A 57671-nucleotide genomic window follows, 5' to 3' on the forward strand; every position below is an offset into this window, starting at 1 on the left:
ATTCTCATTTATATCTTCTTGTACTCTTCTTACTTTATGCCGTAAAGCTTCAATTGCATTTTCTAGCGAATACTCGATATCTCTTCTTGTCTTAAATGCATTCTCCTCTCTATCTTCTAAAATGTACAGCATTTGTGTATCATCGAATTCTAGTTCATCAATTTCATTACTTATTGATTTTGAAATATCGCTCCAATTTTCGTACTGCTCATCACCGATTTTTTTTATTTGTTCTATTTGATAATAGATTTCTTCCTCTTGCCTTTCTAATTCAATCTTTTCTTCATAAAGATTATCTATTGCTGCATCCAATTTAGTTTTCCATCTCCTTTGCTTGTACAAAATCTATATCTTTATACTCTAATCCTAATGATTTTATATTTTCTGCTTCATTGACGATTGAATTTTTCAAGGTTTTTTGTACCTTTTGAGCTACATCCACTAATTCACTCATTTCTTTTGCTATTTCAATGTTTGAAACTTTGTCTTTTAATTTTATTTTTTTATCATTAATAAAATTTCCTACCTTTGCAATCTTAGCGTTTTCCTCTTGGACATCATTCTGACTAATTTCTAAAACATCTGCCATCGTCTTCTCCTTTCTATGGCTTTTTTCTTGTGTCAATAACCCAACTATCATTAAATTATTCAAACAATATCTGCAACCCTCCACATGTATTCCACAACACCTTCTCCATAACAACAACATTTGATTTTTTCCCAAAAAAATCAATTCATCTCAAGTTCTTTCTAAATTCATATGTCCATCCTCAAGTTTCCTCGTCACAAGCTACTTCCAAGGACGATTCCCCTCTGTCCAACCTTTTTGCCTCCAATATTCCATATCCTTAGGATTAAATCCATTTTTTTGTATCATTCGGCATAACATAAACCAGCCTTTTAATTTAATTCCCGGCTTCACTTTACCATGATTCTTTTTTATGGCTGCTGCAAGTTTATCCGTTTTCTTATGAATCTTAGCCAACTTCTTTTCAGAGACATCCTCCCAACCAGTAGCTGCTACGGCCATTCCATATTTGTATATCTTTGAAATTCCCCAATTAAAAAGACTGTCTGACATATCCTTATTGGTAGACTTCATTCCTGCTCCTGCTGCAGTACTTATGCAAACACCCTGCTTTTTAAACATCTTTTGCTCCGGTCTATGTACCATCCAGCGATAACCCAGATGATCCAAAAACGCTTTCATTGAGCCAGTTGAATGCATAACATATACAGGACTTGTAAGAATTATAACATCAGCATCATCAAGAGCATCAACGATTGGCTTTAGTTTTTCATAATGTATGCAATACTCTTCGCCTTTCATAAAACAATTTGTACATCCTAAACAAAATTCTCCAAAATCTTTTGGAAGAAAAAACTCCTTTGTTTCACCACCAATTTTGTCCGCCAACTCTTTTCCAATATGGTAAGTCGACCCATGATGATTCTGCCCATTTATTATTAAAATTTTCATAGCTCATACCTCACACGTAAACTTTAAGTTACATAATTATTTTTTCCAAATATTATTTTTTTATAGATATTATTCCTGAACAATATGATTTTTGCTTAAATGTTACATTAGGAAATGATTTTACTAGTTCGTCTAACACAAAATAAATTTCATCATCATCCCATTTATCTTCTGCTTCCTTTCTGCATTTTTCAAGCTCTGCTCTAGAACTAAAAGCCACATCACCAATTAGTAGCTTTCCACCTTCATTTAACTTATTTAACAACTCATTAAAAAAGGATATCTTTTTCTCATCTGTAAGATGATGCAATGAATAAGTTCCAATGATAAAATCATACTTACCCTCTCTTAATTCTAAAGCTAATCCCTTTGAAAAATCACCTTGAAATAATTTGGCATTTGGCATTTTTTCTTTTGCAAGTTCAATCATTCTCTGAGAAAAGTCCTGTCCGTATACATCACAACCATTCTCATACAACTTCGTTGTGAGAGTGCCCGTACCAAATCCAATATCTAAGACCTTAGCATTTGGCTTAGTCATAATCTCTTGAAAAATACCACTTAAAACATTCTTATATCCCGCAAATGGGTAACTGTTTTCCTCTTCTGAAAGTCCTACAGCCTCATCATATCCATCTGCCCATAAATCAAATCCCTTGTTGTCTAGCATCTTGTCTCCTCCTATGAATACAACTTGTCATTACACTATGCACTTCATAACCAAACTTATTATCCATTATTTCACTAATTGGTCGCACACAATCTATTTTTAATAGTAACAAAAATTTTATCTTCGGGAATACATTGCTATTTTATTTCCAGCATATACTCCTACAACACATCCCAAAACACTAAAAACTATATAGCATCCTCCTAGAAAATACTCCTTCTTTTCTAACAAATTAACTGTTTCGAGCGAAAAGGTTGAAAACGTGGTAAATCCACCACATACTCCTGTTTTCAAGAAAAGTGATATTTTTTTAGATGTATCATCTTTTTCACCAATAAATCCAACTACAAATCCTATCAAAAGTGCCCCAATAAGATTTGTTATCAACGTCAACACTGGAAACTGTGTCTTAATAGATAATTGACTAATTGCAAATCTTCCTAATGCACCAATTGCACCACCAAGTGCTACATATATAAAATCCATTTTATCCTCCAAATTCATTTTTGATCTATTCGATGTTTATTTCAATATATTAATTTTTATTCCAATATATTCGATACCTTGTTTTAATATATTAATCTTTATTTCGATATATTGATGATATATTGATTAATTTATATCAGTATAGCACACTCCTATTTTCTCTTTCAAGATAATCTAAATAAGTTGATCATTGGGAATCTTTTAGCTTTCTGGATTGACTCTTATATTTCTATCATTTTAACGTATAGTCTTTAATTCCAGGTAAAATGAGATGTCGTCTATAATTCTAGATAGAATGCAACAAGACCTAGAATATACAAATCTGTATTTCTAGGCCTTGTTATCGAATTTACTTGCTTACTAGTCTTTCTTACTCTTTATCTTTGCCAATCATTTACAACAACACCTGTTCCTTGTTTTACTGGTGTGTACTCATGATTCATTCCGCTTTCCCATATGACATTTCCGGCAGAGTCTTTCATTATGTATTTGTACTCTATTTTTTTACCGGCTGGTAAACTAATATCATAAAACCAAGTTGGATAAGTTGCTATTGAGCCTGTGTTATTAAAAAATGGACCAACTGCTTTGTTAACATTCCATTTTCCTAATTCTTCCACATTACCAACTAGATATACAGAATACCCATATTGTGTTTGTGCATTGTTTACAAAAAATCTTGTCGCTACTTGTTTTGAAGAAAGAACTCTAAATGATTTATATTTTGCAAGTTCCCCTGTAGATTTTTTTACTGTCACATCATATTCTCCACCTTCAATATTAGGCACTTGAATATTAATGCATGAATCAGACCAATCTACAATTTTTGCATTTTCCTTTCCAACATAAACATTACCTGAGTTTTTACCAAAACCTTTACCAACCACTGTTATTTTGTTTCCTGGAATTCCTACATATGGTCCAACATTGCCGATGTTAACTGTCCCATTATTTGAAACTTTATTGTCTATGCCGTTACTGCTTAGACTATTTTTGCTTGAAGCCCTGTTGTCTGTGCCTTTACTGTCTAAACCATCGTTATTTGAAGTATTATCCTCATAAGACCATACGCTACATTCTCCACCGCCTAATGTGAGACCTTTTACTTCACCTTTTTCATTGACCTCAATTGGTTTACCTTTTAAAATTCCACCTAACTCATCATTGTATTTCCCTTTTGGCAAGTCTGTAAATAAACCATTTATGTCATATGAACGATTTTCATTTCTGTTTATTGCAGTCATCACAACACTATTTCCAAATTTTCGTTCAAAAACAATTACATCATCATTAACCCATCTCTCTTTACTATTTCCATAGGCTAAAGCAGAATTTTTCTTTCTTAATTTTGCAAGTTTACCAATTATCTGATAAGCTTTACTATTTCTGTTAAAAGAATTCATATCTGCTCTATTGTCAGGGTCAGATTCACCTTTCATATATTGTTCTGAACCATAATAAATTGTTGGGACTCCCCTTGAAGTTAAAAGCGCAACATATGCCTGATTAACAGCTTCTGCATTATTTTTACTATAACTCATAAATCTGCTCATATCATGATTATCAATGAATGTTACTTGATCTTTTACTTCACTATAATCAGCTTCCGTATCAGCCATAACCTGATACAACTGTTTCATACTTGATGATTTATTTCCAATTGTATTTCGAATTGCATTTGCATATCTAAAATCCAACAAACTCATTCCACTTGAATTTGCAAAATTAGTCATTTCAGCATCATTTTGAGTGCCTCCGTTGAACCATTCCCCAAAAACAAAAACATTATGTTTTTCATATATCGAACTTAGCCAATTTGTTTGCCATCCCTGCTGCATATGTTTTACTGCATCTACTCGGATTCCGTCAACTCCTAAATCAAGCCATTTATTAATAGCATCCTTCATATATGTATCAACTTTTTGATTCATATGATTTAAATCAGCCAATCCATACATACTATGATATATTCCATTTTCTAAGCTCGAATAATCTGTCCAACTTTCATGATTGAATAGGCCTTCTTTATCATTAGAAAATTTACCAACCAATTTGCCATCTCTGTATAATGCTCCGTCTTCTGGAAATGTAACTCCTTTCAATTCGGCAGTTGATGTATGATTTGGTGCAAAATCGATTACAATTTTAATGTTTTTACTGTGAGCCGTTTGAACTAATTTTTTAAAATCATTAAAAGTTCCAAATGCTTGATTTGTTCTAAAAAAATCTTTGCCCCAATATCCATGATATGAAGCTGACTGGTTGCTTGGATCAATTGTCATTATATTTTCTACTGGTGATGAAATCCAAAGGGCACTTATTCCCATATTTGTAAAATATCCATCTTCAATTTTTTGAGTGATTCCAGCCCAGTCACCTCCATGATATTTTCTGTTATTTGATTTATCAAAAATATCTCCTGTTGGATTATTTGATTTATCTCCATCCACAAATCTATCTGTGACTATTTGATAAATTACATCTGTTGAAAAATCAGCTTTATTCTCGACAGATGTATCTTCGATTTTTTTAGTTGTATTTGTGTTTATCTCTTTAGCCGCTTTAACCTCAAATGAAGATGAATTATAAACATTCATCGTTAGCATTAATAATAGACCACCAATTATTATTCTTCTTTTTTTCATTTCTACGTTCTCCTATATAATGTAACCATTTTCTAACTTTATATAACTTTCTCATGTTATCTCGCATATGATTTTCTAATTTATCCCATATATGAAATTCCTAGTTAACTTTCTCTTTCCTTTCTTTCCACATCCCTTCTGTTAAATATACTCGCTCTTACGCTTCACTCTAGCCCTTAATTGCGCCTTCTGAAATACCTTCAACCATATTCTTTACCAAACAAAAATACAAAATTACTATTGGTAATGCGATGAAAACGCTTCCAGCTGCAAATCGTGCAAATTGTGTTTCATCTAAACTCATTAGACCAACTGCAACTGTATATAAATTTTTTTCTTTTAACAAGAGCTTTGGTAATATAAAATCACTCCATGGCCATGTAAAGGCAGTAAGTGCTGTGTAAACTATTATTGGTTTTGATAATGGAAGATTAATCTTTGTAAAAATCTGAAAATTTGTTGCTCCATCTATTTTTGCAGCTTCATCAATTGCCTTAGGAATAGTATCAAAAAATCCTTTCTGTGTAAGATATCCCATAGGTGCGCCTGCTGCATAAATTAAAATCAAGCCCCAAAGGTGGTTAATCAAACCGAACTGTGTCATCAACAAATAAACCGCTATCATTCCCATGAAAGATGGAAACATTCCTAACACCATTGTTGATTTCATAATGGTTTTTCTTCCTTTAAAATCAAATCTAGACATTGTGTACGCTGTTAAAATCGTTAAAAATGTGCCTAATATACAACTTCCTGTTGCTACAAACAATGAATTCATAAACCATCTTGGATAGTTATACATTCTTGTATCTGTAAATAATTTAACAAATGTCTGTAAACTGTATGATTTTGGGAAAAATCCCTTAAACGAATATATGCTACCTGATTTTGAAAATGAAGCTAATATTAAATATAAACATGGAAATAAGAAAATAATTGCAACCAAAATCAAAAGCATATATGTAATTACTGTATCTAATTTATCTCTTTTAAGCATTATTGGAAGGTATCCTCCTCTCTATATGATGGCGATTTTACATAAATAAACAATGAAATTGCTGATGTAATCATAAAGATTATCAAACTAATAGCCGCTCCAATGCTATAATAATTGTTATCTATTGATAGATTATATAACCAATTAATCAACAAATCTGTATCACTTGCTAAGAAATATCCCTTATTATAAAGTCCTCCTCTTAGGAAGTAAAAAATACCAAAGTTGTTAAAATTTCCTACGAATTGAGACAATAAAACTGGCATTGTAGCAAATAACATATATGGCATTGTTATTTTTCTAAAGCTTGCAAATTTTCCTGCACCATCTATTTTTGCAGCTTCATATAATGTTTTATCGATATTAGATAAATGTCCTGTTGCCAAAAGCATAATCGAAGGAACGCTAATCCAACAGTTAACTAACAAACCTATAATTCTTGATGTTGATCTAGCATCTAAATCTAAAAATCCAATAGCCTTACCACCATGCGCAACAATAATTTGGTTAATAGGTCCGCCGTAAGAAAACATAAATTTAAAGGCAAGTAATGTTATAAAACCTGGAATGGCATATGCAAGTACTGGAAATGCTCTCCAAATAGCTTTACCTTTTACACATTTCTTATTCAAAAGCATCGCTAAGCCAATACCAACAAAATAATTAAGTGTTGTTGAAATAACTGCCCATACAAGATTCCATCTTAAAATTTTCATGAATGTTGGACCAAATTTTGATAATACTATTAGTTTTTGAAAATTCTTTAGTCCAACCCAATCTACTAATTCAGGCGGAACTATAGTTCCACCATAATTAGTAAATGCAATTAAAATCATAAAAACAATAGGCAATACATTAAATATACATACTCCAACAATTGGAGAGGATAATGCTAATTTATAAAATTTCTTATCTAAATATTCTGCCACATTTTCCTTAAATGTTTTACATTTGATTCCTTTTTCAAAATCTAGTTGCATCTCATACGAACTTCGTATACATTGCACGTAAAAATAGATGAAAAGAGAGATTACAATGAGTGAAAAAATACCCATTAGTAACATGACAATTGAATCATCTCCCTTTACTCTAGCCCAAGCATCTGCCTTTACAGTGCCTAATGTAAAGAAGCCAATCACATCATCTATTCCTCTAATTAACATGTATAAAATCATTGATACTTCTATAAGGAAATAACAAATTGCCTTATAAAAACATTTGTATCTTAAATGAGCTAATCCCATTATTAAAAAAGAGGCTTTTACAGATAATGATGAATTTTTCCAAAAATCAGTAAATCTTTTTTTATGAACCATGCTATCTTGTTGTGCATTATTAATACACTTTGTTCTTTCACTGTCTTTATATTTCAAACGTTTCCTATTCTTTTTAACAATGTTATCCATCTTATCCCCCTGTTATTTGAGTGTTTTAATTGCCTCATCAATTTGCTTACACATTTCATCTAATCCTTTAGAATAATCGTTTATATCCTTATATTTTTTTTCTGCATCTTTTCTATAAGGATCTTTGGCAATATCAATCAAAAATGTCTGACTTGGTGTCCATATTTGAGAAACAGATGTCACTGATGGCATCAATACTATATTGTTCTTATCAAGATTCTCATAAATTTTTTCAGATGTTCCACCTACCGATTTTGCTACATCTTTTCTTGCAGGTGCAATACCTAACATATCTGCTCTAGTTTTTAGCATTTTAAATTTTGTTGCAAATTTAACAAACAACAAACTTGCATTAGGTGCTTTTGTGTATGAACTAATTGCATAAGCATTGACACCACCCATTGTTTTTGTTGGAATTTCATTTTTGCTATTATCTGTCAAATCACCTGATTTTGGTAATGTTGGCAATGTTGTCATAACTAGATTTTCTTTTGCTTTTTTCTCAGCTTCATTTTTTGAAATTCCTGTATAAGATTTTTCTAATTCTGATAAAAATGTTGAATACATATCTGGTGTAGACAATGTTGCAAAATATGTTCCATCAGCTAATTTGCTATACGCATTAGTTGTTATTGTATCATCTATACAATCTTCACTCATAACAGATGCTAATTGATTTAAAACACTTGCTCCTTTTGCAGAATCCTTAGCATTTAAACCTATATCAGAAGGATCTGTATTATTTTTTCCAAACACATATCCGCCATATGAGAATAAGAAACCACTTGAAAAATACATATCACTTATTGATTTCATATAACCATACTTAGATGCATCTTCTTTATGACGTTGTATAGAAAACTTATACATGCTTTGCCATGTTTCAAGCATATCTGGTACATTATTTTTATTATCATCCCATTTTTCTTTCCAATCGGCTGGTAATAAATCTTTTCTATAATACAACATTGGTGCTTGAACATTTACTGGTATTCCACATGTGTAAGTCTTACCATCCATTTTGGTTTCATATGCTTTCCAAGCTGAACTTGGAATTTCTTTATAGCCTTCTATTTCTTCAACTGGTAAAGGTAAAACATGTTTACCTTTTACATATTTCATGATAACATCGTTTGCCTGATAAATGACATCTGGGCCATATCCATAAGGTCCATCTTTAGTCAAATCAGAATATTGATCCATATTAGCATCTACTGCTTTTATTCCTTTTGATTTATATTCCTTATTGAAAGCATCAATCAATTTTTTGAAGTATCCTTTATCTATAGCAGTATCATTTTCTAAGACATGTATTGTCACATTCTTTTCTAATTTTCCATCAAATACTGCTGCCCCACTTGTTTTTTTGTTATTTGCCTCCGCATTATCTTTAGAACAACCTACTAATGAAAGCATCATTGAACTAAGAAGCATTATAGCAACTACTTTTTTCTTCATTATAATCACCCTTTCTTAAAACTCTATAATTAAATGGTTCAATTCCATTTATTACCTTGTTCTCCATATTAATTTCTAATCTAATTTTGTTATTTTTATATATTCTTTCTACGATGAGCAAACAGTTTTTTTCATATATTTTAACTGTTCCAAACCTAATTTCCTCAAATTTTTTTAGTTTTAATAATGCTTTAAATTTTTCTAAAAATTCTTTATCCCAATTTTCTTCATTCCAGTCAAAACAACGTCTTGAATCTGGATCATATCCTCCTTCCATGCATATTTCAGTTCCATAATATACACAAACTGCACCTGGGAAAAATACAGATAGTGCTAACGCGCATAATTGTTTTTTCTTATTACATTTTACTTCTGTAAAAAATCTAAACGTATCATGGGAATCAATTAAGTTTAGCATCATTGAATTTATAAGACTATTATTTCTCATTAAGATTTCATTCAATTTATTCGCCATTCCCTTAGCATCTAATTTATCTTTTGCTAAGTAGTCTAAACATGCTTTAGTAAATGCATAATTCATAATGCTATCATACTGGTCTCCCATTAAATATGCATATGCATCATGCCAATTTTCTCCAATTATTACGCAATTTTCTTTTTCTTTTTTTACAGCTTTTCTAAATTGTCTCCAAAAATCGTGTGACACTTCATCAGAAACATCTAATCTCCAACCATCAATATCACATTCTCTAATCCAATATACTGCGATATCTAGCAAAAACTCTTGCACCTGCAAATTTGCTGTGTTTAATTTTGGCATATAGTTACAAGAAGCAAAACATTCATAATTTCCTTTTTCCGGTTCTGGAAAATCTCCATCAATTATAAACCAATCATAATATTTTGATTTTTTCCCCTTTTCGATTACATCTTGAAACTGATAAAGATTCATACTGCAGTGATTAAATACAGCATCTAAAACTATATGAATATTTTTTTCATGTGCTTTGTGAACAAGCTCTTTTAAATCTTCTATATCTCCAAACATTGGATCAATTTTTTTATAATCAATAATGTCATACTTATGATTTGAAATTGAAAGAAATATCGGTGTTAAATAAATTGCCGTTATTCCCAAATTCTCTAGATAATCTAACTTATCAATTATACCTCTTATATCACCTCCTGCAAAATTTTTAGGAGTTGGTTTATCTCCCCATTTCATATCAATATAAGATTTATCTTTTTTTAGGTTTCCCATGTTAAATCTATCAACAAAAATCTGATAAAAAACAGCACCCTGCATCCATTCTACCACTTTTATTCTGTCATTTTCATTTATATATGGCATTTGGTAAAAATTATAAAATGCATTTTCAAAATCATAATCTACCACGATTCCATCTTCGCAAAAATAAAATCTTTCGCCATTTTCATAAATTTCAAAAATATATGCTAGTCTCAAATCAGATAATTTTATCCTTTTCTCATAATATCTATACAATTTATCCTCGTATTTAACTTTCATTTTAGCCTTATATCTTTTACTCTGGAACTCGTATTTTGGTCCATAGAGAAGAAAAACGTCTAATTCATCTTCCTTTGAGGTTCGTAAACGTATAACTATTTCATCTTTATTTACCGCATAGCAGTACTTTGAATCAGACATATGTAATATTGCAAATTGGTTCATTGTTATTTTCCCTTCTTTTTTCTGTTGTTTTTTATTTTGTGTTTGGTTATTCTGTGTTGATTATTTGTGTTGTGTTTTTTTGTGTTGTAGTTTTTTTGTGTTGTGTTATTTGTGTTGTGTTTTTTGTGTTGTGTTTTTTTGTATTGTGTTTTTTGTGTTTATTATTATTAATATTCAATATTGACATTTTAATAATATTTTTTAATAATAGTAATTGAAACGATTAAACTACTTATAGGAGGCAATTATGTCAAAAAATAAAATCACAATCAAAGATGTTGCTCGTGAAGCTGGTGTATCAACTGCCACTGTTTCATATGTTGTCAATAATCGAACAGATGTAAAAATATCACCTGAAACAAGACAAAAAGTTTTACAAATTATTAACCTTCTTGACTATTCTCCAAATCAAGCAGCTCAAGCGCTTGCCGCAAAACGTAATAGTACGATTGCTATATATATTCCTCCAACAGATTCAATTCTATTGAATGCTGAAAATATGTTTACTTTGAAGGAATTTATTAAATATTTTAATTCATTAAAATATGATGTTATCTTACTTAATGACTCTTCATGTGAAAAATGTGATAAAGCTGATGCTATTATCTGCTATAACACATGTAAGGAATCTTTTTACAATTTAGGAAATAAAAACTTTATTCCATTACTTGCTTTAGATTGTATTATAAACGATCCATTATTTTTCCAGATTAACTCTAATCTTGATACATTACATGCTAAAGCATCTGAAAAATTTGTCGATGATGACTATACTTTCGTTACTCTTAATTCATCAAACCTTGATAATATACTATTCTATCAAGAACATTTTTCTTCTGTAGAAATAGTAGACTCAATTAATGATTTAGAAAAATATAAAAACAAAAATATATTAGTATCTGACTATGTGCTATATAAATCTCTTAGAGAACAAAATAATATTTTATATATTCCTAAACTATCAACCCCAAAATTAGAAGTCTTAAATAATTGCTTAAAATCCGTTATAGCTCGTAATCCACTAGACCAGCACAATGTACTAGTCTAGTGCAATTGGTTGTTAGTTTTTTATTTTAGTTTTTATTTTATTTCTTTATTGTTGTTTATTATGGCATCTTAGTGTCTTTTATCCTTCAACACGTTCAAATGTGATTTTATCGTATGGATTTAAATTAAAATTCTCTTTACTATCTTCTTTGTAATGCTCATCCTTTGTATCATAATAATCAGCACCTGGATATGTTGTTAAAGTAAATGTATATTTTCCATCTTCTACTACCTCAATATTTGATTTTTTAGTAGATGCAGCACCTAATGCTCCTGAATTTTTGAAACATTCTTTTCCATCCTTCTTAGATGTTTCTAAATAACCGAATCCTCTTTGATCTTCCCAATTGCCATTCAAAGCAAATTGGAATTTATCGCCGGCTTTTAAATCAACTGTAATAGTATATACATTGTCACCATTTACTGTTGTTTTTTCTAGTTTTTGTGCATCACCTGTAGTTTTTCCCCAATTTGATTCTTTCAAGACATCACTAGCTCCATCTCCAACAATATAAAATGTTCTAGTATCTTCTTGCTGTTTAGCTAGTCCTGCATATAATTTCATGTTTTCATTAACAGGTCTTGATAAATCAGCCTTTCTTGTGTGATCTGGATTTAAATACCATGCCACAAATTTATATCCATCTTTTTTTGGTTCTTTAGGTGTAATTTTCTCACCTGATTTAACTTTTAATGTTTCAATTTTAGTTTTTCCATCAACATTGTATAAATCTACCTTTACTTCATCTTTTTTTTGTTCAACTTCACTTGCATTGCTTGTATCTGTTCCACATCCTGTCAAAGCAAATGTACCTACTCCCATAGCAGCAACCAACATAAACATTGTCATTTTTTTTCTAAGCATATCTCATTTCCTCCTTCTTACCTCTCAACTGTTCTTTAATACCAAGCTGACAATTATATATTTTTTATAACATGTCAATTATAATAGCTAGTATGTTTTTTCTCAGTTTAAACGTTTAAATGATTTTGTAGATTTAAAGTAGCTAAGCTTTTTTTTTGCTTGCTACTTAAACGTTTAACCTAATACTATATTAATACTTATGCATTTTATCTACAACGTCAATTTTCACTAAAAACTATATTATTTTTTTGTTCATATTATACAAGTGTGGCAGTTTTTACTGTTATCGGCCCTACATAGTTCTTTTTTATGCACGAAAAAACGCCGCTCATGATTACTCTAAATAATCATTTAACGACGTTTTAACTCTAAAACATCTACTTTTTCTATACGAAAAATCAGACGATACTATTACCAACTGCTAAACGCATGCTGATTTTTTAATCAATTGCCTCTACAACAATTAATATTCCTTTGTCAAAAGATATAATTCCGAAATCTCCTATAATTTCATTGCTTATTCCTAATGCATTAAATCCTCCCATATTATAATTATGCAAAGGATATTTAAATCCAGATAAGGTTACATTTTTTACTTCAGCTGTGTATGGAATCAATGATATAAAATGTTTTTTATCCTCATTATTAGCTTTTGTATTTTTTATTTTAAAATTTTTTGCATCTTTAAGCATAAAAACTTTATTTTTACTGTCTTGCATTATGATTGGGATGTTTTTTTCAAGACCTATTCCTAGAAGTGAAATATTCGCTAATAAATGGTCTATTCTACCACCTGTAGCGCCAAAAAGGCTTATATAACTTGCCCCACTATCAATTGCATAATGAATTGCATGTTCTGTATCCGTATCATCTTTTACTGGATTTAAAGTAATCCATTTGATGTTTTCTTTAGAATCAAAATATTTTTTCGAATCTTTATCCACAGAATCAAAATCTCCTATAATAACATTTGGTTTAATATTAGTCCTTTTAAAAAAATCCAAACCTGAATCAACCGCAATAATCTGATCAAACTTCTCATTTTTTAAAATTCCACTCACATATTTATCATTTATCTTACCGCCTGTTACTATAGCAAATTTCATTTTTTTATCCTTCCAAATTTCCTTAAAAAAATTATTTTTTATATTACTAACTTTTTATTATCTTTCTAGATCATTATTTTAGCTTTTCTAAAAATGCATGTACATTTTTTTCAATGTCACCACCAAAAACTGCACTTCCTGCTACAAAGACATTTGCGCCTGCTTGTAACATTTCTGTCACATTATCTTTATTAATTCCACCATCAACTTCGATGTCAATATCATATCCTTTTTCTTCAATCATTTGTTTTAATTTTCTAACTTTTTCGATAGTGTAAGGAATAAGTTTTTGGCCTCCAAAACCTGGATTAACACTCATTATTAAAACCATATCAACTTTTGATAATATACATTCAATTGATGATAAAGGTGTTGCTGGATTAAGTGCTACGCCAGCAAGTACTCCTTGTTCTTTAATGCATTCTATTGTTCTATCTAAATGCTTACACGCTTCAGCATGTACAGTAATTATATCAGCTCCTGCTTTTGCAAAATCTTCTACATAACGAATTGGCTCTTCAACCATCAAATGTACGTCAATCTTTCTTTGAGTATATTTTCTGATTGATTTTAGAATTGGAGCTCCAAAGGAAATGTTTGGCACAAAATTTCCATCCATAACGTCAAAATGAACGTATTGTGCTCCTGCTGTATCGATAAGTTTTATTTGTTCTCCTAATTTTGCAAAATCTGCTGATAAAATAGATGGTGCTAAATAATTCATTAAAATATCTCCTATTTTTTAACTTAATTTTCATCTTTAAGCTTTTTAGCTTTTAAGCCCTTGGTGGCTTTGGAGCTTTTTCTCGCCTAATTAATATTTTCTTACATTTTTTAATTCTTCGTACAACAATTTATAATTATCATAACGACTTTGTGAAATTTTACCTTCTGCTAAGGCATCTTTGATTCCACAATTAGGTTCACTAATATGACTACATCCATTGAATTTACAGTGTGGTTCATATTTTACAAATTCTGGATAGCCTTTCCACAAATCTTCTTTTTCACATTCAGTTATATAAATAGATGAAAACCCAGGGGTATCCATTATGTACGTATCTTCCTCAATTGGAATGATTTGAGAATGTCTTGTGGTATTTTTTCCTCTTTCAATTTTTTCTGAAATTGCCCCAGTTTCCATAATTGTATGGTCCTGAAGCAGATTTATTGTAGAAGATTTTCCAACACCTGAAGGTCCTGCTACTGTTGAGGTTTTACCTCTTAATACATCTCTTATTTGCTCTATATTTTCTTCTTTTTTTGCACTCGTAAATAAAACTTTATAACCTGCTGACTCATATATTTGAGATAAATTATTTTTTGTTTGTTCATCTACCAAATCACTTTTATTAAAGCAAATTGTAACTGGAACATTTTGTAATTCCATCATAATTAAAAATCTGTCTAATAAATTTAAATTTGGATCTGGTTTTGCTGCTGCAAAAATAACTAATGCCATATCTATATTTGAAACAGCTGGTCTAATTAGTTGATTACGTCGTGGCAAAATTTTTTCAATGTTACCTTTTTTCTTGTCCTCATCAATAACCTGTATTTCAACGTTATCTCCAACTAATGGTTTGATTTTTGCTTTTCTAAAAGCACCTTTTGCCTTGCATTCATATAAGCCGGCTTCTGCTACGTGAACGTAGTAAAAGCCAGCTATTCCTTTTATTATTTTTCCTTGCATCATTCACCTATTGTTCTCTTGTAAATGTTACATATGATGATGAACCTTCTGTAGAAGTAGTTCCATCAGTATGTTTCCATGTTACTTCTAGTTTACCTGTTCCTGTAGAAGAAGTTATTCCTTTTTTAGAAAAATTAAGGTGTGTTTTTTCTGGTGTAAAACTGCTACTACTTGCTGTTGCAACAATATTTCCAGTCGAATAATCTCTTAAATTAATTGTAACGCTTGAAACATTTGCTGGTTTTTGTAATACAACATCATACGAATATGTATATGTTTTTTGTTCAGTTTCTTTTTTGCCCATACTAACAACAATTGTAATAGCCGCACCTTTTTGACTCTTTCTTCCACCTTGTATGCTTTGTGAAATAACATTTCCAGATGAAACTGTACTACTATACTCTTGTCTTATTGAAACATCAAGTCCAAGACCGCTTAATGCTTCTACCGCTTGATCTTTGCTAATTCCAACAACACTTGGTACTGTTACTGATTCTACACCCTGACTGATAGTAATTATAACTTTATTATTCTTCTGAGTTTTTTTACCTGATGATGGAGTTTGTCTAATAACTTTTCCACCTGGTACACTATCACTATATTCATATTTTTTTTCAACAACTAAGCCTGCATCCATAAGGATTCTAGATGCATCACTTTCAGACTTACCAATAACACTTGGTACTGTTACTTCTTCTTTTTCGCAAACAACTAATTTAACTGTAGATCCAGCTTTTACTTTCTCGCCTGCTTTAGGATCTGATTCTATTACACATCCTTCTTCGATTTCAGTATCAGCTCTTCTTTCAGACACTTCAACATTTAATCCTAATTTCTTTAATTCAGTTTCAGCATCTTCGTATTTTCTTCCAGTTACGTCTATCATTGTAACTTCCTGCTTAGCTGATGTAGCTTCTGACTGTGCTTTAGGTTTCTTTTCAGTTGTACTATTATTACCTCCGAATTTAACAAAACCAAGCATATTTAAAACTAAATAGATAATAACAATAACTATAATTACAGCTGTAATTATACCCATAATAGTTATCGCTTTATCCATTTTAGGATTAAGGCTTCCTTCTTCTTCATCCTCTTCTGGCGATAACTCATCTTCATCTATATGTTCTTTTTGTACTATCGTATTATCATTGGCAATTGGTTCTTGTTTAATTCCTTCGTTAATCTGCTTAACTTCATCTGAACTAATAACTTTCGTTTTTGCATTTTCATCTATTGGAACTATTTGAACAAAATCTTCATTTGGTGTTACCAATGATTTACGTAAATCTTGTGTTAACTCTTCAATATTTTGATATCTTCTATCAGGATTTTTTTGTGCACATTTTTGAATTATTTTTTCAATGCTGATAGGTAAATCTTTTGCATATTCACTTGGACTTACCATCTCATCCTGCAAGTGCTGTAATGCAACTGAAACTGTTGTATCACCATCAAATGGCACACGTCCAGTTACCATTTCATACATCACTATTCCTAATGAATAAATATCACTTCTTCCATCTACAAAACCATTACGTGCTTGTTCTGGTGATGCATAATGAACTGATCCCATCACATCTGCGCTTACAGTATTAGTTGACGCAGCCCTTGCAATACCAAAATCTGTCACTTTAACTTTACCCTCTGTAGAAATTATAATATTCTGAGGTTTGATATCTCTATGTGTTATATTTTTATTATGTGCTGCTTCTATACCTTTTGCAATCTGAATAGCTATACTAACTGCCTCTTTGTATGTAAGACAGCCCTTTTTCTCAATATATGTCTTAAGTGTAATACCTTCTATATATTCCATTACAATATAATGTAAGCCCTCTTCACTACCTACATCATATATATTTACAATATTAGGATGTTCTAAGCTTGCTGCAGACTGTGCCTCTGTACGAAACTTAGAAACAAAATTCATATCTTCAGAAAATTCTGCTTTTAAAACTTTAACTGCAACGAAACGATCTAATACATGGTCTTTAGCCTTATATACATCAGACATTCCGCCTGCTCCTATTTTTTCAAGTATTTCATATCGATCTGATAAATACATGCCTTCATTTAACATTTTTTCACCTCATCAGAAAATGGTTTTATTATTATAGCTGTAATATTATCCTTGCCTCCATTTTGATTTGCAAATCCAATAAGTGTCGTTATTTGTTCGTCTCCATTTTCATGAGAGCAAATAATATTTTTTATATCTTCATCATCAATCATATTGGTCAAACCATCAGAGCATAATAAAACTGTGTCATTATCGTCTAGTTCTACCTCAAAAAAATCTATTGCAATATTCTCAACAACACCAACTGCGCGAGTAATTACATTTTTATCTGGATGATGTTTAGCATCAGATATTTCTACTTTTCCAGTACGAACCATCTCTTCAACCAAAGAATGATCTCGTGTAACCTGCACAATTTGTCTGTTAATAATATACAATCGACTATCGCCAATGTTTGCAACATACATTTTATGTCCTATTATAGTTGCGCACACTAAAGTGGTTCCCATCCCTCTTCTACTCTCATTACTTCTTGATTCTTCTAAAAGTAATGCGTTAGCTTTTTCTATGGCCTCCTTGATTATAGAAACTGGTTCATCCTGAGAACTCCTTAAAACTGATGCCACAACACGTTCAACTGTATACTTTGATGCATACTCGCCCGCGTTATGTCCACCCATTCCATCTGCTACGATAAATAAATTCGGTAATTTGCCTACCGCCACATCAGATGCAAAATAATAGTCTTCATTTTCTTTTCTTTTTAATCCTGTATCTGTCATTGGAAACGTCTTCATAAATCCGTATTCCTTTCTGCCGAAATACAATAGTTTATATTTATTCTATGTTGTTTATTTTCGATCAATATATTTTTTACGAAGCTGACCGCAAGCTCCGTCTATATCTCGGCCCATTTCCCTTCTTATAGTAACATTTATTCCATTTTTTTCAAGTTTATTCTTGAAAGCCGATATAACTTTTGCATTAGATTGCACATAATCTCTTTCCTTGATTGGATTAACCGGAATAAGATTAATGTGGCAATTGATGTTTCTTACTAAGGCAGAAAGTTCTTTAGCATCTTCATCTGTATCATTAACTCCACCAACTAAACTATATTCAAAAGTAATTCTTCGTTTAGTAACATTTACATAATACTTACACGCATCTATTACTTCTGTAATATCATACTTATTAGCGATTGGCATTAGTGATTTTCTTTTTTCTTGATTTGAAGCATGCAAAGAAAGTGCAAGTGTTATTTGCAACTTCATATCTGCTAATTGTTTCATTCTAGGTACTAATCCACATGTAGAAACTGTTAAATTTCTTTGACTGATATTTAAACCATTTTCATCTGTTAATAATTCGATGAATTTGATTAAATTGTCAAAATTATCCATAGGTTCACCTGTACCCATAATTACAACATTTGAGATTCTTTCTCCTATATCTTTTCCGATTTGATAAATCTGATCTATCATCTCAGCAGGTGTAAGACCTCTTACTAAGCCATCTAACGTAGATGCACAAAATCTACATCCCATTCGACAACCTACTTGTGATGAAATACATACAGAATTACCATGCTTATATTTCATTAGCACACTTTCCATCACATTTCCGTCTGCTAACGCAAATAAATATTTTCTAGTTCCATCTAATTTTGAAATCTGAACATCGATTTTTTTTAGGCTAGTCAAATATGTAGTTTCATCTAATTTTTCTCTAAGTGCTTTAGATAAGTTACTCATTTCTTCAAATGTGTCAACATTCTTTTGATGCAACCATTGATAAATCTGCTTAGCTCTAAATTTCTTTTCGCCAATTGATTCCATAAAAGAAATAAGTTCTTCTAGGTTCATAGACTTAATATCTGTCTTTTCCATTGACCTATATCTCCTTGTAACGTATTTGAATAGTATGAATACTTCATACTTATAGTTTACTATTTATTTATAAATTTTTAAAGAGTTCTATTAAATTTTGCTATAAAAAATCCATCATGCCATTTCCTGCTTGGAAAAATTTGTTGCATTTCAACCAATTTCATCTGTGGATAATTGTCTAAAATCCATTGAACATTCTTTTCATTTTCATCTGGATTAATTGTACATGTACTATAAACCATATTCTTACCTGGTTTTACATAATTTATTACCTTAGATAAAATCTGTCTTTGTAATTCTACTAATTCTCCCTGCTGCTCTAATGACATTCTATATCTTATGTCAGGTTTTTTAGCTAAAACTCCAAGTCCCGAACATGGTAAATCGCAAATCAAAACATCAGCTTTATCAATTGCGTTTTCATCCAATTGTGTCGCATCCCACTGTATTGCCTTAACATTTGTTGCTTGATGACGTCGTATATTTTCTTCTATTAATTCAACTTTATACTCTGTCAAATCGCGTGCTTCAACTGTACCTGTTCCTTCTAGCATTTCTGCTATATGAAGACTCTTTCCACCAGGTGCTGCGCATACATCAATTACATAGTCATCTTTTTGTGGCATCGCATATTCTGCTACCATCATAGAACTTAAATCCTGTACATAAAACTTTCCTTCTTTAAAGGCTTTTATTGAATTTAAATAATTAAAGTTTTCAATTTCAAATGCATACTTGCTAAGATTTTTATTATCTTTTGTAGCTTCTATTTGAGTCACTTTAATATTCTCTTGTTCTAGTTCTTTTTTTAATTCTTCCGGTGTAGTTTTAGTTAAATTAGTTCTAATTGTAAGAGGTTTTTGTGTATTAAAATTAACTAAAATATCTTCTGTTTTTTCTTTTCCGTAAGATTCAACCCATTTGTTAACAATCCACTCTGGCATTGAATAAAAAATTGATAAAAATTTGATTGTATCTTTATATTTATTAGGATATTTAATTTCTGTTTTATGTCTAGCTATATTTCTAAGAACGCCATTTACAAATCCCGATAACTGCTTAAATTTTCTTTTTTTTGCAATTTTAACTGCTTCATTACAAACAGCTGAATCTGGAACTGAATCCATATATAATAATTGATACACACTCATTCTAAGAATATTTCTTATGAGTGGTTTCATTTTTTTCACTTTAACTTTTGAAAATTGATTAATAATGTAATCAATTTTTATTAAATTTTCTAGTGTTCCTTCTGTTATTCTTGTTATGAAGGCTCGATCTACTTTATCTAAATATTGATATTTTTCAAGAACTTGTCTTAAAATTATATGCGAATACTCTTCTTTTTCAATTATTTCAATTAGAATATCAAGGATTAATTCCCTGGTATTTACGTTACTTGCCAATTTTATTCCTCCATAAAAATGCTAAAATGTAATTTCTTACACTTTAGCATATTTCTAATCTAGACTTAAACCATTTGTAAAAATGTATTCTCTTTTACATCATATCCACGAAGGAATGATGCAGTATCCATTCTTTTTTTACCTTGTAATTGAACTTCTTCTAATGAAAGAATTCCATCACCAGTTTGAACTTTAATAGTATCCTTTGTAACTTCTACTATGCATCCAGGTTCACGCTCATTTGAAGATTCTAAAACTTTTGCCTTCCAGATTTTAAATGTCTTTTTATCTAAAAGAGTATAAGCGCTTGGCCAAGGATTAAGTCCTCTAATCAATCTTTCAATTTCAACTGCAGATTTGCTCCAATCAATATTACCTAAATCTTTTTTTATCATTGATGTATGAGTTGCTGCTTCACTATCCTGTGGAGTAAATACAGCCTTTCCCGATTCAATAATATCCATTGTATCTACTAATAATTCTGCACCAACATTTGCAAGTTTATCAAATAAACTTCCACCAGTTTCATCTTCTGATAATCTAATTTCTTTTTTAGTAATAATATCACCTGTATCAAGACCTTCTCCCATTTTCATGATAGTAACACCTGATACTTCATCACCGTTTATAACAGCCCATTGAATAGGTGCAGCCCCACGATATTTTGGCAATAGTGAAGCGTGTACATTAATACAACAATATTTTGGCATATCTAAAATGCTTTTTGGTAAAATCTGTCCAAATGCTGCAACAACTATAATATCTGGATTATATTTTGCAATATATTCAACACACTCTGTTTCTTTAACTCTACGTGGCTGAAAAACTTCTATTCCATGTTCTAAAGCACACTCTTTAACCGGTGGAAAACATAAATTTTTTCCTCTTCCTTTTGGTTTATCCGGTTGAGTAACTACTAAAGAAACTTCATGACCTTTTTCTATTATTTTCTCTAAACATGGTACCGCAAAATCTGGTGTACCCATAAAAACTACTCTCATTAAAAATTAGTCCTCCAACTCTTCATATTCACCATATTCTACACTTTTTAAAGTTCCTTCAACTTTTTCAACGTAAAGGTGTCCATCTAAGTGATCTAATTCGTGGCAAATACATCTTGCTAACAATTCTGTTCCTTCTATTTCACATAAATTCATTTCTTCATCATAGAACTGTGCTTTAACATAATTAGGTCTTGTTACGCAACCAGCTTTTCCTGGAACGCTAAGGCAACCTTCATCCCCAGTTTGTGAACCACTTGTCTCAACGATTACAGGATTAATCATTGCTAATGCTCCACTATCACCTGTATCAATAACTACGATTCTTTTCAAAATTCCTACCTGAGGTGCTGCTAATCCTACTCCATTTGCTTCATACATTGTTTCAAACATATCTGTAATTAATTCGCTAATTCTTGGAGTTACCTCTTTTACCTCTCTACATACTTTATTAAGTACTGGGTCTCCTTCTGTTCTAATTGTTCTAAGTGCCATTATTTTTTCCTCCTTAAAATCCACTTATGGGATTAAAATCAAATTGTACTATTGTTCGTGAAAAATCTTTATTATCTCTCACATAATTTTCAATATAATCTTTAAATTCTACAAGTTTTGAATACTCTTCGGTTCTAATATATATGACCTTTCTATATGTATCATTTATTTTTGAAATAACCGCATCAGCTGGTCCTATAATTTGAACTTCCCTTGGATTATCTATTTTTTTATGAAGCTCATTTGTAATATCCTGTGATGAAGCATTTGCAATGTCTTCATTTTTTGAAGAACACATAATAACTAACATGTTCCATATTGGTGGATACCTCATAAGTCTTCTATAAGAAATTTCTTTTTCATAAAAATCTACATAATTCTGTTGGCAAGCAAGATTAACTGCATAATGGTCTGGTTCATAAGTCTGTATTATAACCTCACCTAATTCTTTTCCTCTTCCTGCGCGACCTGCTGCTTGTGTCAACAGCTGAAATGTCCTTTCTGCGCCTCTAAAATCACTTGTATTAAGCGAAAGGTCTGCTGCTAGGACTCCTACTAAAGTTACATTTGAGAAATCATGTCCCTTTACTATCATCTGTGTTCCAATTAAAATATCAGCCTCTTGTTTTGAAAAAGATGAAATAATTTGTTCATAGCTATCCTTCTTACGCGTGGTATCAAAATCCATTCTAAGAACTCTTGCTTGTGGAAATCTTCTTTTAACAAGTTCTTCTATTTTCTGAGTACCAGCTCTAAATCCTGCTATATATTTTGAAGAGCAGCTCGGACAGACTTTAGGCATAGGTATAGTGTAACCACAATAGTGGCACATCAATTTACCATTTCTATGTTGACTCAAAGACACATCACAGTGTGGACATTTTATAACTTCTCCACAAGCACGGCATGAAACAAACCCAGCTAACCCTCTTCTATTTATAAAAAGAATTATTTGTTGTTTCTTTTGCAAACGATCTTCTATTTTTTGCTGTAATTTACGACTCAAAATTGATTTGTTTCCCTGCTTTAGTTCTTCTCTTAAATCAACTATTTCGCATGTAGGTAATGGTTTTTTAGCAATTCTTTGATTTAATTCAACTAGCTCATACTCACCACTTTTAGTTTTATAATAACTATCAATTGAAGGTGTCGCAGATCCTAAAACAACTACAGCATTTTCTTTTTGGGCTCGGTATATAGCCACTTCTCTTGTATGATATTTAGGTATTGTTTCATTTTTATAAGAACTTTCATGTTCCTCATCAATAATTATTATACCTAAATTATTAAATGGTGTAAAAAGAGCTGATCTTGGTCCTATCATTATAGATATTTCTCCGTTTTTAGCCCTTTCAAACTGATCATATCTTTCTCCTGGCGAAAGCTTAGAATTCATTACTGAAACTAAATCTCTAAATCTATTATAAAAACGCATTACTGTTTGGTATGTTAATGCTATTTCAGGTATCAAAACAATGGCTTGTTTACCACTTTTTATCACTTTATCGATAAGTTCCATATATACTTCTGTCTTACCACTTCCTGTAACACCTTTTAGCAAATACGTTTTATGTTCTAGCTTATCTATACTTGGACTGATAGTATCTACAACTTGCTTTTGCATATCATTTAAAATAATATCATATCCCTTGTTGCTAATGTTTTTAACCGGATTACGGTACGTAGTTTCTTGTTGTATCTTTAACAATCCATTTTCTTCTAAATTTCTTATAACAGCAGTTGAAACATTCAATTTTCGCGTTGCTTCTATTTGATCAATTTCTTTAAATTCTATAAGAGCCTTAAGCAATCTAGCTTTTGCAGTATAATGTTTTCTCTCAAAAATTGCCAACTGTTCTCTAGCATATACTTCATCAGTAGCAAGTATAAGAGTCTTCTTTATAATGTGATTTTGTTTTTGCTTAACTGGAATAACCGTTTTTAATGCTTGATTAAAAGTTCCACCATAGTTTTTCTTTATCCATGCAGCTAACGCAATCAACCTACTCTCAATTGAAATTCCATCCTTAACAACTTCAGCAATAGGTTTTAGCTTCGTAATGTCATACTCTGCCACATCAGTCAATTCTATAACATATCCCTTAATCTTTCGTGGTCCAAACGGAATCTTAACTAGCATTCCTACTTCAAGAATATCTTGAAATTCATCAGGAACAATATACTGAAATGTTTTATCTAATTTTTCATGGGAAATATCCACTATAATGTTAGCAAATCTAGACATGAACTCACCTTTACCTCTTTTTACAATATGCTTTAAAACAGTACATGTTATTATATATCATATTGTATAATCATTCAAGTTTTGATAAATAAATTTAATTTATTCCCTTATTGTGCAGTATCACACAAATAAAAAAGGTGAGTTAATTTATTTTTTAATGTATTTTCAAAGGATCTTCTGAAAACTTTCATCAAAATACTTTCACAATTAACCCACCTCTTATAGTATCAATTTAACTTATTCAATTTTTTAAACGTTCTAGTTTGTTTAAAACGTTATAGTTCATTTATATATTCTAGTTTGCTTGCTTAACTTATTGCCTACGTTATTTCTTTATTAAATATCTGTTTTCCATAATCCATGTAAATTACAATATTCATAAACAGCGACAGGTTTTTCTCCTTCAGCTAACACAAACTCAGCCTCTGGTTTTTCTCCTGGTTTTAAATCTTTCTTCTGATAACCATTTGTTGTTTCAACTATAATAAATTGGATATAATGGTTATCCTGCATTGGATGCTCAACAGAACCAACTTTAACAACAACTTTATTTCCGTCAACTGTTACATCTGGCACATGTTTTTCTTTTGCTGCATCCACTGTGTTTGCAACAATTTCTTTCATTTCCTCACCACAACAAACTGGTGTAGCTGCAGTTTTATCTGTTAAAAAAGTAATAAAATTTCCGCATAAATCGCATTTGTAAAATAACATATATTTTCCTCCCTATGTATCTTTATCTATAACCTCTAACTTAGTGTTTCTAATTAAATGATTTTTATTTATATCTTTATTTGATATATTTGTTTGATGTCTTTGTTTAATATCTTTGTTTGATATCTTTGTTTAATATCTTTGATTAATAATTTTCTTCGTGAACTTCAAAATATGACTGTGGATGATTACAAACCGGGCAAACTTCTGGTGCACTAGTTCCAATTACAACATGGCCACAATTCCTACACTCCCACACTTTAACCTCACTCTTCTTAAAAACTTCTTCCATTTCTATATTATTAAGCAATTTTCGATATCTTTCTTCATGCATTTTTTCAATCTTACCAACGCCTCTAAACTGCTCCGCAAGATCATGAAATCCTTCTTCATCAGCTTCCTTTGCCATGCGATCATACATATCTGTCCACTCAAAGTTTTCACCATTTGCAGCTTCTTCAAGATTTTCTTCTGTATCTCCTAACATTCCAAGTGCCTTAAACCATAACTTAGCATGTTCTTTTTCATTATCTGCTGTCTTTAAAAATAAAGCCGCAATCTGCTCATAGCCTTGTTTTTTGGCTACTGAAGCAAAATAAGTGTATTTATTTCTTGCTTGTGATTCTCCTGCAAATGCTTCAAGCAAATTCTTTTCTGTTTTTGTTCCTGAATACTTATTCTCCTTTACGACTTTAAATACATTTTTTTGTTTACATTTTGGACACTCCTCAGGTGGATTGTCTCCCTCATAAACATATCCACACACCTCGCACACATATTTCATTTTTCTACCTCCTTTGTTAATATATGTTTTCTTAAAACATATTCATCTCTTTAAATCTTCTTTGTCTATTTAATTCATTTGCTAATAAATAACTTTCTATTCTACTTATTTCTTTTTCTGTATAAAAAGATAATCTAATTTTTTCATTATTATATTCTATGTAATATCTCTTAATTGGAATTAATCCAAAAATCATAAAAATTCTTTCTCTGAACTTAACACTTGAATTTATAGGAATATTTTTTGTCTTTTTCTTGCGTCGAATTAATCTTTCATTTTTTACATATATGAATGTATTGTCGATTTCTATTTCAGTATTCATCTGATGCACAAAAACATATACAATCGGCAAAATAATCAAAATATTCAAGTAATAACACAGCCATACTATCTCTTCTGAAATTTTGCCATATAACTTAACATATATTTCCTCTAGAAATAAATGTTTTGCTGTAAAAACAAATATAAATGATAGAGCCACAAAAAATAACACTCTTTTCAACAAACTTCCCTTAAATTTTGTGCATTTTGTCACCTACATACCTCCTACAAAAATCAAAACACTGCAAAACTTCTAATTCTACAACAAACTTAATTCTCTACACTTTCAATTTACACATAACTTAAATCTACACTTTCAATTTACACATAACTTAAATCTACTATCGGCTATTTTCAAAAAAAAATAACGTTTTTTAGGACACAATACACCTAAAAAACGTTATAATTTTTCCAAAAGTCAAATATATTCCCCTTGCTCACATACTATAAATTAGAAATACTCTTTTTTCACCTCATCTAACCAATCAATTGCGAGATATCCCCGATTAAGTAAGCAATCACATATATACTCTTGATTATGATCTTCATCATATGGTACTTCAAATAAAAATGGGGTTTCTAATGGATATAGACACACCATATTATCTAGAAATTGAACATTTTTAATCATAAAAATCATTCCGCCAATTAAAACTCTCATGCTTCTCCCTCCATTACAATTATAGACACCTACCTATACATTGTATCGACAAAGAAACATTTTTTTAAAAGCTATAACATCACAAAATTATTATTTTTCACTTACATGTTCAATAACGCTACCTACTTGATCCATAGTTGGTTTTTTTCTTAGGATAAGAGAAGCTTCTAATAAATCTTCATAAACTAAAATTCGTTTTTCGGGATCTTGTATTCCTTCATCAACATGTCTTTTGATACTATAAAACAAATCGTTGATTTCTCCTAAAAATGAATCAAAAGTTTTTGTATTTTGAAGTTTCATATATTTGTCAATCACAGGACATTTTCCACTACTTGTAAATGCTGCTACAACATCTCTTTGTTTTATGTATTCTGAGAACAAAAAAGTACTTTCTTCAATACTGTCTATTACATTTACATGTATTCCTACTTGTTTGCAAATTTCTGAAATTTTAGAATTTTCGTCCTTACTGTCTGATGCAGCAACTACAATAAATTGTCCTTCTACGTCAGATTCTTGAAAATCTCTTTCAATGCAAGTAACACCAGAAATTTCTTTGATATCTTCAATAATTTTTGGCGCAATTACGGTAATCTGTGCACCAAAATCAAACAATGCAGCTATTCTATCAAACGCTATCTGGCCACCACCTACTACTAAGCACTTTTTTTTACTTATTTCTACAAATAATGGAAAATATGCCATTTTTCTACCTCCTACGGTTTGGATTGATATATTTCTCCTCACAATATTTACATCTATAAACTTCTTTGGCAGAATCAGCTAAAATAAAAATATGATCTAACTCTTGCTCTATAGAAGTAATACATCTTGGATTCTTACACTTTATTACATTCTTTACATGTTTTGGTAAACGTAACTCCATCTTCTCAACTATTTTATCGTGCTTTATTACGTTAACCGTTATATTATGATCGATAAAACCTAAAATATCTAAATCTAACGATTCAATTGGACATTCAACTTTAATAATATCCTTTTTTCCCATTTTACTACTCTTTGCATTTTTTATAATTGCAACCGTACAATCTAATTCATCTAATTTTAGATCGTGATAGATTCTCATACTCATTCCTGCTTGAATATGATCTAACACAAATCCTTCATGAATACCGCTTATATTTAACATATTATTTCCTTTCCTTGTACACGAATTGATTTTATTAATTTTAATTTATTAATAATCAAACTCTTTGTCTAACTCTAATAATGTTAAAATCAATGCCATTCTAACATAAACTCCATATTGAGCTTGTTTAAAATAACATGCTCTTGGATCATCATCTACTTCAACTGCTATTTCGTTCACTCTTGGCAATGGATGTAAAATTAGCATATCCTCTTTAGCTTCTGCTAATTTTTGCTTATTTAAAATGTAAAAATCTTTTAATCTAATATAATCTTCTTCATTAAAAAATCTTTCTTTTTGTACTCTTGTCATATATAGTACATCAAGCTCAGGCATTGCCTCTTCTAATGTTTCAACTTCTTCAAATTCAATATCATTTGCTTTTAAAACATCTTCTCTGATATAATCAGGGACTCTTAATTCTTCTGGTGAAATTAAAACGAACTTAACATTATCGTAACGAATTAATGCATTAATTAAAGAATGAACGGTTCTACCGAATTTTAGATCACCGCATAAACCAATAGTAATATTGTCTAAACGGCCTTTTAAAGAACGAATTGTTAATAAATCAGTTAAAGTCTGTGTCGGATGCTGATGTCCTCCATCTCCGGCATTTATAACGGGTATTTTCGATTTTTCTGAAGCAACTAATGGTGCTCCCTCTTTTGGATGACGCATAGCACAAATATCTGCATAACACGATATAATACGAATTGTATCAGAGACACTCTCTCCTTTTGCCGCTGATGATGAATTTGCACTTGAAAAACCTAAAACAGAACCACCAAGGTTCAACATTGCTGCTTCAAAACTTAAACGTGTTCTTGTACTTGGCTCATAAAAACATGTTGCAATTTTTTTGCCTTCACATGCATGAGCATATTTTTTTGGTTGCTTCTCGATATCATTAGCAAGATCTAAAAGTCTATCAATCTCACTAACTGAAAAATCTAAAGGACTCATTAAATGTCGCATTGTATGCCTCCTAAATATTAAATATATAAACTCCAAGCTAAGCTTGCATTTCAATTAATATTATACTAACATATTAAAAAATTCAAGTAGTATTTATAAAAAAAAACTTGCAATTTTTTATTTTTTCTTTAAAATTATTATATAGTTAAGTTTTTATTACAAAGCGACTCAAATCAAGGAGGTAACTTTATGAAAATCAAAAATTCATTCGAAGATTCAATTTCAAATGAGGATACTATTATGTTCAAAGAACGTAAACGAATTCTTTTCCTTGGTCTTCCTTGGACATTTACGAAATATACAATCACTCCAACGGTTCTTACCATCGACAAGGGTCTTTTAAATACCATCGAGGATGACTGCTATATGTATAAAATTCAAGATGTTAAATTATCGACTTCATTATTTGAAAGACTATGTGGCGTGGCTACTGTTATCTGTTACACTGGTGATATTACAGATTCCGTTCTTAAACTTTCTCATATTAGACATGCTAGAAATATTAAGAACTATATCTTAAAAGCCTCTGAACAGGCTCGTAGCAAAAGACGTACACTCAATACTGTTGATATTGGAGCACATGATTTGTCAGATTCTGATTTCGATTAACTCAAATATATTAAATAAAAAAGGAGCATAAGCCTCTCCCTAATGAGTTGCTTTATACTCCTTTATTGCATTATAAATACCTTCTGGAATATCTCTATCTCTCTCAAGAAACTGATACTCTTTTTTCCCATCTTCCGAAAGATTACATGTAAAAAATCTATGACTCTGCCTTGCTTTATTTTCTTCACAATCTAGCAAAACTTTTATTTGTCTTTTTTTATTTAATTCTTTTCTAAATTTTTCCTCTTCTTTTATTTCATTTAGAATTTGGAAAATATCCTCTTCTTCACGATTAATTTCTAACAAGCCTATCGCTAAATATTCCCATCTTTGATTCATGAGCCTTTTTAAAAAATAAACCGCCCTCTCACTACCAACCATAGCTCTAGCCCTTCCTTTCTACATTCTAATACCCAAAAAGTATATTCTCTGTAAAAAATTTTATTTTGTCCTTAGCTTGTCGCAAAATCACAACCTCACTATATTCAATTTATTAATCGGAAGAATTCATTTAATTCTAAATAGACCAAAAGAAAAAATTAAAATTCTCTAAACTTAACTTTTTTACGATTTTTATCCTAAATCATACATTATTCCTGAATAGAGAACATTTTCGATTATTTCATTGTGCATAAATATCGGCAATTTAACATATATCTTACTACATTCTTGTTTAAGAGACTCCATAAAAATTTTACACATACTCTCAAAATCTTCTTTACTTCCTGCATCTTCCCTTATTTTTGTTAAAGGATTATACAATTTTTTCTTCATGTCATACTCAAAATCAACATAAGCATCTAAAATATATATTAATTTTCCAATATAAAATCCTAGCATTTTTAATTCTTCATAATATTGGTCTTCTTTCCAAGCAAAAATCTCACCTACCATTTCGCCAACCGTTTGAGACACCAACTCTATGTTATCTTCTCCATTTTTTTCATAAATGGATAATTGCATTAGATTTTTTTCTATAACTTTTATTTGTCGTGGGTATTTTTTTACAATTTTTAAATATTCCTTTTTTAGACAATCACAAAATAATTTTTTACATATACAGCGTTCATCTCGCCAATCGTCTAAATAATTATGATATGCCAAAACAATATTCATTTCAGCTACATACTCTGTTATTTTTCCTCGATATACTACTTTTTTACTAACTATCTTAAATGGGGCAAATCTCAATAAATTATATTTTTCTTTTTTGGTTCTTGTCCCATATATTCCTTCAAGTAAAATATTTAAAAAAGCCATATCTGAACGAAAAACTATTCTTTGCCTAATGCCGATTCTGCTACGTAATTCTTTAACTATTCCGTAATAATATGCTTCATATAGATTCTTTTCTTTTTCTGATAAATTACAAGTATTTACATTTATATATCCAAACATTAACTTTTCTCTTTCTAAAAAAATCTTGTGCAAAGCTCTTTACTCTTCACACAAGATTTATTGTATATTTTAAGTTTTACACAGTCAATACAGCTGAAAATTTTTCATAAAAGTTTAATGAATCTTTATAAAAAACTTATTTTTACTTCTTAGTATTTATACGTTTCTTAATATAATATTAAAACAAACTTATATTATTGTAATTTTTTTGTAAGTATCTGATTAACTTTACTTGGCTCTGCTTTTCCTGACATTGCCTTCATAGTTTGGCCTACTAAAAATCCAATTGCTTTCTTTTTACCTTCTTTATAATCTGCAACTGATTTTGGATTAGCTTCAAGCACTTCGTCTATGATTCTTTCTAATGTACCATTATCATCTACTACCATTAAATTTTTTTCTTTAATGTATTTTTCAGGATCAACATCGTTTAAGAAAATCTCTCCAAAAACTTGTTTCGATACCGTACTATTTATCACACCAGAATCAAATAGTTCAATGAGTTTAGCAAAATGTTCGACTGAAAAGTCAATCTCACTATCATCCATTTCCTTTTCTTTTAATAATCTTAATAATTCACCTAAAATAAAGTTTGCAACTTTTTTAGGTTTTTTACATATATCTGATGTTTGCTCAAATAAATCTGCTAAATGTTTTGATTCTGTTATTAATGTTGCATCATATTCTGAAATATCAAACTCTTTTTTATATCTTTCTAATTTTTCTTCTCTAAGTTCTGGTTGACTTTTTCTTACTTTTTCAATCCATTCGTCAGAAATATAAATTGGTGGCAAATCTGGGTCAGGGAAATATCTATAATCCTTAGCATCTTCTTTTGAACGCATTGATTTAGAACTTTCCTTATTATCATCCCATCTTCTAGTTTCCTGTACCACCTCTTTATTTGCTTCAATTATTTCTATTTGTCTTTTTGTTTCCCCTTCAATTGCATGAGATATAGCTTTAAAAGAATTTAAATTCTTCATTTCAGTTCTTGTACCAAAATTTTTTTGTCCAACTTTTCTAACCGAAATATTAACATCAGCTCTCATTGAGCCTTCATTTAATTTACAGTCTGAAGCACCTAAATACTGAATTGTTTGACGTAGCTTCTCTAGATAAGCAATCACTTCATCAGAGCTTCTCATATCAGGTTCAGAAACAATCTCTATAAGTGGTACTCCTGAACGATTATAATCAACAATTGATACGTCTTCCCAATCATCATGTACTAATTTACCCGCATCTTCTTCCATGTGAATTTCATGAATACCAATTGATTTTTTAGTACCATTGACTTCTATTTCTACTTTTCCATCTCTACAAATAGGTAAATATAACTGTGAAATTTGATAATTTTGTGGATTATCTGGATAAAAATAATTTTTTCTATCAAATTTTGAATGTTTAGTTATTTTACAATTTGTTGCAAGACCAACTGCCATTGCATATTCTACTACTTTTTTATTTAAAATTGGAAGCGCACCTGGCATACCTGTACAAATCGGACAGGTATGTGTATTTGGTGCTCCACCAAAATCTGTTTTACAGCCACAAAATATTTTTGTTTTTGTAGCTAATTCCACGTGGACCTCTAATCCTATCACTGTCTCATATTCTCTGCTCATAGAATTCTCCTTTTCCTAGTCAGCATTTTTCTGCTATCAACTACTTTTATTACGCTATACCAATGAGAAATTTGGCACAAAATTTTCTGAAAGTTCTTTTTCTAGCGCATGTCCTGCTGCAATCATCTTGTTTTCTTCAAAACAATTAGCTATAAATTGCACTCCGATAGGCATTTTATTTTTATCCAATGCACATGGAAGTGAAATTGCTGGTAACCCAGCTAAATTAACAGAAATTGTGTATATATCACTCAAATACATCTTTAAAGGATCTTTTAAACTTTCACCAATTTTTGGTGCCGTTGTAGGTGCAACTGGTCCTAAAATTAAATCATATTTTTCAAAAGCCTCATCATAAGCTTGCTTAATCAATCGTTTTACTTTTAGCGCTTTTAAATAGTATGCATCGTAATAACCCGAACTTAACACGAAAGATCCTAACATAATTCTTCTTTTTACTTCATCTCCAAAACCTTCTGAACGTGATTTTTTATACATTTCGTGTAAGCCCTCGTACTCTTTTGTTCGATAGCCATATTTAACGCCATCAAATCTAGCTAAGTTTGAGCTTGCTTCTGCGCAGGCAATAATGTAATACGCTGGAATAGCATAATCTACAAGATCAAGTGAAAATTCTTCAACAATTGCTCCTTTTTCTTTCATAATTTGTGCTGCTTTTAATACTGCTTCTTTAACTTCATCATCAATACCTTTTTCAAGATACTCCTTTGGAATACCAATTTTCATTCCTTTTACATCCTGCTTTAATGCTGATATAAAATTATATTTGTCTCTTCTCATTGATGTTGAATCAAATCTGTCATATGAAGAAATTGTCTCTAAAATAGTCGCACAATCTTCAACATTTTTAGCAACTGGTCCAATTTGATCTAACGAAGATCCATAGGCAATTAATCCAAATCGCGATACTGTTCCATAAGTAGGTTTAATTCCTGTAACTCCACAATATGAACTTGGCTGTCTTATTGATCCACCAGTATCAGAGCCAAGGCCACAACTCACCTGTCCGCTTGCAACTACTGCACATGTTCCACCGGAAGAACCACCTGGAACTTTAGTTAAATCCCATGGATTTTTAGTTACTTCAAATGCTGATGTTTCTGAAGTTGACCCCATGGCAAATTCATCCATGTTAGTTTTTCCGATTATAATTGCTCCTGCATCTTTTAAATTTTTAACAACTGTAGCATCAAATGTAGGCACAAAATTATATAATATTTTTGATGCACATGTTGTTTTTATATTTTTTGTATCAATATTATCTTTAATCGCAATTGGTACACCTGCAAGTGGCCCAAGTAATTCACCTTTTTCAATTTTATCTTGTATCAAACTTGCCTGTTTACGCGCTTCTTCCTCTGCTACAGTAATAAAACCTTTAATTTTTTCATCTTTTTCTTTAATTTGTTTTATTGTTTCATCTAAAACTTCAACAGTACTAATCTTCTTATTCTTTATATTTTTAGATATTTCAATTGCTGTCATCTTCTCTATACTAATCATTTTCCATCCTACCCTTCAATTGTTTTAGGGACTTTAAATCCATCATCCTTTTTTTCTGGTGCGTTAGATAATGTAGCTTCTTTACCGTCTCCACAAGTTACCACATCTTCTCTAAACACATTTTCTATTGGAAAAATATGCGTCATCGGTTCAATATTCTCTGTATCTAACTCATTTAATTTATCAACGTATTCTAGCATTTCTTCCATATCATGTTTTGCTTTTTCACGTTGTTTTTCATTTAACTCTAATTTTGCTAAGATTCCAACATAATCTATTACTTCATCTGTGATTTTATGTGTACTCATTTTTGCCTCCTAATACTGATATTATTTTTTGGTGTGATTTATTAGTAATTCACCCTTATATATTTGCTATGGTACTAATCTTCTTTGATCTCTTGGAAATAAAGTGGCTTGTCTAATATTTTCTAAACCTATAAGTTCCATTGTAAGTCGTTCTAGTCCAATGCCAAGTCCTCCATGTGGTGGCATTCCATACGCAAATATTGACAAATAATCTTCCATTCCTTCTTTATCCATATTTCTTTTTTCCATTTTCTTAATGAGTTCTTCATAGTCATGAATTCTTTGGCCACCTGTTGTTATTTCTAAGCCTTTATATAAAAGATCAAAACTTAATGTAAATTTTGGATCAGTTGGATCATCCATTGCATAAAATGGTCGTTTTTTAGTTGGATAATGAGTAACAAAAACAAAATCACTTCCTGTTTTTTCTTTTATGTATTTTCCAATCAATTCTTCCTCTTCCGGCTCTAAATCGTATGGATTTTTAATTTTTCTATCATATCTTTCCGATACCAAACGTTTTATTTCATCAAATCTTACTCTAGGTATTTCCTTTATTTCCGGAAGTTCAACTGATAATATGTCTAACTCTTTTTTATAATCTTTCCTTAAAAGTTCAATTGTGTATTTCAAAAAACCAGTTTCAATATCCATAATATCATCCATACTATCAATATATCCCATCTCTAAATCTAAAGAAGTATATTCATTAAGATGTCTTTTTGTATTATGTTTTTCAGCTCTAAAAACTGGTGCTGTTTCAAATACTCTATCAAATACGCCAACCATCATCTGCTTATAAAATTGTGGTGATTGTTGCAAAATTGCTGGTTTATGAAAATATTCTAATTTAAATAAATTGGCTCCACCTTCTGCGCTTTTTGCTCCAAGTTTAGGGGTATGTATTTCTGTAAATCCTTGTTTGTACAAATAATCTCTAAATCCACGAGTTATTCCCTCTTGTATTTTAAATACTGCTCTTTCTCTCACATTTCTTAGAGCCACAGCCCTATAATCTAAATTTGCTTCTAATGAAGTATTTAACTTCCATTTGGAAATTTGTAATGGCATAGATTTTTTAGGTGTTGAATAAATCAATACCTCTTTTACCAAGATTTCAAATCCATGAGGTGCTCTTTTTTCACTTCTTATTAGCCCTGAGATTTTAACGGCCTGGCCTTCCTTTAATTCTGAAAAATCAGATACTATTGATTTTTCATAAACGCATTGAAATAGGCCTTCTCTCCTACGGATAATAACAAAAGCAACATCTCCCATGTCTCTAATTGTATGAATTGTTCCTTTTAGACTAACTTTTTGATCATCTTTGATTTCTGAATGTGCAATCTTATCTACACATAATTCTGTTAATAATGTTTCCTTTCTTTCTGTAACAAACTCCATGTTGTACACTCTCCTTTTCTACTACTTTTTGTAGTTACATAGGTGCGGGACGGAAACAAAATCTTCTAAATTACAACAATAGATTATTATATATGCCGATTATCAATCTTTTTTGTTTTTAATTTAGTTTTATATAATACACTAATATATTTATTGAGATTTATTAGTTGAAATTATAATTTTTTCTATAAAAAAAGCCCCCTAGCATCTAAATGCTAGAAGGGCGAGAAAACACTGTTCCCGCGGTACCACCCGCTTTGAAAAATAATAATTATCTTTCCACTCAAAGTATGTAACGTATACTAATCGAACGAACCTACTTAATATGTCTATAACTTAATCAACATATTTCTTTCAATCCATCAGCTCCGGTAGTGTTCCCACAAATTTCTCTTTCAAACAACGCTCTCAGTCGGTGACGTTGTATTCCTGTCGACGTCTAAAATTTGGAGTCTCCTTCAACGCTTTTTTCTATCTTTAAATAATTTTATATCATATAACTTTTTTATTTGTCAAGTCATTTTTTTAAAAAAAATATATTTTTTTTCATTAAGTTTTATTATTTGTATCCGATATACTGTTTAGAAACGAGGGGTGATGAATATTTAAGTATGTAGATTTCGTCATCATTGTTTCGTAATATTGCTAATTTTCCTTATTTTGAAAGTTTTCCTTAATACCTTTCTCCTAAAACCCTTTCGAAAAAAGAGTCCTTTGACCCAGGACTCTTTTTTCATTGTCACGATATTTATTTTTTTATTAAATGAATCAATTTAATGATTTTTACTTCATAAAAAATTATTTCAGCAAGAATTGCGACAACTACAACAAAACTATACCACTGTCCTAAATTGTATTCTAAAAGATCACACACCTCAGGAACTACTAAACTAGCAATAAAAATAAATTTAGCATATCTTATCATCTTAATGGAATATCGTCTGATATTACCTAAACATATCTCTGCTGGAATTGCATTAACTCTTTCTGGATAACAAGAAAGTATACTTAATCCCATATAAATTAATACTATAATTAAAATATTTATAACAAGGCTAAAAATTGATAAACTATGAATAACACAAAACACAACTTGCAAAGAAATGGATACAAGTAATAATAACGCACAAATAGCTTCAACAAACTTATCAAATTTAGTCATATCTCTTTTGTTCATTTTTCTTCCTCTTTCTCAAATTTTTATTAATATATAACAATATCATTATAATCATATCATAAATTCACAAAAAAGTATGTACATTTTATAGTTTTAATTTATTTTTTCTCTTGTAATTTTAGGATAATTATATTATTATTGTTCTGTGACTTTAATACATTAAAATGATTTATTCTTATAAATGTTTATTATTATATATGCCGATATCAATAAATAAACTTGAGTAAAGATAAAAAGGAGCTACTATGAAAAATTTAATTTTACCAGAAGATTACAAATCAGAACTAGATTTGCATGACACTCAATTAGCAATCAAAACTGTAAAGGATTTCTTCCAAGGAATGCTAGCGCAACGCCTAAATTTAACTCGTGTGTCTGCACCATTATTCGTTGATAAGGCTTCTGGATTAAATGATAACCTTAATGGTTATGAAAGACCTGTATCATTTGATATCAAAGCAGATGGTGATCGTGAAGCCGAAGTTGTTCACTCACTTGCTAAATGGAAACGTTTTGCACTTAAAAAATATGGTTTTTCTCATGGTGAAGGCATCTACACTGACATGAACGCTATTCGTCGTGATGAAGATCTCGACAACATCCATTCTGTTTTTGTTGATCAATGGGATTGGGAAAAAATTATTTCAAAAGAAGAACGTAATATGGACTTCTTAAAGGAAACTGTAAGAACTGTATACAAATGTCTTAGAAAAACTGAACAGTTTATGGCCATTCAGTATGATTATATTGACATGATTTTACCAAAAGATATTTATTTTATTACTACAGAAGAATTAGCTGAATTATTCCCTGACAATACACCAAAAGAAAGAGAATACTATATTGCTAAAGCCAAAGGTGCTGTATGTATTTTACAAATTGGTGACAAACTTGAAAATGGTGAACCTCATGATGGAAGAGCTCCAGATTATGATGATTGGTCATTAAATGCAGATATTCTTGTATACTATCCAGTTATCGATATTGCACTCGAACTTTCTTCAATGGGTATTCGTGTTGATAAAGATGCACTTCTTTCTCAACTTGATAAAGCTGATTGTAAAGATAGAGCGACATTACCATTCCATAAGGCTGTAATTAACGAAGAACTTCCACTTACAATCGGTGGTGGTATTGGACAATCTCGTATTTGTATGTTCTTTTTAAGAAAAGCACATATTGGCGAAGTTCAAAGTTCAATTTGGCCAGACGAAATGTTAAAAGAATGTGAAAAAGCCGGTGTGAAAATTTTATAATTATATTAAAAAAAAGGATTCAATGACTATCAAGCATAGTCATTAAATCCTTTTTTATATTGTTTTTAATTGCATTTTTATAAATCTTTTTGTTGTTCTTTATAATGCTTTTTTGTCTCTTTGTAAGATTTCTGTTTATTTAATTTCTTAAATAATTTTATTTATATAATTCTTCTATTTCATCAACTTCATCTAACCAAATTCTTGCACATGCATCTGAAGGCATTCTCAAATCACCTCTTGGTGATACTGCAACTGTACCTACCTTTGGACCATCTGGTAAACATGATCTCTTAAACTGCTGTGCAAAGAAACGTCTATAAAATGATTTTAACCATTTTAAAATCACTTCTCTATCATATTTATCAACGAACGCTTTTAAAGCAAGTCTATAAACTTTCTTTGGACTAAAGCCAAATCTTAAAATATAATACATAAAGAAATCATGAAGTTCATATGGGCCAACTAAATCTTCTGTTTTTTGAGAAATTTTACCATCTTCTGGTGGCAAAAGTTCTGGAGAAACAGGTGTATCTAAAACATCAAGTAACACATTACTTAAGACTTCATCTTCACAAGTATCTGCATAATATTTCACAAGATAACGCACTAATGTCTTTGGTATAGACACATTAACCGCATACATCGACATATGATCACCATTATATGTAGCCCATCCTAATGCTAATTCAGATAAATCGCCTGTACCAATTACTAAACCTGCATATTTATTGGCCATATCCATAAGAATTTGAGTTCTTTCTCTAGCTTGAGAATTTTCATAAGTCACATCATGTTTTGTAGAATCGTGCTCAATATCTCTAAAGTGAATATTTACCGCATCCACAATGCTAACTTCTTTAAATGTCGCACCTATTTTATTAATTAAATTAACTGCATTATCATATGTTCTATCAGTTGTACCAAATCCAGGCATAGTTACAGCAACGATATTTTTTCTTGGTAATCCGACTAAATCAAATGCTTTTGCAGCAACAATTAACGCCAATGTAGAGTCTAATCCACCAGAGATTCCAATAACAACGCTCTTGCAATTTGTATGCTCTAAACGTTTCTTTAGTCCCATTGCTTGTATATGTAAAATTTCTTCACATCTATTATCTCTGTACTCAATATTACTTGGCACAAAAGGTGTCTGTGCAATATAACGTGTTAAAACTGTTTTTTCTTTAGTAACATGGAATTTAACAACTTTATGTGTATTCTTAACCTCAAAAGTTGTCATTCTTCTACGTTCTTCTTCAATTTTTTCAAAATCAATTTCAGAATAAATAGTTTCATTAGCAAAGCGTTTTGCTTCTTTTAATACACTTCCATTTTCTGCAATGATATTATGTGCAGAATAAACAACATCACTTGTTGATTCACCATCTCCAGCTGAACAATAAATATATCCACAAATTAATCTTGCTGATTGTCCTGCAACAAGCTGTTTTCTGTATAAGCTTTTACCTGTAACTTCATCTGATGCTGATAAATTCACAATCAAAGTAGCTCCTGATAATGCATGAGAAATGCTTGGTGGGTTTGGAGTCCATAAATCTTCGCATATTTCTGCTGCTATTTTTAGTTTTGGCATTTCAATACTTTGTAAAATAATATCAGTTGTAAATGGTATTTCTTCTCCTGAAATAGAGATATACTTTTCATCAATTCCTTTTCCACTTGCGAAATATCTTCCCTCATAAAATTCATTATATGTAGGTAGATAAATCTTAGGAATAAGTGCTAAAATATCACCTCGTGAAACTGCAGCCACAACATTGTATAGTTTTCCATTTAACTCTAATGGTAAACCAACGAAAAATATAGCATCTAATGTTTCACTTTCCATTGCAATTTTTCTTAATTCATCTTTTGCAGAGTCAAGAAGTTGTTCTTGTAAAAACAAATCTCCACATGTATAACCTGTTATACATAGTTCTGGAAAAACAACTACTTTAGCACCATTTGATGCTGTCTCATTCATCATATCCCTAATTAGTTCACCATTATATTTTACATCTGCAACTTTTACTTTTGGTGTTACAGCTGCAACCTTAACAAACCCATTTCTCACGATTTTCTAATCTCCTTTAAATCATCGATACTAAATTTATATGCGGAATTACAGAATTGACACTTAACTTCAATTTCTTCACCATCATTAATAATACTATCTAAATCTTTTTTGCTTAATGTTGAAATTGCTCTAGCAATTTTCTCTTTAGAACAATCACATACAAATCCTGTTTCAATTGTATCTGTTATTTCTACTCCAAAATCACCTAAAATTTCTTCAAGAATTTCTTCTGGTGTCATTCCTTTTTCCATCATTTCTGTAACAGATGCAATATTTTTTATTTTTTCTTCTAATTTATCTACAACTTCGTCACTTGTAAAAGGCATAAGCTGAATAATAAATCCACCAGCTTCTTTGACCGACTGATCCTTATCAACTAAAACACCTAAACCGACTGCTGAAGGTACCTGTTCTGATGTAGCAAAATAATATGTCAAATCTTCTGCGATTTCACCAGTTTGTAATTGGCATTGTCCAACATATGGCTCTTTTAGGCCCATATCTTTAATAACACTTAATACACCTAAATCAAGAGCTCCACCAACATCTAATTTACCTAATTTATTTGGTGGTAAATCAACATTTGGATTCATAACAAATCCCTTAACTTCACATTTTGAATTAGCAGTAACTGTTAATCCCTTAATTGGACCGGCACATTGAATTTGCAATGTTAAAATATCTTTTTCACCTTTTAACATACTCCCCATCATTGCTCCACCTGTTAACAAGCGTCCTAATGCCGCTGTTGCAACTGGTGAAGTTTTATGCGCTATCCTCGCATCTTCAACCATTTGTGTTGATTTAATTGCAAACGCTCTAATACTTGCATCTGCTGCTGTTGCTCTTACTATATAATCCTTCATGTAATCCTCCTAAATGTAACAATAAAAATTATTAATGGCAATCTTTTTGTGCGACAAAAGTTACAATTTCACTATCTTCCATAGCATCTTCATTTGAATATTCATCTTTAATTTCTAAAATAGTAAAACCATTTGTTTCTAACAATTTTTTTATTAATTCTAAAGAATATGCCTTTTGAAAATGTACTTCTTCAAATTTTCTATATAAATTTTCTTTTTCCTTGATGAACAAAGCTAATTGATATTCATTAACACCACTTTCTTCATCATAGTAATTATCCCAAATAAAGCTACCATCTTCTCTATTTTCTGCATATGTATTATCCTGCAAAATTTCTTTATATTTGTACTCAGTATTCAAATCAAAAATAAATAAACCTTTATTTTCTAAATGCTCATAGACACTTTGAAAAACATTATACAAATCTGTCTCTTCTAGAATATAATTCAAGCAATTACAAGTACTGTATGCTGCCTTAAAATCACTATACAAATCCATATCTATAATGTTTTGATGAAGATACATTATATCAGAGTCATTTCTATTTGCTGCCACTTCAAGCATTTCTATAGAACTATCTACTCCAACTAAATCGTATCCTTTTTTCGAAAGTAATCTAGTGATTTTTCCTGTTCCACAGCCTAAATCTAAAATTTTTCCTTCAATTATACCATGTTTATGCAACTGTTCATATATAAAATCTGTCCATTGTTCATACGACACATTATCCATAAACATATCATATACCTGTGCAAAACTTGTATATGCTTCCATTAATTACCTCCTAGCATATAAATCCATTTTTTTTAACTAGAACTAGTAAAAAAGAAGTGGCTGTTATTATATTTAACTGTCACTCCTTTACTTTTTATATTACATATTAACCAAGTACAATGCTAATGCAGAAACCATAATTTGAATTATAGCCAATCTCATAACTACCTGAGTATTAGACCAATTCATTTTCTTTCTAGCATGATCATGAAGTGGTGTTGTAATATTTTTCATAATATTTATTTTAATTGTCCTAATTAATGTAACTTTTACAAGTCCTAATCCGCCATCTAAAATAAGCACAATTGCAAATAATAAATACATAAAAGGACTTTGAGACTTAAGAATTGCTATAGCAATAAATACACCCATTGCTCTTGAACCTGCGTCACCCATCAAAAGTTTACTTGGTGTAGAGTTAAACCATAAATAAGCTAATAAAGCAATTATAAATAAAACAATAACAATTTTAAAATCATCCGATGTATCTCTCATCTCATCTAAAATATAAATTGAAGCTAATGTAATAGTTGTTAATGTTGCAGATAGTCCGTCAACTCCATCTGAGCAATTTGTAACATTTATTGATGCCCACACTAGAACAACTGTTAGAATTGCAAATAAAATTGGATTGAATTTAACTGTTGCATCAAATACAGCAAAATTAACCTCACATCCATTAAATTTAATATAAACACCAGCTACAACTAATGCAACGCACATATCGAGAATACCTTTTATTAATTCTCCCCATGGTTTTTCAGCTGCATCATCAAAATATCCAGTAAACATCTCGGCTACAACTAACAATAAATATATAACTAATTCTATACTTATTCGAGTCACAAGCAATGCACCTATAACAAATGTAAATACAAATATTATACCAGCACCTCTTGGTTTTCCCGCTGATTTTGCTCCATCTACCGCAAAGGCTCTACCCTGATCATGTGGTAAAAAATCCATTAAATACTTTAATGCAAAAAATGTAGCAAAAAAAGTAAATATTATGCCAATCAAATTAACTAGTGATGCATTCACTAAACAGTAATTTAACATAATTTCCTCCTTGTAATCTATCACATACGTTTTCCATTATATTATTAATGAAAAAAAATGTAAAGTGCTACATCAAGATATCTTCAATTTTTGTAAAATTCATTTCATCTTCTATAATTTCAACATTCTCTTCTGAATGCTCTACTTCTTTTGAAAACATCTTAACTGTCTCTATTCTGTCAACATTAGAATAAATTTGATCATTACACTCAAATACACATGCATCCATATCTAAAATAAATCTTGGACAATATATAGCTGATTTTACTTTTGATAAAATATTATTATCATATACACTATTCATAAAATATCTAAACACAAAATACACTGATAATTTTTCAAAATCAAATACATTATAACTTTCGCTGTTTTTAAAGTTTTCAATCAAATTATTGTATACATTTGCATCTGGATATTTTTCATTTAAAATTTTCTTAAAGTCTATCCACTTCTCATTTATAGTTTCTAAACCATCAAATAATGCAAATCTATACTTGTATGCTAAAAATTCTTGTTCGCCATCTGTTTTAATATTTTTTAATTCGGAAATTTCACTATCACTAGAGACAAATTCAATAAATTCTTTATCTCTTAAATCTACAATTTGATAGTTTTCCATATTAAAACGATCTTGAGTAAATTTTCCATATGCTAAAGCCTTAATATTTCTATCTTCAAGAGTAAGGCTATCATCTTCAAATATTTCTATAAGATTATTTTGTACATTTTCCAAGAATTTAATTCTTTCTTTTTCTGTTTCATCCTCTTCTAAATCATTACCAACATATTTATCTTCATAGTCAATAATACTTATCTTATCTTGCTTAGTGAATAATATACGACCAACTTCTTCACACGCAAGACTTAAACATTTTTGCAACACATTACCATATTCTATTGCAAATCTAGGATATTCTGTACAAATTTCACTTAATGATTCCTCTCCCATTTTTATGCAAATTTCGCATAAATTAGCAGAACTTAAAAATGGACATCTTCCTTTTTCATTTAATTTAAAAATAGGTGTTCCATCTTCTGCTTCTCCTAAACAGGATTTTAATTTATCTCCAAAAGGACTATCTTCTACTGTCATATAATAATCCCTTGTTTCTTCATCTACATCAATTTCCCAACCTCTACAGCAACAATCTCTACAATTGCTTGCTATACAATGAAATTCATCATAATAATCTGGAACTCTTAAAATCATACTTTCACCTCAAAATGTATCTCTAATTATAAACTTCTAACTGCTAATTATACTCTATAAATGTTAATCATTCTCTATAAACGTTAACTATTCTCTATAAATGTTAATCATTCTCTATAAACGTTAACTATTTTCTTTAAACGTTAACCATTTTCTCAATCGTCGAATCCACGACAATAATTATAAAACATATACATAATTCCCCACGCAATCGAACCCATTGGAATTGCAAAAAGGATTTTCAATAAACTAATTAAAAGGATTGAAACATTTATTTGTTCTCTTTTACTCATCGATATCAAATCACAAATAGGACAATACATCATCAAATAAATTCCTATATAACCACCTACAACATATGCGCCCACAAAAAAAATATATTTTAAAGTAAATTTAATTCCTTTTCTAATTTTTTTTATTGAAGTTTGCATATCTCCTCCTTAATTAATTTTTACAAAAAAATAAATCTATAACACAGATACACCTGTATCTGTGCAACAGATTTCAAAATGTATTACTTACTCCATTGCAAGCACTACTTCGCCACTCTCTAATGTCTTCTTGATATCAATTACACGTTGGTTCCTTGAACCTCTAAATTTAATCGTTAAGTCCTTTTGTTCTTCTATGAAAGGACCATCAACTAAAACATCAATCAATTTAATTAATTCATCAGTATATTCTGTATGCTTTTTGCCACCGACTTGTAAATCTTTTTCAAAAACATACCCTGTATATGCCCAAATATCTTTATTAGGATATAACTCTTTTACTTTTATTAAAAAAGGGAGTATATCCTTTTGATTTTCTTCTTCAAACGGATCTCCTCCTAATAAAGTTAAACCCTTAATATAGTCTGGCTTTAATGAATCTATTAATTCTTTCTGCAAAGCATCATCAAAAGGCTTCCCATATGAGAAATCCCATGTTTCTGGCTGGAAACATCCTTTACAATGATTCCGGCAGCCGGAAACGAATAATACGCTCCGGCAACCTAAACCATTTGCAATGTCGCAGTATTTTACTGCTGCATAATTCATATATTAGTCAACTTTCTGAACTTTAACAAGGTTAGTTGTTCCAGAAACACCAAGTGGTACACCAGCTGTCATTACAACTGTGTCGTTGCTATTAAGCATTCCAGAAGCTTTACCTTCATCAATTGCATGATTGAATAAGTTGTCTAAATCTTCTTGTTCCTGAAGTAATACAGGTTGTACACCCCAGCAAAGATTTAACTGACGATATACTCTCTTTGTTAAACATCCACCCATGATTGGTGCAAGTGGACGATACTTAGATACTTCGTATACTGTACGACCAGATTTAGTTACTGTAAGGATAGCCTGAGCACCTAAATCAGCAGCTAATGTACATGTAGCGTGTGAGATAGCACCTGTGATATCTTTATCAAGAGTAGTAGATCTCTTCTTTAATCTTTCAACGTAGTTGATATCTTTTTCTGTACGCTCAGCAATTTTAGCCATTGTCTTAACAGCTTCTACTGGATAATCACCGTTTGCTGTTTCACCAGAAAGCATAACAGCACCTGTTCCATCATAGATAGCGTTAGCAACGTCAGTAGCTTCTGCACGAGTTGGTCTTGGGTTTCTAATCATAGAATCAAGCATCTGTGTAGCTGTAATAACGATTTTACCAGCTGCAACTACTTTCTTAATGATCATCTTCTGGATTACTGGTACATCCTCAAGTGGGATTTCAACACCCATGTCACCACGAGCTACCATGATACCATCAGATACTTCGATGATTTCATCGATGTTTTTAACACCTTGCATATTTTCGATTTTAGAGATGATCTTGATATCTGTACCTTTTTTCTCTTCTAAGATTTTTCTGATATCTAAAACATCTTGAGCTGTACGAACGAATGAAGCTGCGATAAAGTCATATCCGTTTTCTACAGCAAATACAATATCATCATGATCTTTAGGGCTAATGAATTCCATAGAAAGATCTACGTCTGGTACATTAACACCTTTTTTGTTACCAACTTTTCCACCATTTTCTACACGACAGTGAATTTCGTTACCTTCAACGCTTAATACTAACATATCAATTAAACCATCATCGATTAAGATATGATTTCCAGCTTTAACGTCGCTTGGTAATTCTTTATATGTGATAGAAACGATATCCTGTGTACCGATAACGCTCTCATCTGTTGTAAGTGTGAATTCCTGTCCTTTTTCAAGAACGATTCCACCGTTTTCGAAATTACCTAAACGAATTTCTGGTCCTTTAGTATCAAGTAAAGCTGCAACTGGTTTACCCATTTCTTCGCGAACTTTCTTTAATCTTTCTAAACGACTCTTCTGCTCGTCATGTAAACCATGAGAGAAATTGAAACGTGCTACGTTCATTCCAGCTTCGATAAGCTGACGTAATGTTTCTTCATCATTGGCTGCTGGGCCTAATGTACAAACGATTTTTGTTTTGCGATAATACATAAAATCCTCCTGAATATCTTGCCACATTTGTGGTTAATTTGTATCTATATAGACGCTATACATAAGTATAACTCTAGCTACCATTTTTTATATCGGCTCTCGACAAGAAATGTATAATGATTCAAATTATTTTTTTATTAAAGTTCCCATTCCACCTGAAATAGAATTTGACTCTTTATTTAACTTTGTAATTAACACTGATTTAATAGCTGAATCGCCAATAAAATCAATTGCCGCCTCAATTTTTGGTTTCATTGTTCCATTTTCAAATTCACCTTTTTCAAGTAAATCTTTTGCTTCTTCAAGTGAAAGAACATCAAGTTCTTCTTGATTATCTTTACCATAATTGACGCAAACCTTATCTACACTTGTCAAAATTATTAGTCTATCGGCATCAAGCAACTGCGCCAAACGACCTGCCGCTAAATCTTTTTCAATAACAGCACTTGCTCCCTTTAAGATATGTCCCTGTGCAAGTACCGGTATTCCACCACCGCCACAAGCAATAACAACTTGATCAGCATCAGACAACGCTCTAATTGCATCTATTTCTACAATATTGCCAGGCTTAGGTGCAGCTACAATTCTTCTGTAGCCTCCTTCTACTTCGACAGTATGATTTCCTTTTTTCTCTTCTTCTTCCGCTTCTTGCGCATTCATTATTCTACCAATTATCTTGGTTGGATGGTAAAAAGCCTCATCATATGGATCAACCTCAACTTGCGTTAAAATAGTTGAAACTGTTTTATAAATTCCTCTTCCAAGAAGTTCTGTACGAATTGCATTCTGTAAATCATATCCAATATAACCTTGACTCATTGCAGAACATACTGACATTGGTGTCTTAGTATATTCAGGATAAATTCTACAGAATTCATTCATAGCAGTATGAATCATACCTACCTGTGGACCATTACTATGAGTTATTACAACTTGGTAATCATCTCTAATAAAATCCACAACCGCCTTTGCAGTTTTTTCAATTGCCTTTTTCTGTTCAGGCAAAGTTGTTCCTAATGCATCATGTCCTAGGGCAATTACAATTTTCTTTTTTTTCATATAACAAAGCCTCCTCAAACCAATAATAACTATGTTACTATTATGATTTAATTCGAGTAGTTTGTCAATTATTTTGCAATCACTCCGTATCATATAATACACTATTTTTTACAAAAAATCTATTTTTTTATCGATAATATATTATTGATTTTTTGTCTTTTTTTCGTCAATTTCAACTAAAGGAGAAATGTCAATTCATCTTTTGTCTTTTTTTTAACAATCAAAAAGCAAAAAGTCAGACAAAGGTGACCTTTGCCCGCTAATTGATTATCTATTAATTTCTTTATATGTTATTTCTCTTATTGTTGAATTTATTACTTCTTTTTCTTTTGACGAATCAAGAAAAAGTTTTCTAGAGAAGAAATTATAAATGGTTACAATGAGTGATGCATAAATTTTTGCATGCATATATGAAAATTCCAAAAATTCTACTCCACACCACATCAATAATAAATTTAACCCCAAACCTACAACACTTAATGAAGTAAATATTATAATTTCTATTATCTTATGCATTTCCTCTTTGCCTTGGAATACAAATTGCATACTTAAAATATAATTAATTATGACTGAAATTGTGAATGAAAACGCACAAGAAAATAGGTACTCCATATTGCAAACTTCAGTGAACACAATCATCAATACATAGTCTATTAAAAAACACGATGTACCCACTGCACTAAATTTGCACATTTGTAATACTAGATTTTTTAATTTTTTCATTAGAATGCTTCTCCTTGTTGATTTTCTTATCCATAAATAAACAACGGTATGATTATATTCCTAATTTTTGTATTTTTCAAGTAAATATGCTCGCTTTGGAAATTGACACAAATGTTTTTTGTAATTTCCAAACGAGCATATATTATTTTTTATAAAACTTTTATGTAATTTATATTTTTTTTATGCAATAATACTATTGATTTTTACCGCCTAAAGTAACCTCAACTTCACTTTCTTTGTAACCTTCTCCATCTTGATGTAAAACTTTAAGCTTAACTTTATCTCCTTTTTTACATTTTGACAGTTTACTTTGTAGTTCTTGCATAGTACTAATTTTAGTTCCATCAATTCCTACAATTATATCTCCTCTTTGTATTTTTGCTGCTTCTGCACCACTTCCTGGTTGTACACCAGTGATATAAACACCCTTAGGAATATCAAGCACTGTACTATAATCATCAGTAATATTACTTCCTGTAATACCTAAATATCCTTTTTCATCTTCATTTATTTTTTCATTAGAAATTAGGCTTTCTACAATTGGTTTAACGTCTTCCATCGGAATTGCAAAACCAACACCCTCAATCGCTGCACCATATGTTTTAGCAGTGTTAATACCAATAACTTCACCTTTGTTATTTAATAATGCTCCACCACTATTTCCAGGATTAATTGCCGCATCCGTTTGAATTAAATTTGTAGCAGATGATTCTCCTCCTGTTGCAGTTTGACCGTTCATAGATCTACCCAACGCGGAAATAACTCCAGTTGTAACTGATTGTCCATAACCTAACGCATTACCAATTGCAATTGTTGGTTCTCCTACATTTAATTTCTTTGAATCTCCAATTTGAGCTAGCTTTATTTTTTTAGATGTTGCGCCTTTAACATCTGAAAGTTTAACTCTTATAACCGCAACATCGTTAGTTGAATCTTGTCCTTGTATTTCTGCTGGAGCAACTGAATTGTCACAAAATGTAACTTTTAATGATGATGCATCCGATACAACGTGTTTATTTGTAACAATATATAAATATGTTTCATTTTGTTTAATTATAATTCCAGATCCTGCAGATGCTTTAGGCTTACTACTTCTTCTAAAATAATAACTATATAAATCATCATCAGACGATGATTGTTGTACGTTTGTAATTGCAACAATTGATGGCATAACCTCATCTACAACATCTGATACATCCTGTAAATTCTTTGCTTTTCCTTTTGTGTTTGTAGTACTTAATTTCACATTATTTCCATTAGATGTAAAACTTACTCCATTATAATCTAGCCCTGCAACAACTCCAGCCACAAGCACACCGACAGCTACGGGAATTGCAATAATTGCTGCAATTTTACCTTTTGTGCCCCTGTTTTTTTTGTTATAGTTTCCATTATAATTTCCAGAATTAAATTCTGGTGTATAATCATTTACCATTCCATTATTAATAGCATTGTTATTTATATTATTGTTTATATTGTTGTTTGTATTGTTGTTTGTATCATTATCGATATCATTGTTATTTATTGTATCATTTCCGATATCATTGTTTGTTGTTAATCCCCTGTTTTCTTCTACAGAATTAATTTCATTTCTAGTTTCTTGTACGATTTCTTCATCTTTATTTAATTTTACCGAATCTTCATTGCCATTTTGTTTAATCATTTCTGTTTTTTGATTCGTTGGTTGATTCTGGTTCATTGGCTGGCCCTGGTTCATTGGCTGACCCTGATTCATTGGCTGACCCTGGTTCATTGGATAGCCTTGATTCATTGGCTGACCTTGGTTCATTGACTGGCCCTGATTCATTGGATAGCCTTGGTTCATTGGCTGACCTTGATTCATTGGATAGCCTTGATTCATTGGATAGCCTTGATTCATTGGCTGGCCCTGGTTCATTGGCTGACCCTGGTTCATTGGATATCCTTGGTTCATTGGCTGGCCCTGGTTCATTGGCTGACCCTGGTTCATTGGATACCCCTGGTTCATTGGATAGCCTTGGTTCATTGGATAGCCTTGGTTCATTGGATAGCCCTGGTTCATTGATCTATTAATGTATGGATTACCATTTAAATTATCCATATTTGGATTATAATTCAATCCATTTTCATGATTATTTCCTTGATTATTTTTTCTATCTTCCACTATTTTTCTCCTTCCTCAAATGCTCTCAATCAGCTTCTCTAGTATATAAAATAAGTGTACCCACAGCTTGTGTTTATTATGTGATCAAACATTTAATTTTTAAGGTTTAATCTTCTTACACAAAAACAGGTACACTAATTTCACTTCCTTATATACTAAATATATTTTAAATATTTACGCCATTGAATTTTAATAATTCTCTTGCTGTATCAACCGAATCGATACCTTTTGCATTTTTTACTGGAGCAAATTCTTTATTTCTTTCAACCTCAAAACCTAAGCAATTATCCATCATATAAATCATATCAATAATTAACAATTCGAATTTATATGCATTTGGTTCTTCAGGCTTAATCAATTGTCCATCCTCAGCCAAATAAGGAACTTTTTTCTTTACAATATGTGGTAATAAACTATTTTTTGAAATTTCTCTTAATTTTTCAACTTTAAATAAGTAATTAAGTGTTACTCCAAAACCATATAATAATGTTCCCTTTTCATTTCTAGCTTCTGCCATTTCAGGTGTCAATTCATAATATTCAATAATTGATGGTTTACCATTTTCTAAGCAAAGAGCACCAACTTTTTCTTCTGAATTAGCCTTTCTAACTACTTTTGAAGAGCACTCACAACCTGACTCTATAGTTGCACCTATAAAAACAGGATCTGCGATTCTTTGTAACACATTGTCTACTCCAAAAACATTTAACCATTCAATATTTTTCTCTTTAAGTTCCTCATCTAATCCAGCTTTCACAAGCGAATTAAACCAACCACCATTACCATTAGGTGACATGGCTAAAGAATCTTCACTCTCTAACAAAATATTACCCTCAAAATCCGTTGCTGGAGCCATATCTTGTACAAAGAATTTTACAAAATTCTTATCATAATTAAAATAATTATGTTCTTCAAAGAATTCTCTTGTATCTTTATCATTTTTTTCACTAGTCATAATATATAAAGGTATATAACATCCTGCTTCATTTGTTACATCCATAATATTATTAATCAACTGTTCAAAAATGTATAATTCTTTAGTTTCGCCAATATTAAACATACCTTTGGCTTTATCAAAACCAAGTCGTGTTCCTTGTCCACCTGCTAATAAAATAGCCGCAACTTTACCAGCTTTAATAGCTTCTAAACCTTTTGCTTTATAATTAGTTTTATTAGCTTCAATCTCTGATAATTCCATTGCCTCAATAGGAGAAAATGAACCTCTAGCTTTTGCTTCTTGGTCAATCAAATCAAGGTACGACCAATCCATGTTCTCCAATTGTGTTTCTATTTTACTTGGCATGTTATCTATCATTTTTTTTAAATATTTTTGATTGGTTGACTTAATCTTATTAATAACTTCGTTATTCATCTTGTTACTCTCTTTCTTTGGAACTTTTTTCATTTTTTTCAATAGTACCAACCGTACTGATATTACCGGCAGTATTATTATACTTATTGGTGTCTACTATATATCTGCTCTTAGAAGTATAGCCTGTTTTTAATTTAATTCTGTTACTTATTGATTCAACATTTTTTGATACTGAGTATTCTCCATCGTCATCACCAAACATATATTGATGTAACTCTACTACATTATTAGCCAATTCGGCTGGTATAACTGTATCTTCTCCATTTATGTTCTGTGTACCAAGTTTAAATGGAAAACCTGTAGTTGATTCAATTTGATAGTCTTTTACATGACTAACCAAACTAAGCATATCCTTTGTAGAAAGTGATGTACTAATATCATTTTTAATACTATCAATCATTGTTCCAAGCTTAGCCACATTAGACATTTTGGCCTTTTCAAGCATTGCCTGCAAAACAATTCTTTGTCTTGAAGAACGTAAATAGTCATCACCTTTTAATTTACGAATTCTAGCATATGAAGTAGCCTGTGTTCCATCTAAATGTACTTTTCCAAAAGTATTCAATTTAGTAGTTTGCTTTCCTGTCATCATAACAATCTCAACCGTATACTCGTTGATTTTATTCATTTCAGCTCTACTAATTTCTATATCAATTCCACCAAGGGCATCTATTGCTTTTACTAATGCGCCCCAATCTACTGTAATGTAATTTTGAATATCTAAATCAAGATTAGCATTTAATGTTTTAACGGCATTCTTAACACCGCCAATAGCATATGCACTATTGGCTTTAGCTAATCTATTTTTTCCAACTAACAAATAAGTATCACGATATACCGAGATTAATTTAACTTTTTTATTGTCATTGTTAATACTAGCTATCATAATTGTGTCAGAATTACCGTTCTCATATTGACCACTTCCGCGGTTATCTAAGCCAAATAACGCTATATTGGTATATTGTCCTTTTTGGAAAAATGAATCATCCGCAATTTCGTTATTAATTGCAACTTCACTTTTTTTCAAACCACCATCTTGGACATGATTGAAAAAATTAACTACGTATAGCACAACTAATAAAACTATAAGTGCAAGGACTTCAAATGCAAATATTACAAATTTATTTTTTCTTTTTCTTTTTTTCACTACTTTTTTTGACATATACTTAACCTCATTCGTTAGATAACCACACAAAAGTGACTATTTTATTTTTTTTTACTGAAATAATTCATTAACAGCATTCTTCAATGAATCAAGTTTAGATTCTGCATCTTCCATAGACTCACCTTTAATACCAAAATAGAATTTAATTTTTGGTTCTGTACCAGATGGTCTTACACAACACCAAGCATTATTTTCAAGTTCGTAGTATAAAACATTTGATTTTGGTAAACCAGTGCTTCCAACTTTACCAGTTTCCATATCTAATCTTGTATCATCTGCATAATCTCTAATTGCAAGAACTTTATAATCTCCAATTTGAGCAAATTTGCTTGTACGAGCCTTATCCATTAATTTTTTAAGCTCAGCAGCTCCATCAACACCCTTTAATGTTAGAGTTGAAAGTCCTTCTTTATAGTATCCATATTTTTCATATAAATCAATCATTGCATCCCATAAAGTTTTACCTTCATTTTTGCAGTATGCTGCTACTTCACATAGCATTGTAACAGCTGCAGGTGCATCTTTATCTCTTGCATATGTTCCAGGTAAGCATCCATAACTTTCTTCAAGACCAAAAACATAATTGTTTGATCCTGTTTCTTCAAAGTTTTTAATCTGCTCTCCGATATATTTAAATCCTGTTAAAACTTCAATTAATTTAACATTGTATGCTTTAGCAATTGCCTTAGCCATATCTGTTGTAACAATTGATTCAACTAAAGCTGGATTTTCTGGCATAATACCTAATTTTGTTTTTTCTCTTAAAATATATTCAGCAATTAACATTCCTGACATATTACCTGTAAAGCTTACATATTCACCTGTTTTTGTATCTTTACAGTATACACCTAATCTATCTGCATCAGGATCTGTTGCTAAAACAATATCTGCATCTTTTTCTTTTGCTAATTTAAGTGCAAGTTCCCATGCTTTTGGATCTTCTGGATTTGGATAATCAACAGTTGGGAAATTACCATCTGCTACTGCCTGTGTTGGCTCGATGTATACATTTTCAAATCCTAAATCTTTTAAAACTCTCTGTACTGACTCTAAACCAGTTCCATGGAAAGGTGTATAAACAACCTTGATATCTTTTGCAACTTTTTTAATGATTTCTGGATGAATTGACTGTTTTCTAAGTTCTGCGAAATATGGCTCATCAATTTCTTCTGCGACTGTTATATATAAACCAGCGTCCTTAGCTGCCTGTAAATCCATTGTCTTAACCTGTGAAAAATCTGTTACCTTAGCAACTTCTGCCATTATATTAGTATCATGTGGAGGAGTAATTTGTGCACCATCTTCCCAATATACCTTATATCCATTATATTCTCTTGGATTATGACTAGCTGTAATAACGATACCAGCTGTACATCCTAATTTACGAACTGCAAATGAAAGTTCTGGTGTTGGACGTAAGCTTGGGAATACATATGTTTTAATTCCGTTTGCTGCCAAACATAATGCCGCTTCCTGTGTAAATTCAGGCGACATAATTCTACAATCATGTGCAATCACAACGCCTTTATCCTGAGCGTTTTGTGATAAAATATAATTTGCAAGTCCCTGTGTTGCCTGTCTTACAGTATAAATATTCATACGGTTTGTGCCTGCCCCAATTACACCTCTTAAGCCGGCTGTACCGAATTCAAGTGTACGATAAAATCTGTCCTCAATCTCAGCATTATCTCCCTCAATTGCTCTTAATTCTGCTTTTGTGTCTTCATCAAAATATGAATCTGTTAACCATTTCTGATACTCTTTAGAAAAATCCATGGTGTCTGTCCTCCTACTTTTCCCTATTAAAATTATTTATCATATAAACCTTTGAGATTTAACTCAACGTGTTTATTTTATCACAGTAAACACTATTTGAAAAGTTTTTACTTTTTAAAATAAAAAATGTTATAATAAAAAATAAATTTTTTAATGAGGATAAAAAAATGAATGAGGAAAATAATGTAAATATAGACTTATCAAAATATTATACATCTGGACAATTTGCCAAAATGGCAAACGTTTCAACACGCACCATCCGTTATTATGACACCCAAAATATATTGAAACCTTCTTATATTAATAAGAATACAATGGCTCGTTATTATACAGATGAAGATTTTGCAAAATTGCAACAAATTTTATTATTTAAATATCTTGGTTTTTCTTTAGATGAAATAAAAGAATTAACAATCAATGATCTCGATTATCATTTTTTATTAAATTCTTTAAAACTGCAATCAACATTAATCCAAGATAAAATAGAACAAATGCAACTTGTACAAAAAGCCATTTTAGACACTACTTCTGTTATTGAAAAAAACAAAAACATTGATTGGAGCCAAATGCTTAATCTAATACATTTAACTAATATGCAAACAAGTTTAAAAACTCAGTATCAAAATGCAAATAACATTACTTCAAGAATTAATTTACATCAAAAATATTCCACAAACACCGAAAAATGGTTCCCATGGATTTTTAAACATTGTAAATTTAGTCCACATGAAAAAATTCTTGAAGTCGGTTGTGGCACAGGTTCTCTTTGGTTAGAAAATTCCAATTTAATTCCATCTGATATAAATATTGTTTTATCAGATATTTCTCGTGGAATGCTTCGTGATGCACGTCGATGTTTATCGACTCTACCTTTATCAATCAAAAAAAATATAACCTTTAAAGCTTTTGATTGTCAAAAAATACCATTTCCTGACAACACCTTTGATACTGTAATTGCTAATCATGTTCTTTTTTATTGTACAAGTTTTAAACATGCATGTTTAGAAATCAATCGTGTGTTAAAACCTAATGGCAAACTAATTTGCAGTACCTACAGTAAAAATCATATGCATGAATTAAATGAACTTGTTAATGAATTTGATTCCCGCATAATTTTATCTGCTAATAATTTATACGAAACATTTGGTCTTGAAAATGGAAAGGATTTATTAGACCAAACATTTATCAACACCGAAAAATTCATTTATAATGATGAGCTTGTAATTAATGCATCCGAGCCAATCATAGAATATATTTTATCTTGTCATGGCAATCAAAACCAATATATTCTAGACAATTATAAAGAATTTAGAAGCTATGTTGACTCAAAAATAAAACCTAATTTTAGAGTTACTAAAGAGGCATGTATATTTATTTCACATAAAAAAGAGAATTAGCAGGGGTATTTTTGTGGATTTTTTACAAAATTTAATTTTTTATGTAAAAAGCTTGTGCATTACGTAACGTAACCCTTTATAATACACTTATGGTTTAATCCATACTAATTTAGAACACAAAAAATTTATGATAAACGTTAGGAGGCAAGACAATTGAAAGGAATTATTCTTGCAGGTGGATCAGGTACACGCCTTTATCCATTAACAATGGTAACATCTAAACAATTATTACCAATTTATGACAAACCAATGATTTATTATCCATTATCTGTTCTTATGAATGCAGGTATTCGTGATATCTTAATCATTTCAACACCTCAAGACACACCACGTTTTAAAGAATTATTAAAAGATGGTAGCCAATTTGGTGTAAATTTAAGTTACGCTGTACAACCTAGTCCTGATGGATTAGCACAGGCATTTATTATCGGTGAAGAATTCATCGGAGATGATTCTGTTGCTATGGTTCTTGGCGATAACATTTTCTCTGGACACGGTTTAAAACAGAGATTAAAAGCTGCTGTAGATAATGCTGAAAACGGCAAAGGTGCTACAGTATTTGGATACTATGTAGACGATCCTGAAAGATTTGGTATCGTTGAATTTGATAAGAATGGCAAAGCTATTTCTATCGAAGAAAAACCAGAAAAACCAAAGAGCAATTACTGTGTAACAGGTTTATATTTCTATGACAATAAAGTTATTGAATATGCAAAAAACCTTAAACCATCAGCTCGTGGCGAATTAGAAATCACAGACCTTAACAGAATTTACCTCGAAAATAACGAGTTAAACGTTGAATTATTGGGTCAAGGATTTACATGGCTTGATACAGGTACACATGAAAGCTTAGTTGATGCTACTAACTTCATCAAGACAATTGAAACACACCAACACAGAAAAATTGCTTGTCTTGAAGAAATCGCATACTTAAACGGTTGGATTACAAGAGAAGATGTTCTTAAAGTTTATGAAGTATTAAAGAAAAATCAATATGGACGTTATTTAATGGATGTATTAGATGGAAAATTCATTGATACAAATCATTAATTTTTATATTTGTTTTTAAAAAATTAAATTAATCAGTATTCATT

54 protein-coding genes are annotated in these 57671 nt (G+C 30.8%); 5 read left to right on the plus strand and 49 right to left on the minus strand.

Features of this window, described 5'->3' with window-relative positions; all coding sequences use genetic code 11:
- The 10 genes from BMY79_RS00890 to BMY79_RS00935 form a co-directional block, all read right to left on the minus strand.
- Positions 1 to 312, minus strand: a 312-nt coding sequence (locus BMY79_RS00890; RefSeq protein WP_207645446.1) for a hypothetical protein, incomplete at its 3' end; no start/stop codon positions are given.
- 1 nt (position 313) lies between these two features.
- Positions 314 to 589 carry a hypothetical protein gene (locus BMY79_RS00895; protein ID WP_029066916.1) on the minus strand — a complete coding sequence of 92 codons (276 nt, stop codon included), beginning with the start codon at positions 587 to 589 and terminating at the stop codon, positions 314 to 316.
- Between the two features lie 201 nt (positions 590 to 790).
- Positions 791 to 1480 carry a flavodoxin family protein gene (locus BMY79_RS00900; protein ID WP_022750430.1) on the minus strand — a complete coding sequence of 230 codons (690 nt, stop codon included), beginning with the start codon at positions 1478 to 1480 and terminating at the stop codon, positions 791 to 793.
- 52 nt (positions 1481 to 1532) lie between these two features.
- On the minus strand, positions 1533 to 2150 hold the full coding sequence (locus tag BMY79_RS00905; protein ID WP_027422401.1) for a class I SAM-dependent methyltransferase: 618 nt from the start codon (positions 2148 to 2150) through the stop codon (positions 1533 to 1535).
- Between the two features lie 117 nt (positions 2151 to 2267).
- Positions 2268 to 2636, minus strand: coding sequence for a fluoride efflux transporter CrcB (crcB, locus tag BMY79_RS00910; protein ID WP_074730303.1), 369 nt, complete (start codon positions 2634 to 2636; stop codon positions 2268 to 2270).
- Positions 2637 to 3013: 377 nt separating this feature from the next.
- The gene (locus BMY79_RS00915; protein WP_207645447.1) at positions 3014 to 5281 is read right to left on the minus strand and encodes an alpha-amylase family glycosyl hydrolase; all 2268 of its coding nucleotides are present in this window, start codon (positions 5279 to 5281) and stop codon (positions 3014 to 3016) included.
- A 169-nt stretch (positions 5282 to 5450) separates the two neighbouring features.
- The gene (locus tag BMY79_RS00920) at positions 5451 to 6278 is read right to left on the minus strand and encodes a sugar ABC transporter permease (RefSeq protein WP_022750299.1); all 828 of its coding nucleotides are present in this window, start codon (positions 6276 to 6278) and stop codon (positions 5451 to 5453) included.
- On the minus strand, positions 6278 to 7684 hold the full coding sequence (locus BMY79_RS00925; RefSeq protein ID WP_242838550.1) for a carbohydrate ABC transporter permease: 1407 nt from the start codon (positions 7682 to 7684) through the stop codon (positions 6278 to 6280). Before BMY79_RS00925 ends, BMY79_RS00920 begins: the two co-directional genes overlap by 1 nt.
- Before the next feature lie 12 nt (positions 7685 to 7696).
- Positions 7697 to 9142 (minus strand): sugar ABC transporter substrate-binding protein, encoded by a 1446-nt coding sequence (locus tag BMY79_RS00930; protein WP_022750296.1) that lies wholly within the window; start codon positions 9140 to 9142, stop codon positions 7697 to 7699.
- Positions 9108 to 10796, minus strand: coding sequence for a glycoside hydrolase family 13 protein (locus BMY79_RS00935; protein ID WP_074730304.1), 1689 nt, complete (start codon positions 10794 to 10796; stop codon positions 9108 to 9110). Before BMY79_RS00935 ends, BMY79_RS00930 begins: the two co-directional genes overlap by 35 nt.
- A 247-nt stretch (positions 10797 to 11043) precedes the next feature.
- Between BMY79_RS00935 and BMY79_RS00940 the strand changes: the two genes are divergently transcribed.
- The gene (locus BMY79_RS00940) at positions 11044 to 11844 is read left to right on the plus strand and encodes a LacI family DNA-binding transcriptional regulator (RefSeq protein ID WP_022750293.1); all 801 of its coding nucleotides are present in this window, start codon (positions 11044 to 11046) and stop codon (positions 11842 to 11844) included.
- Between the two features lie 78 nt (positions 11845 to 11922).
- On the opposite strand, the gene BMY79_RS00945 is transcribed toward BMY79_RS00940, so the two are convergent.
- The 18 genes from BMY79_RS00945 to pyrB form a co-directional block, all read right to left on the minus strand.
- Positions 11923 to 12708 carry an InlB B-repeat-containing protein gene (locus BMY79_RS00945; RefSeq protein WP_022750292.1) on the minus strand — a complete coding sequence of 262 codons (786 nt, stop codon included), beginning with the start codon at positions 12706 to 12708 and terminating at the stop codon, positions 11923 to 11925.
- A 440-nt stretch (positions 12709 to 13148) separates the two neighbouring features.
- On the minus strand, positions 13149 to 13814 hold the full coding sequence (locus tag BMY79_RS00950; RefSeq protein WP_027422397.1) for a thiamine diphosphokinase: 666 nt from the start codon (positions 13812 to 13814) through the stop codon (positions 13149 to 13151).
- 73 nt (positions 13815 to 13887) lie between these two features.
- Positions 13888 to 14538, minus strand: a complete 651-nt coding sequence (rpe, locus tag BMY79_RS00955; protein WP_022749667.1) for a ribulose-phosphate 3-epimerase — start codon at positions 14536 to 14538, stop codon at positions 13888 to 13890.
- Between the two features lie 90 nt (positions 14539 to 14628).
- A complete protein-coding gene (rsgA, locus tag BMY79_RS00960) occupies positions 14629 to 15507 on the minus strand; it encodes a ribosome small subunit-dependent GTPase A (protein WP_027430034.1) in 879 nt (292 codons plus the stop codon).
- Positions 15508 to 15514: 7 nt separating this feature from the next.
- The gene (gene pknB / locus BMY79_RS00965; RefSeq protein ID WP_022749670.1) at positions 15515 to 17587 is read right to left on the minus strand and encodes a Stk1 family PASTA domain-containing Ser/Thr kinase; all 2073 of its coding nucleotides are present in this window, start codon (positions 17585 to 17587) and stop codon (positions 15515 to 15517) included.
- A complete protein-coding gene (locus BMY79_RS00970; protein WP_022749671.1) occupies positions 17581 to 18324 on the minus strand; it encodes a Stp1/IreP family PP2C-type Ser/Thr phosphatase in 744 nt (247 codons plus the stop codon). Before BMY79_RS00970 ends, pknB begins: the two co-directional genes overlap by 7 nt.
- Positions 18325 to 18378: 54 nt before the next feature.
- Positions 18379 to 19416, minus strand: coding sequence for a dual-specificity RNA methyltransferase RlmN (gene rlmN, locus BMY79_RS00975; protein ID WP_074730305.1), 1038 nt, complete (start codon positions 19414 to 19416; stop codon positions 18379 to 18381).
- A 77-nt stretch (positions 19417 to 19493) separates the two neighbouring features.
- Complete coding sequence (gene rsmB / locus BMY79_RS00980) at positions 19494 to 20822, minus strand: 16S rRNA (cytosine(967)-C(5))-methyltransferase RsmB (protein WP_027422395.1); 1329 nt, start codon at positions 20820 to 20822, stop codon at positions 19494 to 19496.
- Between the two features lie 65 nt (positions 20823 to 20887).
- A complete protein-coding gene (gene fmt, locus BMY79_RS00985; RefSeq protein WP_022749675.1) occupies positions 20888 to 21823 on the minus strand; it encodes a methionyl-tRNA formyltransferase in 936 nt (311 codons plus the stop codon).
- Between the two features lie 6 nt (positions 21824 to 21829).
- Complete coding sequence (def, locus tag BMY79_RS00990) at positions 21830 to 22318, minus strand: peptide deformylase (protein WP_022749676.1); 489 nt, start codon at positions 22316 to 22318, stop codon at positions 21830 to 21832.
- A gap of 13 nt (positions 22319 to 22331) precedes the next feature.
- The gene (priA, locus tag BMY79_RS00995; protein ID WP_029067003.1) at positions 22332 to 24563 is read right to left on the minus strand and encodes a replication restart helicase PriA; all 2232 of its coding nucleotides are present in this window, start codon (positions 24561 to 24563) and stop codon (positions 22332 to 22334) included.
- A 336-nt stretch (positions 24564 to 24899) separates the two neighbouring features.
- Positions 24900 to 25277 (minus strand): desulfoferrodoxin family protein, encoded by a 378-nt coding sequence (locus tag BMY79_RS01000; RefSeq protein WP_027422393.1) that lies wholly within the window; start codon positions 25275 to 25277, stop codon positions 24900 to 24902.
- Between the two features lie 145 nt (positions 25278 to 25422).
- Positions 25423 to 26061, minus strand: coding sequence for a rubrerythrin (gene rbr, locus BMY79_RS01005; RefSeq protein ID WP_022749680.1), 639 nt, complete (start codon positions 26059 to 26061; stop codon positions 25423 to 25425).
- 31 nt (positions 26062 to 26092) lie between these two features.
- Positions 26093 to 26596, minus strand: a complete 504-nt coding sequence (locus BMY79_RS01010; RefSeq protein ID WP_022749681.1) for a hypothetical protein — start codon at positions 26594 to 26596, stop codon at positions 26093 to 26095.
- Positions 26597 to 26833: 237 nt separating this feature from the next.
- Positions 26834 to 27043 carry a hypothetical protein gene (locus BMY79_RS01015; protein WP_022749683.1) on the minus strand — a complete coding sequence of 70 codons (210 nt, stop codon included), beginning with the start codon at positions 27041 to 27043 and terminating at the stop codon, positions 26834 to 26836.
- A 90-nt stretch (positions 27044 to 27133) separates the two neighbouring features.
- Positions 27134 to 27751: a precorrin-2 dehydrogenase/sirohydrochlorin ferrochelatase family protein gene (locus tag BMY79_RS01020; RefSeq protein WP_022749684.1), complete on the minus strand. Its 618-nt coding sequence runs from the start codon at positions 27749 to 27751 to the stop codon at positions 27134 to 27136.
- Positions 27752 to 27755: 4 nt separating this feature from the next.
- Entirely contained in the window at positions 27756 to 28196 is a 441-nt protein-coding gene (locus BMY79_RS01025) for an aspartate carbamoyltransferase regulatory subunit (RefSeq protein ID WP_074730306.1), read from the minus strand.
- A 48-nt stretch (positions 28197 to 28244) separates the two neighbouring features.
- On the minus strand, positions 28245 to 29174 hold the full coding sequence (pyrB, locus tag BMY79_RS01030) for an aspartate carbamoyltransferase (RefSeq protein WP_022749687.1): 930 nt from the start codon (positions 29172 to 29174) through the stop codon (positions 28245 to 28247).
- 189 nt (positions 29175 to 29363) lie between these two features.
- Between pyrB and BMY79_RS01035 the strand changes: the two genes are divergently transcribed.
- The gene (locus BMY79_RS01035) at positions 29364 to 29783 is read left to right on the plus strand and encodes a PH domain-containing protein (RefSeq protein WP_074730307.1); all 420 of its coding nucleotides are present in this window, start codon (positions 29364 to 29366) and stop codon (positions 29781 to 29783) included.
- A 39-nt stretch (positions 29784 to 29822) separates the two neighbouring features.
- Here BMY79_RS01035 and BMY79_RS01040 read toward each other — a convergent pair whose 3' ends face one another.
- From BMY79_RS01040 to BMY79_RS01070, 7 genes are all read right to left on the minus strand, one after another.
- Positions 29823 to 30164 (minus strand): hypothetical protein, encoded by a 342-nt coding sequence (locus tag BMY79_RS01040; RefSeq protein ID WP_022749689.1) that lies wholly within the window; start codon positions 30162 to 30164, stop codon positions 29823 to 29825.
- A 192-nt stretch (positions 30165 to 30356) separates the two neighbouring features.
- Complete coding sequence (locus BMY79_RS01045) at positions 30357 to 31181, minus strand: DUF5685 family protein (RefSeq protein WP_022749690.1); 825 nt, start codon at positions 31179 to 31181, stop codon at positions 30357 to 30359.
- Between the two features lie 194 nt (positions 31182 to 31375).
- Positions 31376 to 32809, minus strand: coding sequence for an Asp-tRNA(Asn)/Glu-tRNA(Gln) amidotransferase subunit GatB (gatB, locus tag BMY79_RS01050; RefSeq protein WP_027422391.1), 1434 nt, complete (start codon positions 32807 to 32809; stop codon positions 31376 to 31378).
- 54 nt (positions 32810 to 32863) lie between these two features.
- Positions 32864 to 34330: an Asp-tRNA(Asn)/Glu-tRNA(Gln) amidotransferase subunit GatA gene (gene gatA, locus BMY79_RS01055; RefSeq protein WP_420358869.1), complete on the minus strand. Its 1467-nt coding sequence runs from the start codon at positions 34328 to 34330 to the stop codon at positions 32864 to 32866.
- An 11-nt stretch (positions 34331 to 34341) separates the two neighbouring features.
- Positions 34342 to 34641 carry an Asp-tRNA(Asn)/Glu-tRNA(Gln) amidotransferase subunit GatC gene (gatC, locus tag BMY79_RS01060; RefSeq protein WP_029067002.1) on the minus strand — a complete coding sequence of 100 codons (300 nt, stop codon included), beginning with the start codon at positions 34639 to 34641 and terminating at the stop codon, positions 34342 to 34344.
- A gap of 66 nt (positions 34642 to 34707) precedes the next feature.
- Complete coding sequence (aspS, locus tag BMY79_RS01065; RefSeq protein WP_074730309.1) at positions 34708 to 36045, minus strand: aspartate--tRNA(Asn) ligase; 1338 nt, start codon at positions 36043 to 36045, stop codon at positions 34708 to 34710.
- Positions 36046 to 36793: 748 nt separating this feature from the next.
- Complete coding sequence (locus tag BMY79_RS01070) at positions 36794 to 37222, minus strand: hypothetical protein (RefSeq protein WP_022749697.1); 429 nt, start codon at positions 37220 to 37222, stop codon at positions 36794 to 36796.
- Between the two features lie 245 nt (positions 37223 to 37467).
- Between BMY79_RS01070 and asnA the strand changes: the two genes are divergently transcribed.
- Positions 37468 to 38478 (plus strand): aspartate--ammonia ligase, encoded by a 1011-nt coding sequence (gene asnA, locus BMY79_RS01075; RefSeq protein WP_022749698.1) that lies wholly within the window; start codon positions 37468 to 37470, stop codon positions 38476 to 38478.
- A gap of 157 nt (positions 38479 to 38635) precedes the next feature.
- On the opposite strand, the gene BMY79_RS01080 is transcribed toward asnA, so the two are convergent.
- The 14 genes from BMY79_RS01080 to BMY79_RS01145 all read right to left on the minus strand — a co-directional run bounded on the left by BMY79_RS01080 (position 38636) and on the right by BMY79_RS01145 (position 55180).
- Positions 38636 to 40558 (minus strand): NAD(+) synthase, encoded by a 1923-nt coding sequence (locus BMY79_RS01080; RefSeq protein WP_022749699.1) that lies wholly within the window; start codon positions 40556 to 40558, stop codon positions 38636 to 38638.
- Positions 40555 to 41427, minus strand: a complete 873-nt coding sequence (gene hslO / locus BMY79_RS01085; protein ID WP_022749701.1) for an Hsp33 family molecular chaperone HslO — start codon at positions 41425 to 41427, stop codon at positions 40555 to 40557. The genes BMY79_RS01080 and hslO overlap by 4 nt, the downstream gene beginning before the upstream one ends.
- 31 nt (positions 41428 to 41458) lie before the next feature.
- Positions 41459 to 42202 carry a class I SAM-dependent DNA methyltransferase gene (locus tag BMY79_RS01090; RefSeq protein WP_022749702.1) on the minus strand — a complete coding sequence of 248 codons (744 nt, stop codon included), beginning with the start codon at positions 42200 to 42202 and terminating at the stop codon, positions 41459 to 41461.
- Between the two features lie 99 nt (positions 42203 to 42301).
- Positions 42302 to 43261 (minus strand): MraY family glycosyltransferase, encoded by a 960-nt coding sequence (locus BMY79_RS01095; protein WP_022749703.1) that lies wholly within the window; start codon positions 43259 to 43261, stop codon positions 42302 to 42304.
- Positions 43262 to 43328: 67 nt separating this feature from the next.
- A complete protein-coding gene (gene fliB, locus BMY79_RS01100) occupies positions 43329 to 44471 on the minus strand; it encodes a flagellin lysine-N-methylase (RefSeq protein ID WP_074730310.1) in 1143 nt (380 codons plus the stop codon).
- 155 nt (positions 44472 to 44626) lie between these two features.
- Entirely contained in the window at positions 44627 to 44902 is a 276-nt protein-coding gene (locus BMY79_RS01105; protein WP_027422387.1) for a hypothetical protein, read from the minus strand.
- Between the two features lie 87 nt (positions 44903 to 44989).
- On the minus strand, positions 44990 to 45511 hold the full coding sequence (gene nrdG / locus BMY79_RS01110; RefSeq protein WP_022750403.1) for an anaerobic ribonucleoside-triphosphate reductase activating protein: 522 nt from the start codon (positions 45509 to 45511) through the stop codon (positions 44990 to 44992).
- Positions 45512 to 45514: 3 nt separating this feature from the next.
- Positions 45515 to 46942 carry a pyruvate kinase gene (gene pyk / locus BMY79_RS01115; protein ID WP_034226402.1) on the minus strand — a complete coding sequence of 476 codons (1428 nt, stop codon included), beginning with the start codon at positions 46940 to 46942 and terminating at the stop codon, positions 45515 to 45517.
- A gap of 126 nt (positions 46943 to 47068) precedes the next feature.
- Complete coding sequence (gene arcC, locus BMY79_RS01120) at positions 47069 to 48001, minus strand: carbamate kinase (protein ID WP_022750400.1); 933 nt, start codon at positions 47999 to 48001, stop codon at positions 47069 to 47071.
- A 267-nt stretch (positions 48002 to 48268) separates the two neighbouring features.
- Positions 48269 to 48724: a GtrA family protein gene (locus BMY79_RS01125; RefSeq protein ID WP_022750399.1), complete on the minus strand. Its 456-nt coding sequence runs from the start codon at positions 48722 to 48724 to the stop codon at positions 48269 to 48271.
- 193 nt (positions 48725 to 48917) lie between these two features.
- Positions 48918 to 50867 carry a S1C family serine protease gene (locus tag BMY79_RS01130; RefSeq protein WP_083383424.1) on the minus strand — a complete coding sequence of 650 codons (1950 nt, stop codon included), beginning with the start codon at positions 50865 to 50867 and terminating at the stop codon, positions 48918 to 48920.
- 166 nt (positions 50868 to 51033) lie between these two features.
- Positions 51034 to 52239 (minus strand): UTP--glucose-1-phosphate uridylyltransferase, encoded by a 1206-nt coding sequence (locus tag BMY79_RS01135; protein ID WP_074730311.1) that lies wholly within the window; start codon positions 52237 to 52239, stop codon positions 51034 to 51036.
- 4 nt (positions 52240 to 52243) lie between these two features.
- Positions 52244 to 53401: an LCP family protein gene (locus BMY79_RS01140; RefSeq protein ID WP_074730312.1), complete on the minus strand. Its 1158-nt coding sequence runs from the start codon at positions 53399 to 53401 to the stop codon at positions 52244 to 52246.
- Positions 53402 to 53455: 54 nt separating this feature from the next.
- Complete coding sequence (locus BMY79_RS01145) at positions 53456 to 55180, minus strand: phospho-sugar mutase (RefSeq protein WP_022749332.1); 1725 nt, start codon at positions 55178 to 55180, stop codon at positions 53456 to 53458.
- A gap of 167 nt (positions 55181 to 55347) precedes the next feature.
- Between BMY79_RS01145 and BMY79_RS01150 the strand changes: the two genes are divergently transcribed.
- Entirely contained in the window at positions 55348 to 56577 is a 1230-nt protein-coding gene (locus tag BMY79_RS01150; RefSeq protein ID WP_022749330.1) for a MerR family transcriptional regulator, read from the plus strand.
- A gap of 153 nt (positions 56578 to 56730) precedes the next feature.
- Positions 56731 to 57627: a glucose-1-phosphate thymidylyltransferase RfbA gene (gene rfbA / locus BMY79_RS01155; RefSeq protein ID WP_022749329.1), complete on the plus strand. Its 897-nt coding sequence runs from the start codon at positions 56731 to 56733 to the stop codon at positions 57625 to 57627.
- Positions 57628 to 57671 lie beyond the last annotated feature (44 nt).

It is taken from the genome of Lachnobacterium bovis (genome assembly GCF_900111325.1).
Taxonomy (GTDB): Bacteria; Bacillota; Clostridia; order Lachnospirales; family Lachnospiraceae; genus Roseburia; species Roseburia bovis_A.

Coding starts and splice junctions, on each gene's coding strand:
- BMY79_RS00895 (WP_029066916.1), bottom strand. CDS start 589: ATGGCAGATGTTTTAGAAATTAGTCAGAATGATGTCCAAGAGGAAAAC.
- BMY79_RS00900 (WP_022750430.1), bottom strand. CDS start 1,480: ATGAAAATTTTAATAATAAATGGGCAGAATCATCATGGGTCGACTTAC.
- BMY79_RS00905 (WP_027422401.1), bottom strand. CDS start 2,150: ATGCTAGACAACAAGGGATTTGATTTATGGGCAGATGGATATGATGAG.
- crcB (WP_074730303.1), bottom strand. CDS start 2,636: ATGGATTTTATATATGTAGCACTTGGTGGTGCAATTGGTGCATTAGGA.
- BMY79_RS00915 (WP_207645447.1), bottom strand. CDS start 5,281: ATGAAAAAAAGAAGAATAATAATTGGTGGTCTATTATTAATGCTAACG.
- BMY79_RS00920 (WP_022750299.1), bottom strand. CDS start 6,278: ATGCTTAAAAGAGATAAATTAGATACAGTAATTACATATATGCTTTTG.
- BMY79_RS00925 (WP_242838550.1), bottom strand. CDS start 7,684: ATGGATAACATTGTTAAAAAGAATAGGAAACGTTTGAAATATAAAGAC.
- BMY79_RS00930 (WP_022750296.1), bottom strand. CDS start 9,142: ATGAAGAAAAAAGTAGTTGCTATAATGCTTCTTAGTTCAATGATGCTT.
- BMY79_RS00935 (WP_074730304.1), bottom strand. CDS start 10,796: ATGAACCAATTTGCAATATTACATATGTCTGATTCAAAGTACTGCTAT.
- BMY79_RS00940 (WP_022750293.1), top strand. CDS start 11,044: ATGTCAAAAAATAAAATCACAATCAAAGATGTTGCTCGTGAAGCTGGT.
- BMY79_RS00945 (WP_022750292.1), bottom strand. CDS start 12,708: ATGCTTAGAAAAAAAATGACAATGTTTATGTTGGTTGCTGCTATGGGA.
- BMY79_RS00950 (WP_027422397.1), bottom strand. CDS start 13,814: ATGAAATTTGCTATAGTAACAGGCGGTAAGATAAATGATAAATATGTG.
- rpe (WP_022749667.1), bottom strand. CDS start 14,538: ATGAATTATTTAGCACCATCTATTTTATCAGCAGATTTTGCAAAATTA.
- rsgA (WP_027430034.1), bottom strand. CDS start 15,507: ATGCAAGGAAAAATAATAAAAGGAATAGCTGGCTTTTACTACGTTCAC.
- pknB (WP_022749670.1), bottom strand. CDS start 17,587: ATGTTAAATGAAGGCATGTATTTATCAGATCGATATGAAATACTTGAA.
- BMY79_RS00970 (WP_022749671.1), bottom strand. CDS start 18,324: ATGAAGACGTTTCCAATGACAGATACAGGATTAAAAAGAAAAGAAAAT.
- rlmN (WP_074730305.1), bottom strand. CDS start 19,416: ATGGAAAAGACAGATATTAAGTCTATGAACCTAGAAGAACTTATTTCT.
- fmt (WP_022749675.1), bottom strand. CDS start 21,823: ATGAGAGTAGTTTTTATGGGTACACCAGATTTTGCGGTACCATGTTTA.
- def (WP_022749676.1), bottom strand. CDS start 22,318: ATGGCACTTAGAACAATTAGAACAGAAGGAGACCCAGTACTTAATAAA.
- priA (WP_029067003.1), bottom strand. CDS start 24,563: ATGTCTAGATTTGCTAACATTATAGTGGATATTTCCCATGAAAAATTA.
- BMY79_RS01000 (WP_027422393.1), bottom strand. CDS start 25,277: ATGTTATTTTACAAATGCGATTTATGCGGAAATTTTATTACTTTTTTA.
- rbr (WP_022749680.1), bottom strand. CDS start 26,061: ATGAAATATGTGTGCGAGGTGTGTGGATATGTTTATGAGGGAGACAAT.
- BMY79_RS01015 (WP_022749683.1), bottom strand. CDS start 27,043: ATGAGAGTTTTAATTGGCGGAATGATTTTTATGATTAAAAATGTTCAA.
- BMY79_RS01020 (WP_022749684.1), bottom strand. CDS start 27,751: ATGGCATATTTTCCATTATTTGTAGAAATAAGTAAAAAAAAGTGCTTA.
- BMY79_RS01025 (WP_074730306.1), bottom strand. CDS start 28,196: ATGTTAAATATAAGCGGTATTCATGAAGGATTTGTGTTAGATCATATT.
- pyrB (WP_022749687.1), bottom strand. CDS start 29,174: ATGCGACATTTAATGAGTCCTTTAGATTTTTCAGTTAGTGAGATTGAT.
- BMY79_RS01035 (WP_074730307.1), top strand. CDS start 29,364: ATGAAAATCAAAAATTCATTCGAAGATTCAATTTCAAATGAGGATACT.
- BMY79_RS01040 (WP_022749689.1), bottom strand. CDS start 30,164: ATGGTTGGTAGTGAGAGGGCGGTTTATTTTTTAAAAAGGCTCATGAAT.
- BMY79_RS01045 (WP_022749690.1), bottom strand. CDS start 31,181: ATGTTTGGATATATAAATGTAAATACTTGTAATTTATCAGAAAAAGAA.
- gatB (WP_027422391.1), bottom strand. CDS start 32,809: ATGAGCAGAGAATATGAGACAGTGATAGGATTAGAGGTCCACGTGGAA.
- gatC (WP_029067002.1), bottom strand. CDS start 34,641: ATGAGTACACATAAAATCACAGATGAAGTAATAGATTATGTTGGAATC.
- aspS (WP_074730309.1), bottom strand. CDS start 36,045: ATGGAGTTTGTTACAGAAAGAAAGGAAACATTATTAACAGAATTATGT.
- BMY79_RS01070 (WP_022749697.1), bottom strand. CDS start 37,222: ATGAACAAAAGAGATATGACTAAATTTGATAAGTTTGTTGAAGCTATT.
- asnA (WP_022749698.1), top strand. CDS start 37,468: ATGAAAAATTTAATTTTACCAGAAGATTACAAATCAGAACTAGATTTG.
- hslO (WP_022749701.1), bottom strand. CDS start 41,427: ATGAAGGATTATATAGTAAGAGCAACAGCAGCAGATGCAAGTATTAGA.
- BMY79_RS01090 (WP_022749702.1), bottom strand. CDS start 42,202: ATGGAAGCATATACAAGTTTTGCACAGGTATATGATATGTTTATGGAT.
- BMY79_RS01095 (WP_022749703.1), bottom strand. CDS start 43,261: ATGTTAAATTACTGTTTAGTGAATGCATCACTAGTTAATTTGATTGGC.
- fliB (WP_074730310.1), bottom strand. CDS start 44,471: ATGATTTTAAGAGTTCCAGATTATTATGATGAATTTCATTGTATAGCA.
- BMY79_RS01105 (WP_027422387.1), bottom strand. CDS start 44,902: ATGCAAACTTCAATAAAAAAAATTAGAAAAGGAATTAAATTTACTTTA.
- nrdG (WP_022750403.1), bottom strand. CDS start 45,511: ATGAATTATGCAGCAGTAAAATACTGCGACATTGCAAATGGTTTAGGT.
- pyk (WP_034226402.1), bottom strand. CDS start 46,942: ATGTATTATCGCAAAACAAAAATCGTTTGTACATTAGGCCCAGCAGCC.
- arcC (WP_022750400.1), bottom strand. CDS start 48,001: ATGAAAAAAAAGAAAATTGTAATTGCCCTAGGACATGATGCATTAGGA.
- BMY79_RS01125 (WP_022750399.1), bottom strand. CDS start 48,724: ATGAAAAAATTAAAAAATCTAGTATTACAAATGTGCAAATTTAGTGCA.
- BMY79_RS01135 (WP_074730311.1), bottom strand. CDS start 52,239: ATGAATAACGAAGTTATTAATAAGATTAAGTCAACCAATCAAAAATAT.
- BMY79_RS01140 (WP_074730312.1), bottom strand. CDS start 53,401: ATGTCAAAAAAAGTAGTGAAAAAAAGAAAAAGAAAAAATAAATTTGTA.
- BMY79_RS01145 (WP_022749332.1), bottom strand. CDS start 55,180: ATGGATTTTTCTAAAGAGTATCAGAAATGGTTAACAGATTCATATTTT.
- BMY79_RS01150 (WP_022749330.1), top strand. CDS start 55,348: ATGAATGAGGAAAATAATGTAAATATAGACTTATCAAAATATTATACA.